This is a genomic window from Abyssibacter sp., assembly GCF_964229365.1.
In the GTDB taxonomy this organism is placed as follows: domain Bacteria; phylum Pseudomonadota; class Gammaproteobacteria; order Nevskiales; family OUC007; genus Abyssibacter.
The window spans coordinates 1-49,061 of record NZ_CAXRDQ010000072.1 but is presented as its reverse complement, the minus strand read 5'-3'; the positions used below and the strand labels follow the sequence as shown (position 1 = coordinate 49,061).

Here is a 49,061-nt window from a genome sequence, read left to right as displayed (position 1 = left end):
CGTTCAAGCGGGACCTAAAACCCCACACTTCAAGCAAAGCGGGTTTTCCGTGCCTTCTGCTCAGCCGAGACGCGCAGACGCCGGCGGAATAAGCGGGCCGGCTGTTTGAGGCCGCGTAGCGGGCGAGTTTCGGCCCGCCCGCCGGTGGCGAGCATCGCAGGGCAGTCGTCACGCCGTAGGCAGGCCGACCTGAGCGGTGGCATCCGCCCTTTTCCGCCCCTTTTGGGCGCGCAAAAGGGGCTCGGCCGTCAGGCCGAAATCCAGATTCGCGCATTCCAACAAGCACTAGTACATCCCAGGCCGGGCGATTGCCGCCTCGGCACTAGAACTGCAACCGCCCCACCGGCGCCAACTCCGCCGCCCGCTCCAGCACTGCATCCACATCCGCCCGCATCGCTTCGAACGCCTGCTGCTGCCGCTCCGATTCCCGCGTTTCAATCGTTGACGGGTAGTTCGCACGGTAGTCGTGTATCTCGGCGAGCACGCTCAGGGCCGCAGCGCGGCGCTGGGGGTTGAGGCCGTCAAGCTGTTCCGCCAGCGACAGGATGTCCAGATCCATGGACAGCGCCAGATAGTCGCGCGCGGCCTCGGTTTCACCGACATCGAGCTGGCGCGCGACGTACATGGACTCGGTCAGCTTGGCGATTTCCGCATCGATGGCCGGACGCTCCGGCATCGGCGGTGGTGCCGGCGGTTCCTGGTTGAGCGAAAACCAGGCGCTAGCGGCGATTAGGCCGGCGAGAAACGTCGCCGGAATCATCAGTGTTTTCATCAATCGGCTGCCGCGCATAGAAAAATGTGTCCTCGTCGTCCTCGGCCGGAGCCGGCTCGGGGGCCGCACTCTGATCCGGGCGACGATTGCGTTCGTCGAATTGCAGATGGGTGACCTGGATGCCCTGCGGGCAACGTTCGTAAGTCACGGTGTACAGCTCATCTGCCGGGGTGGTCTGCAAGCTTTCACCGGGGGGCTGGACGGTCTGGTGGGTGACTTCCAGCGTCAGCAACCGCCCGGTGCGATCCAGGATCGTATTGCCGACGAGCGTGACCCTGGCACCGGAGTTCTCCACGCCGGTGGACCGGAACAATCCGCGAGCCAGAGACCAGCGCCCCTTGTATCCGTAGGTGACCGTCTCGCTTTGCAACGACACCTGGTCCGAGCCGTCAGCGCGGACGGTCCACAGCTCGCCGACACAGTCTTCTTCGGTGGCCCAGGTTCCGAGGATGGTCGACTCGGTCGCTGGCACGCGGAAGAAGACGGTCTCCCAGGCCTGCTGGTTCGATTGATCAACATCCGATGCCGCCGTGAGCAGGGATTCGTTGAGACGCTGACAGGCGCCGCGTAGCTGCCCGGTTTCCAGCGACGCAAGCTGTTGCCGCTGGAAGGCGGCGGCGGCGTTTCTCGTGGCACGCCAGTTACGCTCCACCTCGTTCTGCACCACCGGGTCCAGAGATTCGAGTTTCAGGTCGTCGGCCACCAGTCTGGCGAACCGGTTCTGCAGTTCGTCGACCAGCGCGCGGTTGCGGGCATCCCAGGTTTCGAATGCACCTTCGACGCCCGGCGCCGCCGAACGCGCATGAACACGGCAGACGCTGGCGTACTCCTCGATGGAAAAGTAATACGCCAGCAGTTCGCCGATGGAAGCGGCAACGGCATCATTCGCTCGTGTCGGGACCGGGTTGACCAGCAGCAGACACGGGATCAAGCAAATCAGTAATCGGTTCATAAGACGTCAGTTTACGGACAAACCAGTCCAGCGCGCGCCCTTCCCGATCGGCGCGCCAGACGAGCTTGAACAACGCGGGCTCGCGCTGAATGCCGACGTCCCGTTGAACCAGCCGGCCGGCGTCGATTTCGGGCTGGGCGAGACAGGTGGGCAGGAATCCCACGCCCAATCCCCGGACCTGCGCGTCGAGCTTGGCCGCCAGGCTGGGCACGCTCAATACGTCCTGCTCCGGCAGGAACCCACTGGAGCGGCCCGGCAGCGTGCGCGAGGTGTCGCTGACCACCACCGCACGCACGGCGCGCAGGTGATCCGTGGAGATGGGTTCGCTGTGCTCCGCCAGCGGATGATCGGCGGCAACGCAAAATACGAACGGCACCCAACCCAGCGTGATCGAACGCAGTGGCGGCTGCTGGGGCAACTCGCCCGTGACACCGATGGCGAGATCCGCCCGGTTGTCGGCAAGCGCGTCGGTCGGCCCACCATAGACTTCCGTGAGCAAGCGGATGCGCGGTGTCTGGCAGGCCGTTGCATAGAACGCCTCAAGCAGCGGCATCAGACGCGCCGCGCCGAGAATGTCGTCCACGGCGATGCGCAGCTCGGTCTCCCAGCCTGTCGCCATGCGGCGCACGTGGTCTTCGAGGCCTTCGGCATCGGCCAGCAAACGCCGGCCGCGCTCCAGCAGTTCGCGGCCCGCCGGCGTGAGTTTCGCCCGACGGCCGGAGCGGTCAAAGACGGTGACGCCCAGGTCTTCCTCCAACTTGCGCACCGAATAGGTGATCGCGGACGGCACCCGGAACAAGGCGTCGCCGGCGGCCGCGAAGCTGCCGGTTGCGTCGATCGCATCAATGACGCGCAATGCGTCCAGGGTCAGCTTCATAGTTCAGGCATTGAATTCGACGCGGTGAATAGTTCGCCTTTACCGAACCGCGTGCAAGCGAAGCCGCCGCGGATTCGCGACCCGGCACGGTCCATACATGGCTGCCATCGTTGGCATGGTGATCGGCGCTGGTTGCCGAGTCGGATGCGGGTCGCTACGGTCCCTACCCCGCGCTGCCGCAGAGACCGAACATGGACGCATTGCCCGATGGAGACGCCCTCACCCTGGCCCAGATGATCCGCGAGGGCGAGGTCAGCGCGTCGGAACTGCTGGAAGCGGCGATCCGCGGCGTGGAGCGCATCAACCCGCAGCTCAATGCTGTCGTTGGCACGCTTTACGACGACGCGCGCGCGCGGGTCGCCCAACCACTGAATACCGGGCCGTTTGCCGGCGTGCCGTTTCTGATCAAGGATTTGCTGTCCGACTACGCAGGCGCACCGACCAGTTCCGGCAGCCGCTTTCTCAAGGACTACGTGCCGGAGCAGGACAGCGATATGGTCGTGCGCTACAAGCGCAGCGGCCTGAACATCTTCGGCAAGACCAATACGCCGGAGTTCGGTCTGACGCCCTTTACCGAACCCGCGCTGTTCGGCCCGGCCCGCAACCCGTGGAATCCGGCCCACACGCCGGGCGGGTCCAGTGGTGGCACCGGCGCGGCCATTGCCGCGGGGCTGGTGCCCATGGCCGGCGGCGGTGATGGCGGCGGGTCGATCCGCATTCCTGCCAGCTGCAACGGGCTGGTCGGACTCAAACCCACCCGCGGTCGCACACCGGCCGGTCCGACGCGGGGCGACATCTGGTTCGGTTGCGCCATCGAGTTGCCGCTGTCGCGCACGGTGCGTGACACGGCCGCCGCGCTGGATGCCTTGAGCGGCCCCGAGCCCGGCGATCCCTACCAGGTGCCGCCGCCTCCCGAAGCGTACCTGGCGGCGCTGGATACTCCGGTACGACCGCTGCGCATTGCTGTCAGCGGTCAGCCGATGCTCGGTGATGACATGCACCCCGATTGCCTGGCCGGTCTGGACAAGACGGTGCAGCAGCTCGAGGCCCTGGGACACACGGTGAACTCGGACCACCCGCCGCTAAGCCGTTCCGCCTTTGTCGAAGCCTTTATCGTGCTGCTGGTCGCCGAAACCGCCGCCGATGTACGGGACTTTTCCCGCAAGCTCGGCCGCGAGCCAAAACGGGGTGAGCTGGAGCCCACCACCGCCGCCCTGGTCCGGCTCGCCGCGGCATTCACGGCAGATGACCTGGCTTTGGCGTTGCGCGAACTGCAATGGCAGACGCGGCTCTACGCCCGCTGGCTGCAGAGCTACGATGTGTTCCTGACACCGACCCTGGCCGAGCCGCCCTTCAAGATCGGCAAGTACCAACCATCCGGTGCCGACAAGTTCGGCATCCAGGCGCTCAACCGCCTGCCGCTGGCCGGCATCGCCAAGCGCTCCGGCCTGATCGAAAAAATGGCGCAGGACATCTTCCGCTTCATCCCCAACACGCCGGTCACGAATGTCACCGGGGACCCCGCCATCTCCCTGCCCCTGCACTGGAACGACGCCGGCCTGCCGGTGGGCATGATGTTCGCGGGTCAGTTCGGCGACGAGACCACACTGCTGCAGCTTGCCCGCCAGCTCGAGCAGGCGATGCCCTGGGCGGAGCGCCGCCCGCCCGTCCATGCGACGTAGACAAGGCGCGAAGCCAGCGGCGCCAGGGCCTTACACTGTCCGGCAGTGAAAAGACGCATGTTGCTCATTCTGATCATTGTGCTGGCGGCCCTCGCGGGTTTCGTCCTGGCCTGCAATGTCTGGGTGATCCAGAGCACACGATCGGCGATCTACGACAGCCCGACGGCGATTCCGGCGCGCGACGTCGGCTTGGTACTCGGCACCAGCCCGTGGAGCCGGGAAGGCCGCGCCAATGCCCATTTTCGCGGGCGAGTGGAATCCGCCGCGTTGCTGTACAAGCGCGGCGCGTTGCGCCATGTGCTGCTCTCCGGCGCCAATCCCAGTGATCGCTACAACGAACCCCGTGCGATGTACCAGGCGCTGGCGGACCTGGGAGTGGACAAGGCTGACATGACTCTGGACTTCGCAGGCTTTCGCACGCTGGACTCGGTGGTGCGGGCACAGCAGGTCTTCGGCCTCGACGGGCTGACGCTGGTCACGCAACGGTTTCATGCCTATCGAGCCGTGTTCATCGCCCGCCACCTCGGGTTGGACGCCGTGGCCTACGCCGCCCCGACGATTCCCCGGCGGCGCTCCCGGCGCACTGAAATTCGCGAGATTCTGGCTCGGGTGAAGGCCGTGCTCGACCTGTTCTTCCTCGACAAGCAGCCGCGGTTTTTAGGGGAGCGCGAGGACATCGAGCTACGCGAGCCGCCAGCGGAAGACGAGCCGGCGGATGAACAGCGCTAGGGCGTCTTCCAGCTCATCGTGACCGTGGGCTCCGCCAGGCCATCGGCGGTCGGCTTGGGGGTCTTGACCGGGCTGGCGCGGAACGTGTGAACGCCATCGGCCCGCATCCATTTGCCGCCGTACTCGTTGAGGTAGGCCTGCGCCACGTGCGCCGGGATAGAGCGCCCCGCAAACATCACCCGCGGCAGATCAACATCCCGCACCAGGGCTTCAGCGCCCTCGGATTCCTCAATCGCGAGAATCGTTCCGGCTTCGCTGGCGTACAGCTTTGAATAGCGCATGTATCCCCTCCCTGGGCTCATGCCATCGCAGCATCCAAGCCTACGGCGGTGCCCGGCTCCCCGCAAAAAAATGGGGCGCTGTATGCGCCCCAAGTTATTGGAAAAACGAGTATCAGAAGCTGTACTTCACCACCATCTGCAGAAAGTCGCGGTCACCCAGCAGGTTGTATGGCTTCGCACCCTGATAAACGGTGTAGCCAATCTCGTATTCGAGACGGTCGAGATAACGCGTGTTCAGCACCAAGTTGATCTGCTGGCGCCCCTCGACAAAGCTGGTCAGCGGTGTGGGCGATGTTCCGTTCACGTCGTGCTGCCACAGGATCGCCGGTTCCATGACGAAGCGATTGAACACGTTGTTGTACGTTAATCGCGTGGCGAGCCGATAACCCCACGACGAGGCCGTCGGATAGCCACCGATCTGCTGCGGGACGCCCAACGCAGCCGCCGTGGCGGCGTCGCCCGGGGTGTAGGTCCCCGGGGCCTCCAGGCGCAGTTCGTCCGTATCCGGCATGTCCTCGACATGCATGCCCGCAGCTTCCAGCACCATCGTCGCCTGATCGCTGCCGATCAAGGACCAGGGGCCGAAGATCTTGGTCAGTCCCAGGTTGACCTGATTCACGCTGTAACGGCGATAGCCAACGATTTCCTGACCGCCCAGGGCTGAGCCCTGGATGGGCGCAACCTGACTCGATACACCAAGGCCGGCGAGCAGCAGCTCCACATCGTCGATCTGCAGCGGCTGGTCATCCTTGCGGCTGGCCTCACCCTGCACGGCGATACCGCCCCACATGGTCGTATTGAACGACAGGCCGTAGAGCTTGATGTTCTCGGGGTAGACCAGCCGGTAACCCGACTCCGAGGAGGGGGAGTTTCCGGTCGGGCGGGAACGTCCGGATACCAGCGGCAGGCGGCTGTGGTAGTTCGCCGCATAAAAACTCAGATCGAGATCATTGAGCCCCGGCAAATACATACGCAGCGCTCCGCCGAACTGATCGCCATCCTTCGCCTCACGATCGGGTAGACGCGTGATCGCAGCACCAAACGGCACGCAAGGCGATCCATCGGAGCAGACCGTCAGCGGCGATGCATTTTCCGGTGCCCGTCCGAATCCGATCTGTGCCGTCTGCCCGCCGGGCCCGGCGAAGTCGTTGGTCGCAAAGTAGGTGCCGACGGCATCCGTGACCGTCGGCCGCCACTCCAGCTGGTAGAACAGGTCCAGCGAAGCGTTGTCCGTCACGTCGGTAGACGCCCAGGCCATGCCCACCGGCCGGAAGACCTCTTCGAGCTGAAAACCGGGCACGCGCAAATGGTTTACGTCGGCCGCCAGCAGGCTGTTGATGCCGTTCTGCACAAAGGTGGATTCACCCCAGTTCAGCACTTGTCGGCCCAGACGGACCGCGAGGTAGCGGCCGGCAATGTCGAAATCGCCATAAACATAGGCATCGAGCAGATCGGCGTCATTACCCACTTGGTCCTGGATGACGTCGCGTCGCGCAGCCAGGTCGGCCGGGGTCAATGTGTCGTCCGGCGGCCCTTCGTGGTCAGCCGGATCGAGAAAATCCTCGTCATGCAGAACCCAATCGAAGGTGTAGGTCCCGCGGACGAACGCACCGAAGTTGCCCCAGTTGAAGGACAGGTCCGAGGTCAGCTTGCTGGGGGCGGCGAATACATCGCCCTTGTCGAACTGCAAGTTACCGTCGTCGCCATTGGTCGAGTACGCCAGACCAGATTGGCCGTCGGCGGTCTGGTTGGCACGACCGATGAGGTTGCGGTCCTGTTCTTCCATACGGACTGCGAAGCCCGTAGAGAACTGGGAATCGATGCGAACGCTGGCTTCTCCCAGCTCAAAACCGGCCGCCACCGCGGCGGGCGCCAGCCCCGCCAGCGCGCCGGTGACCAGCACGCGCGATATGAAGTAATTGCGTGTCATGTGATGTCTCCTGCCAAACCGGCGGTTATTGCGCAACAAAGCTGCAGGCCTGCCCAACGGGCAGACAGGCGCCACCGGTGGCCAGGAACTGCGCCATCTCGGTCTGCATTTCCGTGGTGGCCGCCAGCGAGGCTGTCGGATCGAGAATGGAACCGTGATCACCTGCGGCGAAACGCACGACCGCGCCGACACCGCCTGGCTCCAGGGACAGGATCTGCGTCTGCGTCACGCCAGGGTCGACGTTGTCGATCACGTCCAGGCCCATCTGCATGTACAGCGGATCGGTGCCGCTGAGCGGTCCGGCGATGGTCACCCGGTCATTGCTGGCGGTCATCGGCCCGGCCGGCACGTTGTTGGGAACCACCTGATCACCCAGCACCTCGATCATGTGGATCGGATGCCCAGCCCGGGCTGCCGCCGCATGATTGATCGGGTCGGTCGTATCCAGCACCAGTTGCGCAAAGCGCAGGAAGGATTCGAAGGTATCGCCGCCCTCGTTGAAGCCGGCCGCCGCCAGACCGGCCGCAACGCTTGGCCCGAAGGCCAGCGAGCCATCCAGCAGCTTGGCGATGCCGCCGCCGGGCATGGCCAGCGTGGCCGGACCGATGGTCGAGTTCACACCCAGCAGCGTGGTGCCGATGATGCCGCCCAGTGAATGGCCGACGAAGGACACGTTGCTTTCGTCGATTTCATCGGTTTGCGCATCGCCGTCGAAATCCAGCAGACCCACCGACTTGGACAGGCGGGTTAGATCGGCCACCGACTGGCGAATGTTGTCGCGCGCGGTCAGCAGGCTGGCCAGATTCACGAAGTGCTCGCCGGACGGGTCAACCTGACCGTCTGCGCCTGGCGCGCCGGTGTCGTTGTTGACGTAGTCCACATCGAAGCTGCGTTCGGAGACACCGGGCAGCCGGAAGCCGGCCACGCTGGAGTCCGGCGTGATGCCGTGCAGCGGGTGATCAATGGCAATGACCACAAAGCCCGCTGCCGCCAACGCCGGCGCCACCGGGAACATATCGGTGCGATTGCGGGTGATGCCGTGCTGAAAGATAACCACCGGCCAGCCGTCGTCCGGCATGCTGCGGCCGCTGTTCGCATTCGGCACGGTCACCAGTACCGGAATGGTCTGAGTGCTCTGGGCAACCGGTACCGGGAAGCAGGTCGTGGTGCTCACGCTGGGTCGCAACGGCTGCGAACTACCCGGCAACATCACGCCCTGCGCAAAGGCGCCGCACGGCACCTGGCCAAGAAAGAGGGTGTTCACGTCCGGCTGCGCAGGATCGGCCTGCCAGAACCCGGATAACGGCCCCGTCGGATTCTCCGCACTGGGCGCCTGCAGGTAGTACTGGGTCTGGAACGTGCCCGCGTAGATATCGGCCACCGGCGGCAGACCGAGGCCGAGGTTGCCGGTATTCAATGTACCGCCAGCGCCATTCGGTACAGCCTGCACGCCCAGCGGAGCGGCCGTCGCCGCCGCATCGACAGCCGCCAGGCTCTTGCCAATGGACTGCGTCGTGAACGGCCATGCCAGCACGATCGATGATTCCGGAATGCCGGCAGCGCTCAATCCTTCCACCGTGGGCCGGATCACCTGCTGGCGCAGGGCTTCCAGCGTCTCCTTCTGCCCTTCGGTTAGCGTCGTTAACGCTGGAGCCGTCTGCTCGGACACCGGGCTCGCGCTGGCGGCAATCTCGAACAAGGCCGAAGGCTCGGCCGGATAACCCGCCTCGCTCTGCAGCGCACGGGTCAGGGCCACGACGTAACGGGTTTCTGGTGCCAGCGGGCGCAGCGGCTGAATCAGCAGGCGCGTGCGCTTGGCGTTAATCGGCACACCGTCGGCATCGTCCAGTGCCGGATAATCCTCGATCACATAGTCGATACCGGGGACCAGGGGTGCACCGGTGTTCGTATTGATGACGATCACACCCTGCGGCGTGGTGCTGAAGTCCACCGTCCCCAGCAGGTCGGTGAAGATCGCACTGGACGTGGAAAAGCCATCGACTTCGTTGCCGGCGGTGACGAACGGCGCACCCGAGCCATTCGGCACGTTCAGCGTCGGGTCGACGAATCCGGAAAAGAAGGCGTCAATCGGAAACGGCACAACGGCGCTGGCGGCCACCGGGTCGAAGAGAGACAGCGCAATTTCATTGATGGGCTGTTGTTCAGCCTCGTTGTCGACGCTGCACCCAGCCAAAAGGCCGAGCGCAAGCGCGCTGGCGAGCCAGTGCTTCATGGGAAGTCCTCCGTTGCACCATTTGAATCTTGTGTCCGGCCATGTCCTCAACCGGGGCGCGAGATTCTGCGGGCAGCCACGTCAATGCAGCGTGAAGACTGAGCCGTGAAATGGCCGTTGAGACGGTCTCAATAGCCGCCGATCGCCGAGGCAGGGGATGCGCAGGCAGAACCACCCCTGCGATAGAGCCGGTTCCCGTGCATGCCCATGCGGAGGGAACGCGATTTGTTTGGTCAGACCGTCCCTACGAGCGCGGGGCGATCGTCGGCCAGAGGCTCAAGGCATCCACGCACTGCGACTCGGTCTCGGCTTTATCCCAGCCCAGCACCGGCGCCATCAGCTCGGCGGCAAGCCGGGCCACCGCTCGATCCGGTGGCAGCATCAGCATCACGGGAAGCCGGCGGCGCAGCACATCGGCCAGGGTGAGGGCCATTTCTTCGCTGGCGGCAAAGACGACTTCGGCGCGGACAAACGGCGTCTGCGCGTGGAGCCGCTCGGCCAGCGTCGGCTCGGCGCGGATCAGGTCCAGCACGGCATCGGTGCGGCTGCCATGGCGTTTGACCAGCCAGGCCGCGGCGCTTTCGTCCACACCGAGACCTCGCGCATCGGATTCAGCCTCGGCCCGCCAGGCGCCGATGTCGCCACTCGGCGCCCAGGCCAGCGGTTGTTGATGCGTACGACGCGAGCGACGTGCGGGGCCCAGGTCGCCACGCGCGGCATCGACCAGCTCTTCGGCGTCGCCCCGCGCGGTGGTGTACTTGCCGCCGATGGGCATCCAGAGCCCGGGCGCAGGCTTACGCACCTGAAAATCACGGGACACGGCCGACAATGACCCGTCGGAGCCGCCCATCAGGGTGCGAACGCCGGAAAAACACCCACGGATGTCGGCCCGGGTCCAGTTGGCCGCTTTCATCGCCCGATTCGCTTCGTCGAGCAGGTATTCCGCCTCATCCTCGTAAACCGTCAAATCCTTGAGGTCGCCCTCGTAATCGGATTCGGTCGTGCCAATGATGGTGTGGTCGTACCAGGGGATGACAAAGAACACCCGGCCGTCGGATCGAGCCGTGAGCAGGAACGCATCCTTGGGTCCGGGCAGGCCCGGCATCATGAGATGCACGCCCTTGATGAGCTTGTAGGCCCCAACCGTAGGCCGCCCCCCGGCCAACGCGGGCGCCCATGGCCCCGCGGCGTTGATGGTCAACCGGGCCTTTACCGCAGTCCGATTGCCGCTGATCCGATCGACAACCTGGGCTCCGATCACGCGGTCATCGAGACGGATCAACTCCTCAACCGCTGCGTGGTTGACGACGACCGCACCCGCCATCTGCGCTGCGGCGACCACCTCCAAGGTGACGCGGGCATCGTCCTCCTGGCAGTCGCCGTAGGAAAAACCGCCAATCAAGCCGTCCGTCGACAGGTAGGGAAAGCTGCTACGCAATTCGTCGGCGTTGAACCGGTCATGCGGTGCCACCGGCTGGCCCTTGCCCGCCAGCAGGTCATAGAGCACCAGGCCCAGCCGCATCTTCCAGCTGGACACGCGATCACCGTCGTACTTGGGGATGACGAAGCGAATCGGGTCCACCGCATGCGGTGCGATCCGGGTCAGCGTGGCGCGCTCGGTCAGGCCGTGATGCACCAGCCCAAAGTTGAAATGCTCCAGATAGCGCAGGCCGCCATGAATCAGCTTGCTGGACGCCGACGAGGTTCCAGCCGCCCAGTCGGTCTTTTCGACCAGCGCGACGCGATAGCCTCGCAATGCCGCATCGTAGGCTGTCCACGCACCGTAAATACCGCCGCCGATGACCAGCAAATCGTAGGCGCCGTGGCGCAGGGCTTCGAATTGTCGCTCCATCCGTCAGGCGTCCTTGCATGCGTCGGGCGCCCAGGCGCCCCGCGGTCTGGGGTCAGGTCGATTCGCTGGTCTCGGGCGAGGTATCCGGTGTTGCATCATCGGCGGCCTTGGCCCGCTTGGTCGATGCCTTGCCAGTCGACGTCTTGGCTGCCGATGCCTTGGTCGTCGATCGCTTGGTGGTGCGCGATGTGGCCTTGGCGGACTTGGCGGCGGCGGCCTTGGACGTCGATTTCGCCCGCGCCGTGCTGGCCTTGCGCCGGGCAGGCGCCTGGCCGCTGGCCGACGAAGAACCCGGTCCCTGATCGGCACGAGCATGCTCCGAACGGCCCGCTCGCATTTCTTCCGTCGTGAACTCGTCGACCTCCACCACTTCGGCGACCAGATCCCAGGTCTCGATCAGGATCTTCGCCTCTTCGGCGGAGATCAGACCTGCCGCGCGGGCCTCGTCGATCCGCTCGCGGGGATGCGGATGTTTGAGATCACCGTCCTTGTATGCCTTGACCAGCTTGTACTCCAGCTTTTCGGTCTCGATCACGGCGGTTAGTGCCTTGCGCAACACACCGAGCGGATGCTTGACGTCTTGCGGCTGGTAGACGGCGTGGGCCAGGCGGTCCAGCGACGCGCCAGGCGTCATCATCAACTTGGCCACCGCGCGGTTGTTGTCGTCGCTGGCAGACCGGGCACGTCGCCCCAACGGGAAGATCACGACACGCAGCGCCCACATCGCCGGCCGCATGGGCAGATGATTGAGCACCCCGTCGAGGCGGTTCTCGATACCGTGGCACAGGTCGTCGAGCATCCACTGCACCAGCGGAAGGTCTTCTTCCGGCCGCCCGTCATCCTGGTAGCGCTTGAGCACGGCACTGCCAATGAACAGTGCGGAGAGCACGTCGCCCAGACGGGCGGAAATGCTCTCGCGGAACTTCAGCTTGCCGCCGAGCAGCGCCATCGCCACATCGGATAGCAATGCGAGGTTCGCGCTGTAACGCGCCAGGCGCTTGTAGTAGATCGCGGTCGGACCGCTCACCGGCGCGCTGGCCAGCCGGGCGCCCGTGAGTCCCAGCACGAAGGAGCGCGCCTTGGCGGAACCGATATGGCCGAGATGCCCCATGAATGCAGTGTCGAAGTTATCCAGGCCACGCTGGCTGTCATCGTCAGCGACCGCGTCCATCTCCCGCAGCACGTAGGGATGGCAGCGGATGGCGCCCTGGCCGTAGATCATCATGCTGCGGGTCAGAATGTTGGCGCCTTCGACCGTGATGGCCACCGGGGCACTCTGGTAGCCGTTGGCGATGATGTTCTTGGGTCCGATGCACACGGCCTTGCCCGAATGCACATCCATCGCATCGATGGCGACGAGACGGGAAAGATCGGTGACATGCATCTTGGCGATGCCGGACGACACCGACGGCTTTTCGCCCAGGTCCACGGCCAGCGCGGAGATCTGTCGTACCGAGTCGCAGGCATAGGCGCGGGCACCGATACGGGCCATCGCCTCCTGAATACCTTCGAATTCACCGATCGACACGTTGAACTGCTTGCGAACCCGCGCGTAGGCACCGGTGGCGAAGGCAGCCTGCGACGCACCGCCGGAACTGCCTGACGGCAGCGAAATGCCGCGGCCCACCGACAGCACTTCCATCAGCATGCGCCAGCCACGGCCGGCGTTCTGCTGCCCGCCAATAATGGTATCCAGCGGCACGAACACGTCCTTGCCGCGGATCGGCCCGTTCATGAAGGGCGCGGCCAGCGGATAATGGCGCTTGCCGATCTCCACACCCTGGGTGTCGCGAGGCACCAGGGCACAGGTGATGCCCAGGTCGTCCTGTTCACCCAGCAAGTGGTCGGGGTCGTAAAGCTTGAACGCGAGGCCGATGACGGTCGCCACCGGTGCCAGCGTGATGTAGCGCTTGTCGAAGGTCAGGCGCATGCCCAGTGTCTTCTTGCCCTTCCAGGTGCCTTCGCAGACCACACCCATGTCCGGAATCGAGCCGGCGTCCGAGCCGGCATAGGGACTAGTCAGCCCAAAGCAGGGGATCTCCTCGCCGGTCGCGAGCCGTGGCAGGTAGTAATCCTTCTGCTCCTCGGTGCCGTAGTGAAGCAGCAACTCGGCAGGCCCCAGTGAATTCGGCACGGCCACGATCGATGAGGCGGTGGTCCCGCCGGCGCTGGCGACCTTTGCCAGCACGGCCGAGTGAGCCACGGCCGAGAATTCCAGGCCGCCGTACTGCTTGGGAATGATCATGCCGAAGAACTTGTTCTTCTTGATGAACGCCCAGGCCTCCGGAGACAGGTCCGCGTCTTCGTGCACGATCTGCCAGTCGTCGAGCATGCCGCACAAGGCCTCGACAGGACCGTCCAGAAAGGCCTGCTCTTCGTCAGATAGCCGTGGCCGGGGCAACGCGGCCAGGCGGTGCCAGTCGGGGCGGCCGGAGAACAGGTCGCCTTCCCACCAGACCGTGCCGGCGTCCAGCGCCGCGCGCTCGGTCTCCGACATTTCGGGCAACACGCTCTTGAAGAATTTGAACGCCGGCGCAGTCAGCAACGGCTTGCGCAGCGAGGCGACATTGAGCACGGCAGCGATGCCGGCAAAGATGAACCAGAACAGCAGCAACCAGCCCCAGGCCACGTCGCCAAAAATCGACAGCACCAGCAGCAACGCGCCGATCACCGCCGTGGATGTGGCGAGCGAAGTCTTGCGATAAGCCAGCGCCGTAGCGGCGACGATGAAGACCAGCAGCCAAAGTAGCGTGCTCATTTCGACCTCCTGTCAGTGAATCGGGAGTCGCGATCCGATTGGTGCGGATACCAGCGCAACCCCAGCAGAGGAACCTGGCGACCGTTCACGACGATACCGTGACAAAAAACAGCCAAGTGCCTAGTAGTGCGGACAACGCCGAGCGCCGGTTTGTTCGTACCGAATCACCGGACCGGCTTGGCGTGTCGAAAACTGATTAGCAAGCCACCACGAGGATAGGGGTGCGCTGGCGGCACCGCAAACCGCGTATTTACGCGGCTACCCGACGACGAAATCGCCAAGAAAATCGCGTATCCCCTGCGCGACCAGCTCAGGCTGATCGTGGTGCATCATGTGCCCGCAGTCGTCGATGAACCTGTGCTCATGGTCGCGAAAGCAGCCGCGACGGCGCGCCAGTTCCTCTTCGCCGGCCATTTTTCGCAGCTTGGAATCGCTGGCATCGAGGAACAAGGTCGGCGCGGTGACCTGCTTCCACACCGCATATGACTCCGAGGCGCGATAAAGCACCGGGTTATGCGTGTGGTGACGTGGATCGGCAAGCAGTTCGATCTGCCCGTCGCCGCGAGACCGTCCCCAGACGCGGGCCACGGACAGGGCGCGTTCTGGGGTAAGCCGGGGATTGCGCCGCGCAATGCGGCTGGCCAGTTCCTGGCACGACGGATAGGCGCGCTGCGCCGGCGGGTCCTGCACGGCCGTCAGCCACTCGCCCAGAGCCTTGGGCGCCCGCTCGGGCGGCATGTCGGGCAGCAGCAGCGAATCCAGCAACACCAGCCGCGCCAGGCGCTGCGGCCTAACGCCCGCGTAAAGGCTCGTGATCTGCCCACCCATGCTATGGCCAACCAGTAACACCGGCTCATCGGGGCTGAGCGCGTCGATCACGGCATCGAGATCAGCCACATAGTCAGGAAACCAGTAGTGGTCACCATGCCATTCGCTGTAGCCGAACCCGCGCCAGTCCAGCGCCACCACATGAAAATCGCTGGCCAGCTGCTCGGCAACGAACTGCCAGCTACCTCCGGTATCCAGCCAGCCGTGGCAGCAGAGCAACAGCGGCTTGCCCGGGTCGCCCCATTGCCAGAAGTGATACCGCAGGCCGCGGATCCGCAAAACGGCAGACCGCGCCCCGGTTGACGCGATGGTGGTAGGAGCCGGCGCGGTCAAGCGGCTGCGCGCGTCAAATGGGCACGCAACAGATCGAGACGGTCATTGCCCCAGAACAGCACGTCGTCAACAAAGAAACTCGGCGCGCCAAAGGCGCCGCGGGTGACGGCTTCCTCGGTGTTCGCCTTGAGCTTTGCCTTGATCTCGGGACGGTCGTTGGCGGCCAATGCCTGGTCGGGCTCGAAGCCTACGGAGCGGGCCACATCCGCCAGTACATCCGGCTGTGAAATATCACGCCCCTGCCCCCAATACGCCTGCATGATGGCCAGCGCGAAAGCATCACCACAACCGAGTTCATCCGCGACCAGCGCCGCCCGCAGTGCCCGTACCGAATTGGCGGGAAAATTCTCGGGAGGCGTGACCGGCACACCGTAGAACTGCGCCCAGTGCTGCAGATCCGCCATCATGTAACGGCCCTTGTTGACCACGGTTGCGGGCGGGCGATTGCCGGTGGCCTGAAACACCCCGCCGAGCAACAAGGGGCGATAGGCCAATGTCGCGCCACAGTCGGCCGCCAGCGCCGGCAACTGAGTGGATGCCAGATAGGTGTATGGGCTCACCGGGTCCCAGAAGAACTCGATCGTCGCCATGGTCGTCTCCGTTTTCTGTTCGCTTTGCCGGCCGTCTATTGCGACTGGCTGAGGGCGTCCGGCGCCAGTTCCGGCCGGAAATAATGTTCCGTGATGACATTGCTCAGCGCAGCAAGCCGCTCCTGCAATTCGTCCATGTAATCCGACACCTGAGTCTGCGGCAAGACGGACAGGTCGGCGCCACAGACGCGGGCGCGCAGCGTGCGAGCCACGTTCAACGGTGCCGAGTGATTCGGCAGGCGGGAGAGCGTCTGACAGATGCTGTCGAGATTCCAGGCCACCGACCGCGGAAAATGGCGATCCTGGGTCAGGAACTGCACCACCTTGGGGCCGGAGACGCGTTTGCGCACATGACGCCGGTACATCTGATAGGCCGTCAGCGACAGCAACACACTACGCCACTGAATGTTGGAGAACGGCAGCAACTCGTCCTCGCGATGAGGCAGCAGGCCGAGGGCGGAGGCATCGACAATGCGGGAGGTCATGTCCGCCTGCTCCAGGTTGGAGCCGAGACGCAGAAACCGGAACGCCAGGTCGTGCGACATGTTCTCGCCGAGCATGCCGTCGACCAGCAGACAGCCGCGAATCACGGCGTCGAGGAACTCACCGCGGCGGCGGCGCTCGAGCGTCTGCGCGTCGGTGTCTCGCACAAACCAGTACAGCTTGTTGATCTCTTCCCAGACCTCGCGCGGCATGATGTCGCGGGCCGCGCGCAGAATCGTTCGAGCCTGGGCCAGGGACGACAGTATCGACCCGTAATTCGCATCATCGACGAGCAGAAAGCGAACCACATTGCCTTCGGTGAAGCCGTCATAGCGCTCGACAAAGTCGGGACGACTGCCGGTAATGTCGATGACCGACTCCCAGGCAACGATCGCGCGTCGCGGCATGTCCAGAATCAGGTTGGCATGCACGCTGGCCAGCCGCGCGGTGTTCTCGGCCCGCTGCACATAGCGACCGAACCAGAACAGATTGTCTGCGACGCGCGAAAGCATCAGTCCTCCACCTCCACGATCCAGGTGTCCTTGCTGCCACCACCCTGCGAACTGTTGACGACCAGCGAACCTTTCACCAGCGCCACGCGCGTCAACCCGCCCATGGTCACGTACTGGGATTCGCCGGAGAGGATGAAGGGCCGCAGATCCAGATGGCGCGGCTCGATCGCAGAATCGTCGCAAACCGTCGGACACACCGAGAGATTCAAGGTCGGCTGCGCCATGTAATTCCTCGGATTCTTGCGAATCTGCTCGGCGAAGGCCTTGCGTTCGGATTCGTTGGAGCGCGGACCAATCAGCATGCCGGAGCCACCGGACTCGTTCGCCGGCTTCACGACCAGTTTGTCCAGATTGGCCAACACATGCTCGCAGTCCTGCTGGCGATGGCACAGGAAGGACGGCACATTCGGGATGATCGCGTCCTGATCGAGGTAATACTTGATGATCTCGGGGACATAGGCGTAGACGACCTTGTCGTCGGCCATGCCGCAGCCGGGTGCATTGGCCAACCCGACATTGCCCTTGAGCCAGGCGCGCATGAGGCCGCGCACGCCAAGCATCGAATCCGGGTTAAAGGCTTCCGGGTCGATGAACAAGTCATCGACTCGGCGGTAGATCACGTCGACGCGCGTCAGCCCTTCGACACTGCGCAGGTAGACGCAATCGTCGTCGCCGACGACCAGATCGGGGCCTTCGACCAGCTCGATTCCCATCTGCTGCGCAAGGTAGGCGTGTTCGAAATAAGCCGAATTGTAGATGCCGGGGGTGAGCAGCACGATGACAGGCTCGTCGCCGTCGCGCGGCGACAGACTCGCCAGCATTTCATAGAGTTCGGCCGGGTACTCATCGACGGGCAGGATGCTGCTGTGGGCGAACAGCTCCGGGAAAACCCGCTTGGTGACGAGCCGGTTTTCCACCATGTACGACACGCCCGACGGCACGCGCAGGTTGTCCTCCAGCACGTACAGGGTGCCGTCGCCGTCGCGCACCAGATCCGAACCGCAGATGTGAGCCCATACGCCATGCTTGGGCCGCATGCCCTCGCATTGGGGGCGATAGTTGACCGACTGCTCCAGTAATTCCACCGGAAACACGCCGTCCTTGATGATCTTCTTGTCGTTGTAAATGTCCTGAATGAACAGGTTCAGGGCCTGTACGCGCTGCTTGAGGCCAGCCTGGGTGCGCGCCCATTCGCGGCTGTCGATGATGCGCGGAAGAATGTCGAACGGCCATGTGCGATCCAGCATGCTGCCCTGGGTGTATACGGTGAACGTGATCCCCATGGACTTGATCGCGAGATCGGCGGCAACGCGCCGATCGGCCAGTTCCTCGCGATTCATTCCGGCGAGATAGTCCACCAGTGCCTGGGCGGACGGACGCGCCTTGCCGCGAGCTTCGAATAACTCATCGTAGAACCCGTTCGGGTCGTAGTCAGACCAGTTCAACAGCGGCACCGCCGGGTTGATTCAAGATGACCGGAGGCTCCCATGTAGCGCGCTGTTCCCGCAAGTCCACCGTACTCGTCTCACCTGAAGCGGCATCGCCGCGTGGGTTGCGCCGTTAGCGACTGTCGTCTTCCGACAGGTCCGGCGGCTCGGGCAGCACGATCACCGCCGTGGGTCGATTCGCTGCCACCTGCCGGTCATGCACGAACTTGGCCAGCGCATCATCCATGATCCGATCAAAGGCGATGTCGTACTCCACGAGTTCGATGCCAGGCGGACCGCCTTTCATGGTCGTGACGATGGCGTGCTCGTAAAGCCCTTGTGTCACGCGTTCTTCGTCGTCATCGCCGAGCAGCTTGAGTCCGATGCTGAATTCGTCCCGAACGGCATTGGTTGCGAGATCAAGCCCCATGGATGCACCGGTCGCGACGCCGGCACGTACCGCTTGGTCTGCATCAAAGCGGTGATCGACATGTACGTCCAGCACTGAAAGGGCGCCTTCCGATTGTTCCACGGGCACCACGGCAGACACGCCGGCCTGCTCGATCAGGGTCTTGACCCGCCCATGCGCCAGTTCGGCGCGCGTCGGATCAACCACCCCGTTGGCCTGATAACTCACCTGCAACCCGATGCGGTCGGGCAAGACCTCCGGGGGGTGGTTCTGCAGCGTATAACGGGTGTAGGCGGGATCGAGATACGAATCGAAGGTGGCGCAGGCGCCAAGGCTAACGACCAGGGCGACCACGGCGGCACTCCGGCAGCGCCCGAGCACATACCCACAAGCCTCAGATAAAAAACGAGGTGCATTCATCGACCGACTCCTGTCAGCGCCGGCCACGCCGGCATGAACCCCCCGCCTGAAACCGACCGGATGCTAGCCGCCTATTCCTCGTCGGGGCGCGTGTCCGGTACGAAGATGATTGGATTCGCGTCGCGCTCTGCGGTTCCCAGGTCTTTCAGGAACTGCGTCAACACGCTCTCCAGCACCCGCTTGTAGGCGCCAGGATAATCGCTGGGCAGCAGCCCCTGCGCGTCGCCGCCTGCGCGGGTGACGATGGCATGCCGATAAACCCCCAACTCGCCGGTGTCGTACAAGACTTCCCGCACCGGCGGCTTTTTCGGATCCTTCAAAGACACCTGAATACTGAATTCGTCGCGAATCTCGCGCTTGGTGCCGCCAAAGGTCACGCCGACGGCCAGTCCCGAATTTCTGGCTTCGGCAGCGTCGTAGGTGTGGCTGATCACCATGACCAACATCGGCGTGTAAGGAGTTTCTGCTTCCTGCTGGATGATCTGGGTCAGCCGGGAGGTGCCGAGAATATTGGCGACGTAGTCTCGCGTGGCCTGCGACTCCCCGTCGTGCAGCTTGCCGTTCACCGAATAATCGACATGGACACCAATTGCCGGCGGCAAGACGTTCGGCGCCTCGAACAGGCGATCGCGGCCGAACTGCGGATCAGCAAACGAATAAATCTGTGGAGCACAACCCGAAGCCAGCAGCACGGCAATCAGGAAGAGCACGGAGGTCGATGCCGAGCGAACAGTCTGGCGCATGGATTCGCTTTTGATGGTGGTCGGGAGGGGTGAAGGGGCCAGTTTACTGGTTCTTAACATGGATTCACGAATCCGCTGCCAGACGGCCCCTCTGGTCGCCACCATCCGCATCCCTTAGACTTTTCGCGTGTTCTCGCACCGCATCATTCCTATCGGCTTCGGGCGCCTGCCTCGTGCCGGCCGCCAAACGCTACGCCTGTGAGCCAGAACGACGTGCTCTTCAAGGGTCGGGTCATGAGCCTGACCGTGTTGCGACTCAACACGCCCGATACAGATCGGGTGATCGCCGGGATCGAAGCCGAGGTTGCTCGCGCACCGAAGCTCTTCAGCGGCCTACCGGTCCTGATCGACCTGAACCGACATCGCGTAAACATTGCCCAGGTCGCGGACATCGCGCGCAACCAGGGCCTCGTGCCGGTCGCGGTGGTCGATGCCGACGACGACAGCGCGGCATCGGCGCGCGCCTGCGGGCTCGGTGTGCTGCAACAGGCCGCGCTGGATTCGCAGGCCTCGAGGCCCCGATCGGACGAACGCCCGGCGGCGCGCATCGTCGACCAGCCGGTGCGCTCCGGCCAGCAGCTGTACGCGCGCGGCACCGACCTGATCATCCGCGCACCGGTCAGCGCCGGTGCCGAAGTGCTGGCCGATGGCAGCATCCATATCTACGGCCCGCTGCGCGGTCGTGCGCTGGCGGGCTGTCGCGGTGACGAGACCGCACGAATTTTCTGTCAGTCTCTGGAAGCAGAGCTGGTCGCGGTGGCCGGGAATTATCTGGTCGCCGATGACATCGCATCCGAACATCGATCGCAGCCGTCCATGGTGCGGCTGGTCGATGAAACCCTAACTATCGAAAACTTGTGATCGCGCAGGCGAGGAAATTGTGGCCAAGATCATCGTTGTAACTTCCGGCAAGGGGGGCGTCGGCAAGACGACCACCAGCGCCTCGTTCGCCACCGGGTTGGCGCAGGCGGGTCACAAGACCGTGGTCATCGATTTCGATGTCGGCCTGCGCAACCTCGATCTGATCATGGGAGTCGAACGCCGCGTGGTGTTCGACTTCATCAACGTGATCGCCCAAGAAGCCACGCTTAAGCAGGCGCTGATCAGGGACAAGCGGGTCGAGAACCTCTACATCCTCGCCGCCTCACAGACCCGCGATAAGGACGCGCTCACCGAGGCCGGTGTGGCCCGCGTGATCGACGAGTTGTCGAAGGATTTCGACTACATCGTCTGCGACTCGCCGGCAGGTATCGAGAAGGGCGCATTGCTGGCGATGCATTTCGCCGACGAGGCGCTCGTCGTGACCAACCCCGAAGTCTCGTCGGTGCGTGATTCCGACCGTGTGCTCGGCATCCTGTCCAGCAAGACACAGCGGGCGAAGACCGGCGAATCGGTCAAGGAACATCTGGTGATCACCCGCTACGACGCCAACCGCGTCGCCCGCGGCGAGATGCTGTCGGTGGAGGACGTCAAGGACATCCTCGCCATCCCGCTGCTCGGCGTCATTCCGGAATCCCGGGACGTGCTGAACGCCTCCAACCAGGGCGCGCCGGTCATCTCGATGCCAGAGGTGCAGGCCGCCGAAGCCTATAAGGACCTGGTCGCCCGCTTCCTCGGCGAGGAGCGCACGCACCGCTTTCTGGATCCGAGCTCCAAGGGCTTCCTCAACCGGCTGTTCGGAGGATAACCATGGCGTGGATGGACATCTTTCGGGCCAACAAACCCTCGACGGCGCAGCTCGCCAAGGAGCGCCTGCAGGTGATCGTCGCCCACCAGCGCGCCGGCCATCTGCATGCGCCGGATTATCTGCCCAAGCTGCAGAAAGAACTGCTGGACGTGATCCGCAAGTACGTCGCCGTCGGCGAAGACGCGGTGAACATCGAAGTCGAACGCGACGGCGACACGGAGATACTGGAGCTGAATATCACGGTGCCGAGCAGCAAAAGCTAAAGTCCACTCGCACGTGGCCCTAGGTCACGTGCGGGGAAACCCGTTACCGCCTCTTAGCGTCAGCAGCCTCCCTTCGATATCAGGCAGTGCGAGAAACACGAACGCATTGCGCACCTTGCGCTGCTCCAGCAAGCGCAAAGTCGCCAGTTCGAGTAGATCGGTTCTTGCCGTCGGGTATGAGATCCGATGCGATTGGCGATGGCTCTCGAAGGTGTAGACATCGCCGGGGTTGCGGATCGCATGAGACAACAAAGCGATTTGCCGGTGATTTAATGTCCTGGCGAACAAGGAATCGCCCAGCAGGGCCTCTATCCGCCTCACCTCCCGCGATTTCTTTGCGAGGTACCCCTGCAACGCTTTGATCGCCTGCTCGACCACACGCAGGTTGTAGTCGATGAAGTAGGTCAGATCGTTGTCGTCGTGCTCGGTGTACAGGTAAGCCCGCGCGTACTGGGCTGGCGCCCGCTTCAGAATCGTGGAGATCGAGACATACTCCATGAGCCAGTATTTATGCCGGGCCATCGCCCAATAAAATAGCGCCCGGGCAGCTCGCCCGTTTCCGTCCACGAACGGGTGGTCGTAACCCACCATAAAATGCAACGCGATGGCCCTGACGACCGGGTGAAGAAATTCGCCGTCGTCATCCAAGCCCGCGTTTGCAAACGCGCACAGGGCGCCCAAACGAGCATCAAGCTCGTCCGCCGGCGGTGGCGCATGAAGCAGCGAGTGATCGCGAGGGTCATAAACGCCGATCTCCTCGTCCGCCCGCCGGAAGCGCCCCTCCTGCGCCCGATCCTCTAAGCTGCGCTCGGTCACGATCGCATGCAGCTCGAACACGAGCGCTGGCGTCAGCGGTTCGCCCGCATGCTCCCGAATAAAGGCCATAGCCCGATAGTTGTTCGAGATCATCTGTTCACTACGATCTCGCGGCGCCCGGCCCTCGCGCAGCATATTTTTGGCGACCGGGTAGGTCGTTGAAGCCCCCTCTAACTGACTCGACTTGATGGCTTCTTCGATAAGCGAATTGACGAGGTAGCGATCCCGACTCTGCTTGTTGGTCACTTGCTCGGGAATCTCTACGCGCCCGCTCGCCTGCTGATCGAGCTTGTGCAAGCGCTGCTGAACGCAATCGGGTAACCAGTATACGAACGGGGTGTGCGCTTTGGCCCGTAACGGCAATGGCTTGTAGAGACTCGTACGCCGAAACTTGGTCAACAGCCACCAGTCTTCGTGGGTATCGACTCCCTGGGGTAGGGGTTGGCGCTTCAACCGCTCCCAGTGCAGATAGTGACCGTCACGGTCTTTTCCGTGCTCTGACGGCAACAAATTGAAGACCCGTTTGAACTGCTCCCGAAGCGCTGCGTCGCCTGTATCCGCACGGATGAGCTGACTCAGATTAGGCGGATACTCGGGGATCTTCACGTGACAGCGCTCCAGCTCTTATAGGAGATTTATAAAAATCTCATCAATCTATAGCTGGCGACTCTAGCTAAAATATAAATCTAGGACAAATTTATATTTCGCTTACATCTAACGATGGTGCCGATCTGTGTGTCGAAGATACGGCCGCTTGGTCCGAGCATCGGTTACCAAAAATCGGAACACAACGGAGCCAGCAGCAGGTTCGCGGGCCGGCTCGATCAAGAGCGTTGCATACTCGCCAGACGCATTCTGCGAGGCGCTGGCCTAGGTTCCCAGATCAATCGCGTCGACGTTGTTCTCGTCAGCTTCCAGGGCTTCACGGGTGCGCTGTTCCAGCGCCTTTAGCGCTTCTTCGATGGCGCGCAGGCGTCGGACCTCGGCCAGGGTGTGTTCTTCCCACTTGGCCGCCGCCTTGAAGGTCGAGCGGTCCTGCTTGGCGCGGCGAAAGGCCTGCAACGCGTCCTCATAGTCCTTGGCGTTGAAGTAGGCCATGCCCATGAGCAGGCGATTGCCTGCGGCATTCTTGAGGCCGCCCATCTGGTCCGCTTTCGCGGCAGCGGCGGCAGCTTGCTTGTATTCACCGGCGTTGAAGTGCACGCCGGCCAGGCGTGCCATGAAGATGCCATCGCCGCTGACCTCGGCCGCCCGCGTGAGCGCAGGCACGGCCTTGTCGCGCTCGTTGGCCTGGGCCCAGGCATTGGCAAGGGTTTCCAGGTTCTTGTTGGTTTCCTCGACACGGCCGGCCTTGATCGCGTCTTCGATAATGGTGCCGGCTTGGTAGGGCACATCCTGCCCCAGCCACATATAGGCCAGGTTCAACACTTCATTTTCGGACTTCAGCGAGCCGTGCTGGTAGACGGCGTCGTAGACCGCGAGCCGGTCGGCATCCCGGCCCAGTTCGCTGTACATGCCGGCGAGCTGTTTCATGTAGCCCACGGCCGGGTCGATGCTGATCAACTCTTCATAGACCTCGGCGGTCTTGGCGTAATCCTTCTTGGCGTAATAAAGCGCCGCCTTGAGGCGCAGCCAGGATTCCTGAATGGGTTTGCCGGCCGCCTTCTCCAGCTCGATGGCCTTGTCGATATTGGTCAGCGAGCGATCGTAGCTGTCCTGCTGGTAATAAGCCTGCGCCAGCATGATGTGGGCGGTGGGCGTCGGCTGGTTCACCTCGCTCAGCCAGGACTCCATGAACCGGATGCACTGGTCGTACTGTTCGGTCTGAAAATAAAGCTGGGCGATGGTGTACTTGGCCTGCTGCTTCAGGCCTTCGGTGGCCTCCGGCTCTCTGAGCACCTTGCGGTACGCTGCAATCGCGTCCGTGTACTTTTCCTGATTGGCGTAGATGAAGGCGTAGAAATTCCACAGCTGCGACTTGGCGTAGCTGCCCAGCTTGTCGTTGCCCTTGAGCTTGTCCAGCGTCGCGATCGCCTCGTCGAACTGGTTGGACTCGGCAAGTTCCTGCGCCCTGGTCAGGGCGTCGAAGGTCCGGGCATCGATGGCACCTGATTGCGCCTGCGCCATGGCGGCCAGACCCGTGGCGAGCACCGCGGCGGCTATCTGAAATTTCAAGCGTGACATGATCATTGCCGGTTACTTCTGCAACTGGAACACGATGCGGGTCTGAACACCGGGCACCTCGATGGCCTCGCCGTCCACGACGCGTGGCTTGTACTTGTAGCGCTTGGCCGAATCGATGGCCGAGCTATCGAAGATCGAACTGCTCGATTCGATGACCACCGGGTCGCGGACCGTACCTGACTTCGTGACCGTGTATTCGAGAATCACGTAGCCCTCCAGCCCTCGGCTCAGCGCCGCACGCGGATAGCGCGGAGCGACCTTGACGATGGGCAGGTACTCGCCATCGCTGGCAGCCAGGCCGGCTCCGATGCTCAGGTCCAGGTCCGTGGCGACCTCGCTAGGCGCGCCCAGCTGGCCCACCGTGGCATTGCCATCGATCTGATCGAAAGCCTGCTCGGGTACCTCCGGCGGGGGCGTGTCATCAAGCTCGGGTTTTTGCGGCTTTTCGACCGAGCGTTGTGAACGGATTTCCTCGTCCGGCATCACGATGTCGGGCAGCTTGATGACCGGACTCTTGTCGAGCTCGCGGTCGGCAAACTCGATCAACGAGACCATCAGCAGAATGAGCCCACCGGTGATCAGCGCGGCCGGAGGAGCAACCAGCAGTGTGCGGATAACGCCCTGCATTGCGACAGACCTCCCGGTCTAGCTGTTTTCGGTGGCCAAGGACACCTTCTCAGGCGGGACCACCTCACGCGCCTGGTCCAGCACCTCGGTGAAGGTCTTGACCGAAGCCAGTTCGTCGGCCTGGATCACGACGCCGCCTTCCGGGTTTTCGGCATGCAGGCGCTCGATATTGGCGCGCACCGAACGGATGTCGATGCGACGCTGGTCGATCCAGATGCTGTTGTCGTCCCGAATGGCGATCAGCACGGACGGGTTGTTCTTCTGCTCCGCGGTATTGGCCTGCGGACGATTCACTTCTACACCGGTTTCCTTGACGAAGGTCGCCGTGACGATGAAGAAGATGAGCCTGATGAACACGACATCCAGCATCGGCGTGAGGTCGACATTACCTTCATCTTCGGCTTCGTCCTGAGACGAGAAAGAACGTGCCATCGCATTAACCTCGAAAAATATCGATCAATGGACCGGCTCTAGCTGCGCATCCACGTGCGAGCGCCGCCGGCTGATCAACTGACTCAGATAGATATTGGCAAACAGGCCGGACAAGGCGGCGACCATGCCCGCCATCGTCGGGATCGTCGCCCGGGACACGCCGCCGGCCATCGAACGAGCGTCGCCGCCGCCGGTGATCGACAGCACGGTGAACACCTCGATCATTCCGGTCACGGTGCCGAGCAAGCCGAACATCGGGCAAAGGGCGATCAGAATCTTGATCAGCCGCAGATTCTGCTCGATCTTGACCCGCATCTCGGAGATCAGCTTCATCCGTACGGCATTGCCGTACCACGACGCCTTGTCGGCACGCTGCTGCCAGGTGTCCAGCGCCCCACCCAGATCCTGCTTGAACGAGAACAGGCAGTAGGCAAAACGCTCGAACAGCAGCAACCACATGACAAAGGTGAGCGCCGCGATCAGAACAAGAACCGGTCCGCCAGATCCGAAGAAATTGGCAATCGCCTCCTGCGCATCAAGTAGCAGCAACATGGTCGCTTACCGCCCTGCGCGCTCGGCGACGATTCCGGCGCTCTGCTCCTCCAGCACATGCAGGATGCGCTTTGCGCGCGCGAACAACATGGCATGGAGCAGCATCATCGGAATGGCCACGATCAGACCCAGCACCGTGGTGATCAGCGCGCTGGAAATACCACCGGCCATCGCCTTGGGGTCGCCGGCGCCGTAGATCGTGATCGCCTGGAACACGATGATCATGCCGGTCACGGTACCGAGCAGGCCCATCAGCGGCGCCACCATGGAGATGATCTTGATCATCGGCAGCCCGCGGTGAATCGCCGGACGTTCCTTGATGATGGCCTCGCCCAGTTTCAGCTCCAGGGTTTCGACATCGTCGTTGGCATGCTCCTGGCCCACCTTGATGATACGACCCAGCGGGTTGTTCTCGGATGCCTCGTCGGATTTGCGTTGCTTGGCGACCTGGGCCGACAGCATGGACAACCCAGCGAAGCGCCAAAGCGCCATCAGCAGGCCGAACACGCCCACGCCGGTGATCACGTAGCCGACCAGCTTGCCCTGGTGCCAACGCTCCATCGGCGTCGGCGAATTGATCAGCGCCTTGAGGTAACCACCACCGGCGGCGCCCGTCGGATCGATGCCCACCGGGGTGTAGCCGGATTGCGCCGACTGCAGATTGTTGGCCCCGCCGCCGTATCCCTGCGGCTGACGCGGCAGTACGGACACGCTCTGGGTGCCTTCATCCCAGGACAGGTAATCGCCATCGGAGACCAGGTTGAACAGCCCAATACGCACGATCTCGCGATTCGGATTGGTGCCGACCTTAGTCTGGTACTTGGCGACCGCGGATGACTCGGTCATCTCCCGGTGCAACTCGTACCAAAGCCCCTCAATCTCGTCGACCGTGGGCAGATCGGTATCGTCGTTCATCTTCTTGATGAGCTGGTCGAGGAACGCCTGACGGCCGTCGAACTGGCTGCTGGTGATCGAGTTGCGCAGACGCACCCGAAGGTCACCAGCCGCGCCGGTCAGATGACCGAACAGCTCTTTTAAGGAACCCAGGCGCTGGTCCCGCTGCGCCCGCTTTTCCTCAACCTTCAATTCGTTAGCGTTGAAACGCTTCTCCAGGCCTGCGGACTGCTTCTCCAACGTGGCGATACGCTGCTCGGCTTCACGGATCAGGCGATCCTGCTCCGCCTTGTCCGCCAGGAATGCCTGCTCGCGCTCGCGATTCTCAGCACGCGCCTTCGACCGGCCTTCCTTCACCTCCTGCAGCAGCTCGCGCATCGACAGGTCGTCGTCCTGCGCCGTGGCCTGGGAGAGTGGGCCGGCGGCCATCAAGGCCACCGCGACGACAGAGATCCAACGCTTCATGTTGCACTCAGCCATTATTCCGTCTCCGCTGCGACAGGGGCGGGAATGGGCAGCGTCACCAGATCGATGGACGCCTGCTTCTTGGACATCTTGATGCCTTCGCGAACGCTGTTCCGGTAGGTGCCGGCATCCAGCTTTTGCCAAGTCTTGTCGCTGTGATTCCAGACCACGGTGGTGGTGGCATCACGGGTCTGGGCGACCAGTGCCACGCGGCCGACACGCAAGACATCGACCTCCTTCTCCTCGCCATCGATCTCGACGATGTCCTGGTAGGTGTCGATCTTGCGGCCGTAGTCATTCTCGATCTGGTAAGCCTCGAGGACCTGACGGAATTTTTCCGCCACGTTCAGATCGGGCTTGCCCACGCTGTCCTGCACGAAGGAAATGCGTTCCAGCCGTTCAGTTTCATGAAACGGCAGATCGATCTCCACGAAATCGGTCAGCGCGTCAGTCATTCGGGTGATCAGCGGCAGCATCTGTCGCTCGATCTGGGCGACCTGGTCAATCGAGGAATCGAAGCGCGTGATCAGCGCTTCCTGCGTCTCGATCTGGGTCGACAACTGCTTGTTGTACTGCTCCAGGCCTTCAATCTGCTTGCGCAGCGCCCGGTAGGTGATGAGCTTTTCCTGCTTGGCCTCGACGATGCCGTCGATCTTCTCCTGCGATTTTCGGCCTTCTTCTGCCTTGGCCTTGCCTTCTTTGACGACGCTGTCCAGCGACTGCGCAGACACACCCAGTGCAGTCACGCATCCCAGTGCCACAACGGCCGATCGCCACCAGGCGATCCCGGAGGAATCCTTCATCACTGCTTCCTCAATAGTTAGTCGGTTCAACGCACGCGGCAGGAAGTCACCGCTTACGCAAGTCTCCCGGGTACGTGTTCTGTCACACGCTCGCCCCTCTGAATTTTCCAACACCGGCACTTGGCTGGGTTGTAGAAAATTACAGCGAAGGAGCCTGACACCCGGCGAGTGAAAGTTCTGCAAAAAATAATGGGCGGCGATTGCACCTGGAACAGGATCAGTTGACCCCACACGCAACCGTTTTTACCCATCTTCCAGTGGATCACTTACAACGAAAGAAGTGAGGAGAAGCGGCCGTTCAGCTACGCCGCTTCCCCTCACCCTGATCAGATGACTGACCGGCGTACTTAGAGCGTGCCGTCCAGCGTCCAGCCAGCCCACCAGGCTTCGGTGGCATCCGGGTCAACCGCGCCGATGTAATCGGTCTGGTCGAGGAAGGCCGGAATGGCGGTGCTGTTGCTGTTGCTCGCGTTGAAGGCGGCAAAGTCCGTCGGCGTAATGCCGTTGGCAGCAGCCAGCGTCGCGGCGTACATGGCGTTCAGCGCCGGATCCATCGTGCTCACCGGAGCCGTCTGGATGTTGTTCGTCTGGTTGGTCGCATCGGTCTCGAACGTCGCGGCATCACAGATGAACTGGTTGATATCCAGCGCAGGCGGGTTGGCCGTGGCGTTCTGCTGAGCAGCCATGCCTTCCACTTCCACGCACACGTCGGGGGTGCCGGCAGTGGCGTCGACATCGATGATGGTGTGGTGGAAGAAGCCACCCGTGCCTGCCTTCAGGCGGAAACCAGCGTCTTCCGGGTCACCGTCACAGACGAACGTAGCGTTGACGATGGTCGGGATCGACAGCGGTGAGGCCGCGCCCTCGGTATCGGCTTCGATGCAGTAGTCGCCTTCATCAGCGGCCTGCACAGCCAGCAGGTACTGAATGTTGCCAACATAGCCTTCGTCCCAGTCCAGCGACTCGTCGCCGTTGGCCGTCAGCACGACGTACTTGGCGTTCACGGAACCCCCGTAGAACTCGACGCCGTCATCGAAGTTGCCGTGGACCTGGATGTACTCGACCGTGGTGCCAGAACCGACGCCCACGAAGGAGATGCCGTTAATCTCGTTACCGACGGCGAACTCGAAGCCACCTTCGGCGACGATCAGGTAGCGCAGCGTGCCGCTGTCATCATCAGGCGTGAAGCCACCGGCAAAACCGGATTCGCCTTCGGAATCGACGTTGCATGCGGCACCCGCGGTGCAGGTGTTGTGATTGCCATAACCCTGCAGGATCAGGCCGCCCCATTCCTGGTTGCCGTCGAAGCCGTCGTCTTCGGAGGACATGATGATCGGGGCCTCGGCCGTGCCGTTGGCTTCGATCTTGGAGCCGCGGGTGATCACGATGTTGGAGAAGCCAGGGGACGCTACAATCTGCGTACCCGCTTCGATTTCCAGCGTGGCGTTGATGACCGCGGCGCCGTTGGCCAGCGTGCCCTCGGTGGTCGACATTTCCAGATTGCCGTTACCCACTGTCACACGACCGTCAATCCGCCAGATCGTGTCGGCGGTGAGCGTCGTGTCAGCGGTGATCGTGGACGGCAATTGGCAGACATCCACACCGTCTTGCTGCTGGCGAGCCGAAGCAAAATCCGGGCAGCTGGATGTGCCGGTATCGGGATCAACGACCGTACCGCCGCCACCTTCAACAACAATCGAGGTTTCATCGCCTTCGGTGCAACCGTGCAAGCCCACAGCGGCTGCGGCGACGGTGCTCACCAGCAATAGTTTCGAGAACTTCATATCAAACTCCGTCAGTTTCATTGAGTCACTTGAGGCGTCACACGAGGTGACAAACGTGCACTCGGTTTAAAAATTCCAGTCGATTCCAGCTTCAAGCGTCACGCCCTGCTTGTACTCCTGGAATACCTGCCCGCCTTGAGTGAACTCGACAGTTTCGTCCAGAAGATTTCCTGCCTTGGCTCGTAGAACCAAGGAATCCGATAAATAGGCTTTGTACGTCAGATCAAGGTCCAGACGAGGCTCTTCGATCACGTCAGGCAGGTCGGTCAGACCCACGTCCACAATGGTTTCACCGGACTGGTTGAGCAGTGCAGTGAACTCCTGGCGGATGGACCCGCTGTAGTCGTCAAACCCGAAGACGACGTTGGCCGTGTAGTCCGGCTGACCCTGGAGCTTTCTGGACTCTCCACCTGCCAACTCGATCTCCGAATCGATCCAGCTGGCATTTACGGCGACGAAGAGAGAGCGTGAGCCGCTGTCGTTGATGTCGAAGTCGCGACGCCCGTCGAACTCGATCCCGTAAAGGTCCGCTTGTTCGCCGTTCTGGAATGTCCGCGAGTTGCCTGCAGTACCCGATGCCGGTTGCAAGACGCGCTCGATGGGGTCGTCAATGGTCTTCTGGAACAACGCCACGCTGACGCTCTCGCTCTCCGACCAGTACAACTCCCACCGCAGATCCAGGTTGGTGACTTCCGAGACCTTCAGGTTCGGGTTGCCTCGAACGCGGAAGTCGAACTGGTTGTCGTAGAACGTCGCATTCGACGTTTCCTTGAAGTCAGGACGGGAGACCGTGCGGGTCGCTGCAAGACGAAGCTGCTGGCTGTCGGTGATCTCCCAGTTGAACGACAGTGACGGCAACAACACGTCATCGTCGATCAGCGACGGGACCGGCGCACCATCACCCGCAATCGAGAAGGTATCCGTCGCCTGCTCGTAGGATTCGTAGCGCACACCCGCGATGATTTGGTAGACACTCGCGAAGCGCTGCGAGAACGAGGTGTAGACGCTGTTCAGGTCGAGCTCCGCTTCGTAGCTGTCACTCGGCAGCGTGCGATCGGAGAATGTCAGCCCCGTGCTCTGGTCGCCGGTGATGTTGTCCAGCGTAATGACGTCGCTGACCTGACGGTTCGGAGCATTGGTGTCGTATTGCGATTCGTTGCCGATGAAGCCGAAGGCCTGCGAATCGGAATCACGCTCGCGATGAATCAGCTGCAGGCCGAAATCGACGGTGGCAGCGCCCAGCGCATTGTCGAACAGGTACTCGAAGCTGCCCGATGCGTCCAGGTTGTCGTCGGACAGATCGTCATACCGGCGCACCAGTTCCGGCACGATCAGGTCGTAGACGCCGTCATTGCCTTCCAGATCGAAACGAACCTCACGACGATCCGGGGCGTAGCGCCGGGCATTGCTCCCGGTAACCTGCCAGTTGGCGACAAGGCCACCCGAACCGAGCACGTGTTCCCCCGCCACCTGCTGGGAGAGGAACTGACGTTCTTCCCACTCGATGTTGTAGCGGTAGGATTCCGAGCCGGAGTCACCGTCACGACCCTGGGTGACGCGCGTGGTGGCTTCGGTGGAACGAGACACCAGTGTCGTGGACTGGTAACTGCTGTCGCCCACGTTCAGGCCCAGGGACAGCAGGCCGCTGGTATCGATGGTGTTCGAGGCTTCCTCGAAGGCGAAGTCGTCGAAAACCCCGCCATCCGTCGTGTAGGTCCGACGCACACCCTCTGTTTTCTGACCCCAGTCATTGCGGTAATTGCCGGCAACAAAGAAGCCCAGTTCGTTCCCGCCCACGGTGAACAAATTGCCGTAGTTGGCACCCAGGGAAACCTTCGGGGCAGCCGTCGCGCTACCGAGGTCCAGATCATTCATCAACTGCACGGCAGCAATCTGACCAAGCGCTTGACGGGTGCCATCGCTGTAGCTGTCCTGACACTCGTCGCAGGCAAACAGCGAGGCGATCGCTTCCACGCCACCCGGCACGTCGCGAGAACCATCATCGAAACCAAAGGCGTCGTAGTCGCCTTCGATCGGGTCGAAAGCAACCTCATCACCAGTCAAACCCGAGGTGTAGCCCAGACTGACTGAAAACTTGCCGGCCTCTTCATCAGGGAAGGTGCGGGTATTGATCACGAGGTTCCCACCCGTGCTCTCGCCCGGCATGCTGGCAATGAAGGTCTTCTTCACGTCGAGCTGCTTGACGATATTGCTCGGGAAGAGATCCAGCGGCACTTCACGCTTGGTCGGATCCGTCGAGGGCATCGTAGCGCCGTTAAGCGTGGTGGTGATGTAGCGACCACCCAAACCGCGGATGAACACAAAACGGTTGCTTTGCACGGTCACACTGGGCACGCGCACCACCGAAGCGGCAACGTCCGTGTCACCAAACCGCGCGATCTCTTCGATTCCCAGGGTTTCGATCACGTTGACCGAAAAGCGCTCCGACTCACCAAAAGCTGACGGGTTAAAGGTGCCCAGCACGACGACTTCTTCGATATCGGACGCGGCGCCTGCGGTGCCGTACTGGTACCGGCCCTGCAGGGTGATCCCGCTGATCACACGCACCTGCTCCGTCTTGGGCTCACCCAATGTGGGATGCGCGATCTGGAGGCTGTAGACGCCTCGCGGCAGTTCCAAGCTAAAGCTGCCATCGGAGCCGGATTCGGCCGCATCGCCGGTCTTGGCGACCGTGACCGTTGCGCCCGACAAGGCCTGACCATCGTTGCGCAGCCGACCGGTGAGCGTGCCCTTCGGAGCCGCTGCACGATCGCGGGCTGTCTCGGTCGGGAAGTAGCTTTCCACAAACTGCTGTGGATCTTCGCCGCTCTGCAACGACACGCTGACGTCGACCAGCTGGCCGGCAGCTGAGGAGAAGTTGAAGCGATGGACTTCGACACCGCCCAGCAGCACGGCGACGCTGTGCCGGCCGGCGCTCAGATCAAAGCTGGCGGAGCCGCTGGAGTCGAGAATCTCGCTCTGCTCACCATCGACGACAACCTCCAGGCCGGTTGCTGCTGCGCCGTCTTCGAACGCGTACAGCACCAACTCGTCGGCAGCACTGACGATTCCGGCGCCGGTCATCATCGCAACAGCGAGGATTCCTCTCAGACTTCGCAGGCTCATCTCAACCCCTTAACTCGAAAAATGTGTCCCACGGTGCGACTCGCCGTTTGGCGATCCGCGCCGCGCTCTCAATTCAGCGGCCCACCGAATTGCGCTCAGGCGCTCATCGGCACGGTGTATGTCGCGAGGAATCCCTTTCGGCCGCAGCGGCATTGATCAGCACTGCCGATACAACGCGTTGTTGCCATCGCGGTTCCGCCGGTACCGGCCAGGCCGCTAATGGCCCGGCGACGCGGCGACGCGAACACCCCCCGAAGATGCGTGAATACAGGTCACGAACTCTCGTGCACCTAACGTGATGGCGCAGAGAGTAAGAGCGGTATTTGACGGTCTTGTGACAGTCCGTGACGAAGGACCAAAAGCCCGTCGGGGTTTGCTTTTTCACCGGCCCGGCTGACGGCGGCAAACGGTTCTTGCATCTGGGGGCCAACAACGGTCGAATGACACAGCTCACACCGGCACCCGAACACCCCATGAGTTTTGCCGCCACCTACCTGCTCGGCCTGGCCGTCATTTCGCTGATTCTGTTCGCGACCTGGCTGCTTCAGCTACGCACACGCAACGCCGGCCATGTCGACATCACCTGGTCGTTTTCGCTCGGCATCGCCGCCGTGACCTATGCGTTGCTGGCCGACGGCGCCCTGCTCATGCGACTGCTCGCCGGTGTGCTTGGGCTCGTCTGGTCGGCCCGGCTGGGCGGGTATCTCTATTTGAGGAATGTCGGCACGCCAGAGGACAGCCGCTACACCGCTTTGCGCGAGAAGTGGGGCCAACAGCAGGACCGCAACATGCTGCTGTTCTATTTATTCCAGGGCCTGATGGCCTGGATACTCAGCCTGCCATTCGCCATCGTCGCCTTCCGTCCGGACATCGCCGCGGCGCCGCTACTGGTCGCCGGCGTGCTGATCTGGGCGGTCTCCGTGCTCGGCGAAGCGCTGGCCGACTATCAACTGATGCGGTTCAAGGCCAATCCGGACAATCGGGGCCAGGTTTGCCGCGATGGACTCTGGTACTACTCCAGGCACCCCAACTACTTTTTTGAATCCCTGCACTGGGTGGCCTACGTCCCGCTCGCGTTCGCCAGCGGCTGGTGGTGGCTGACACTGATCAGCCCGGTGCTCATGGCCTGGCTGCTGCTCAGGGTCTCCGGCGTGCCGGGCGTCGAGACGCCGGAAGGTAAATCCAAACGGGCCGGTTACGACGAATATGTCCGCACCACCAGCCCGTTCATTCCCTGGCCTCCGAAAAAGGCGTAGACCATGCTCTCACCCATCGAACTCTGCGAACGCGGGCTAGTGCCCGATACCCTCGCCCGCGCCGGCATGCGCCGCCTGATCCAGAAGCGCTTGGACGATGAAGCCGCATCCAACCCCGAACTGCGTGCTGAAACCATTCGCCAGCTGGTCCGTGACTGGTCCGAAGGCGACATCGCCGAACAGACCGACGCCGCCAATGCACAGCACTACGAGGTGCCGGCGGAGTTTTTCCTGCGCTCCCTGGGCGAGCGGCTGAAGTACAGCTGCTGCTACTACCCCACGGGCACGGAAACGCTGGAGCAGGCCGAGAACGCGATGCTGGCGCTCTACGCCGAGCGCGCCCAGCTGCAGGACGGCATGCGCGTGCTGGATATCGGCTGCGGCTGGGGGTCGCTAACGCTTTGGCTGGCCGAGCACTACCCGGCAATGGAGATCGTGTCGGTCTCGAATTCCAACGGCCAGCGCGAATTCATCGAACAACAGGCGGCCTCGAAGGGTCTGACGAACATTCACGTGATCACCTGCGACATCAACGTGTTTGACCCGGCGGATCACGATGAAGCGGCCGGTTTCGATCGCGCCCTGTCGGTGGAGATGTTCGAGCACATGCGCAATTACAAGGAACTCCTGCACCGGATCAGCACCTGGCTCAAGCCCGAAGGCCTGCTGTTCGTGCACATTTTCGCGCATCCGCATCTGGCCTATCCCTATGAGGACAGGAGTTCGACCGACTGGATGACCCGCTACTTTTTCAGCGGCGGCGTGATGCCCTCGCAGCACCTGCTCATGCACTTTCAGGAGCACATGCAGATCGCCGATCACTGGTGGGTGGGTGGACAACACTACGAAAAGACCTCCAATCACTGGCTGGAGCGCATGGACGCCGAGCGCGCACGGATTCTTCCGCTGTTCGAGCAGGCCTACGGCAATGCCCGCGACGGCAAGCTCTGGTTTCAGCGCTGGCGCATGTTCTACATGGCCGTCGCCGAGTTCTTCGGCTACCGCGACGGGCAGGAATGGGGCGTGGGGCACTACCTGTTTCGGCCACGTGTGGCTGCTGTTGCGGATCAGGTCCACCTGTCCAAAGACGCCGAGGCTGCATGATGCGACTGGTCGCATGCCTGCTCGTTCTGTGCGCGCTCTCGCCGGCACTGGCCGCCGAGGAGCGCGAATTCATCGGCTACGGCTACACACTGGAAGGGGACGAATTCCGGTACATCGAGCACCACCGCCAGATGCTCGACAACGCCGGCACCGTCACCGCCTGGAAGGTGGATTTCTGGGACGCGTCGGGCGAGAAAATCGCCGAAAAGCGGTTCATCCCAGGGGACAACCCCAGCGTGCCCGGCTACGACTTCAAGATGCTGACCACCGGCTACCGAGAAGGCATCGAGAATGTCGACGGCCCGAACATCATCCTCTACCGGCAAAAGCCCGACGAGGACAGCAAGACCACCAAGAAGCTGGAGCCGCGCTCGCAGGCCTGCGCCGATTCCGGGTTCGACCAGTACGTCCGCGAACACTGGGACACGCTGCAGTCCGGCGAACGCCTGAAGTTCCAGTTCATCGCGGCCGGGCGGCTTAGCGCCTACGCCTTCCGCGCCGAAAAAACCGGCGAATCCAGCTTTGAGGGCCGGCCGGCCATGGATCTCAAGGTCGCCCTGGATTCCGTGTTCGGCGTGTTCGTCGACCCGCTGCGCCTGACCTACAGCCTCGACTCGCAACAACTGCTGGAATACCGCGGCATTGGCAACATGCAGAACGCGGACGGCAAGGTCTACCCGGTGCGCGTGAGCTACTACAGCGAGACGCCATCCGAAGCCAAGGCGGCGGTGGCCGCTGCCCGGGGAAACAGGCCCGCAGAGTGAATGTCAGACGGGCACAGGGTTTGCGTGGAAGGCTGAACCCGTGCCCCCAATGCTCGTCTGATGATCCCAGCGTTCACCGTACGACCTTTCGCGCTTGGCCGCGCCGCTTTCACCACGTTGGCGTTCGCCTGCCTGGCGGGCTGCGGTCAATCATCCAGTCCGACGAGTGCACCCGGCACCCCGCCAGCGCCCACGACCTTCGCCCTGCTTGAGGCCACCGTCGCAGACGTGCAGGCGGCGTTTCGCGGCGAACAGGTCGGCGCCGACGGGCAGACGCTGAACTGCGTGGCGCTGGCGGAGCTCTACCTCGCTCGCATAGATGCGCTGGACAACAGCACCGACACCGGCCTGCCCATCAGCAGCATCGTCAGTCTCAACCCGCTGTGGCGAGAGCAAGCCGAGGCCCTGGATGCCACGTTCGATACGTCAGGCCCTGCCGGTCCCCTGCATTGCGTTCCGGTGCTTTTGAAAGACCTCTACGACACCTTCGATTTTCCCACCACTGCCTCGTCGCTGGCGCTGGCCGGTTCGCAGCCGCCGGATGACGCCTTCACCGTGGCCCGTTTGCGCGAAGCCGGCGCCCTGATCCTCGGCAAGGCCGGGATGAGCGAATACGCTTATTGGACACAAAGTTTCAACAGCGTTTCGCAGCGAATCGGCACGCCCTACAACACGGCCATGGATGCCGGTGGCTCCAGCGGGGGTACGGCCGCCGCCATCGCCGCCAACTTCGCGGTGCTGGGCACCGGCTCCGACACCTGCGCGTCCATACGACTGCCACCCTCAAATAACGGGCTTGTGGGCGTGCGGTCCTCGGTGGGGCTGGTGTCGCAGGACGGTCTGGTGCCGCTATCGCACAGCATGGATGTCGGCGGGCCGATCACCCGCAGCGTGCGCGACGCCGCACTGATGCTCGACGCCATGGCCGGGGTAGACACGGCGGACATCCGGACGCAGGACCCGGAACGCATCCAGCCTGCAACCTACACCGCGCACCTGAACGAGCAGGGACTGGCTGGCAGGCGAATCGGCGTGCTGCGCAGCTACGGCGGGACCGACGCATTCGGCAGCAATGCCGATGTCAATGCGATCATGGAACAGGCCATCGCCGACATCGCCGCCGCGGGTGCGGAGATCGTCGACCCCGTGGAACTCCCCGACTTCACCAACATCTCGACATTGCTGATCGTGCAGGAGTTCGCCGATCACATGGACGAATATCTGGCCAGTTTCGACGCCCCCCGCGACAGCACTCAGGACATCTTCACCAGCGGTCTCGTGCATCCGTTCATTGAGGCATTGGTGGGTGCCAGCCTGCTGCTTCGCGATACGGAATCGGAGAACTACCAGACTCAGCTCGCCAACCGCGAGGCCATGCGGGTGTACGTCGAAACCGAACTCGATGCGCGGCAGCTAGATGCCTTGATCTACCCCCCGGTTCAGCAGCCGGCACGACCCACCGGGCTGGTTCAAGGCGACAACTGCGGGTTCAGCAGCACGACGTCGATGCCGTCGATTGTCGTGCCCGCCGGACTGTCCGGCGACGCCTCCCCGCTTCCCGTCGGCATCGAGTTTTTCGGCCGCAAATGGGACGAGGCGACGCTGTTCGAAATGGCCTATGCCTATGAGCAGGCGACGTTGCGTCGCCGCCGGCCGGCGCTACCCGGTGATCCACCCCCTTAGGGCGAGCCCACCGGCCTGCGGCACTGGCACTGGCGCTGGCACGCGGGTTGCTGCGCTTCTGATGTTTCACTTTTCTTTCACGGGAAATGCGTATGCGTCGGAGCACCTACCACTGGCACCGTTGCCTCCCGGCCTTGTTGCTTCTGCTATCGGCTTGTTCCGGCAGCGCGCCCATCGCTGAGGACGGCGATCCGGTCGATCAGCCGCCAGCCCCGCTGGACGCCGTGCTCGATATCGAGGAAGCCTGGTTCTGGGACGGCGAAACCCTGGATGCCCAAGTACCAGATACCGCGCTCTGCGACACCTACGCGCCCTGCCCGGTCTACTACCTGGATGTCGCACCCGGCGGCGCCAGGCTTCGAATCGGGCTGGACACAGCCGAGCGGACCGATGCCTTCGGGATACGGGTGATGGACCCAGCCGGCGCGGTGGCTGGCGAGGACGACAATTTCAACCAGTTCAATTCCGAAGTCCTGATCGACGCACCTGCGGCCGGGCTATGGACCGTGCAGATCCGGCCCGACAACGCCACGCATGCCTCGTTTCGGATGCGGGCGAAGCTGGAATCGGAGCTGTCGGTCAACCCGCCCGCGCCGGCAACGGTGGAAGCGCTGTTACCAAACCTGCGCACCGTGCCGCCCTACGAGTTCGGCTTTGTCGCGCCGGCCAATCCACTCAATGGGGTGTATCCGCCCGATACGGTGAACCCGCCGTTGGAAGTGGCCGGCATCGCCCCCTTCTCCTGCAGCGTGGACGAGGCCGCACCGGTCTCGATTGGAGGCGCTGGAGCGGTCCGCTGCCTGCGATTCACCTCCGGCCCGATCAATCTCGGCAAGGGCCTGTATGACATGCGTTTCGAGTTGCTGGCCGACACGCTGGCGGGAGACGCCGAGATCCATCCGGACGAGCTACTGTCGCGCACCATCATCGGTCCGAAAACCCAGGTGGTTCATTACAGCGACGGCACCGAGGACACACGGCCCGCCGGGACCTATTCGTTCCATCCCATCCACGTGCATTTCCATGACGACTTCATCCTGAAGTTCGAGCTGTACAAGGTCACGGACGAATCGCTGGGCCAGTTGGTGGCCGCCGGACTGGGCACAAAATCCGGCTTCTGTCCGGCCGATCAGCTGTTCGGCAACTGGTACAGCTTCGAGCAGGGCTACGAAACCCCCGGCGGCGACAGCCCGCTGGACAACTGCTTTTCACCCACCGCCGGCACCATTGGTCTGTCCGTGGGCTGGGGCGACGTCTACCGCTGGCAGCGACCCGGCATGTACGTGGAGTTCGATGGCAACGGCAACGGCCGCTACGTCGTACGTTCCCTGGTCGATGAACTCGACAACGTGCTCGAATCCGATGACACCGATAACGTCTCCTATGCCTACATCGAGGTCCAGGGCGAGACGGTGGAAATTCTGGAACGTGGCTGGGGCACCGACCCGTGGGATGACGGCAAGGTCGTCTTCGCGCATCCAGGCCCCACGCACCGCGACCCGCTGCCGGACGAACACGTCACATTCGCAACCGTCACCGGTCAGCGTCACGTGATTCCGATGAACTGACCGTTGCGGGGTGGTGACCGGTCAGTACGAACGGCCTTTGTGTGCCGCATTTCCCATATAATTTGTGTAAATACGGACCTTAAGAAAAAGTAGAGATGACGCGATGACCCAGCACAGCACGGTGACGAACGAATCCGCGAAAGACCGCCGGCTGTCGGTGGGTCAATCATTTGAGGCCGTCGCAGAGCAGACCGTTCTGCACGTGTTTCGCGATCTGAACGTATCCGCCACCGGCCGGCTGCTAGCCAGAACGGTCGTCGACGAAACCAATACCCGCATTGTTGTCCGCGAAGACGACCTGGCCGCTGCCATTGAGACCCTGGTGGAGGGTGGCGAGCTGACGGTTGAGCACGATGCTGAAGAAGACGATTGGCTGCTGACCCTCACCGAGCAGGGCTATGCTCGCTCGCGCAGCCTGCCGAGGCCCGGTGTCAGCATCACGAAGTTCTGGCCAAGCATGAAGCAACAGATCCGGGTGGCCTCTGCCAAGCGCACCGCGGCCCGACGCCATCCGGGCTGAATGCCTCGCATCATTCGATAGTGGCAGCGACGACGTCGGATCGATAGAAGTCCTCTAACTGCCGCCGAATCTGCTGCTCCAGCAGGCCTTTCTTCTTCAGGCCGGCGACGATCTTCGGCAGGAACCGCATGGCATCCGCGACCATCATGTCGCGACTGACGCCGATATCATCGAGTAGCTCGGTGAGCGATGTCTTGCGATAGGTGTCGAAAAACACCTCGATCCCGGCCTCGATCAATTCTTTGTAGATCGGCATCTTGCGGAGCTGCTGCCAGTATTCGTAGCCGATGACGAAGAGTTCCTCGATGTCGAGCTGGCCGGCAAAGTCGCGCACGCTTGCCAGCGTGGCATTCTTGTTGGTATCCCAGAAATCCAGCACGACCTGACGGAACTCCTCCGATTCGAAGGCTTCCTGCAGATAGCGCTCGCTGGCGTTGAGGCTGGTCTGCGTGTTCTTGTTCACGTAGGTCTTGATGCCGTCCTCGAGCGACGTGCCCAGCTCGGGCCGCGCCCGGTCCACGAAAGCCTTGCCAAATTTCATGGCTGACTTGGCACCGGGCAGCTTGCCCGCGAACTTGGTGCTGGTGGCGACATAGTCGCGGACGCCGGAGTACAGCAATTCGGTGATCAGATCGGCGAATATCGGATTCGAGACGGACTCGTGTACCACCGCCTCTCGCAGCTCCTTGAGTTCCAGCACCTTGTCCAGCAATTCCTCGAACTGACGGTCCGGCAGTAATTGCTCCAGGCGCGTCTTCTCTTGAATCGGGTGCTCGTACAGGGCCAAGGCGACGTCGCCAACCAGGGCAGGAATCGCACCACCAACGGTCATGTCGGAGGCGTACCCGATCGCCGTCTGTTTCACCGAGGTGACGGTGACCACATCCTCCAGCTTCAGCTTTGCCGCATCGGCCAGCACCCAGTCGAGACGGCGCTCGACCTCGATCTGGAGGGCATCGCCTTCCAGGCGCGCGATGATCCAGGCCACATGCGCGTCGAGCAACGCCTCAGCCTTGGAGCCCGAAAAGCGATCGTTCATTGTCATCTGGAATGTCTCTGAATCCGCACCGGCAGCAAGCCTAGCAGGGATAATTAGGCAGCGACGGGCAGTGCGTTGGCCACACGATTCGGCAATGACAACCGGCCAATGCGCTTGAGTACGGTGCCGAACTGCTTGCGCAATGGCCCCTTGTTATAGGGCAGGCCATAACGTTCGCAGATTGCCTGAACCTCTTGTGAGATCTCGGCATAGCGATGGGCGGGCAGCGTGGGGAACAGGTGGTGCTCGATCTGATGGCTCAGGTTGCCGCTCATGACGTGAAACAACTTCCCACCGGTGAGGTTTGCCGAACCCAACAGCTGGCGGTAGTACCAGTGCCCGTTGCCCTCCTGCTCCAGCACGTCCTTGGAGAACTGGTGCGTGCCATCGGGAAAATGCCCACAGAAGATGATCATGTAGGTCCAAAGATTGCGGGCCAGATTCGCGGTCAGATTGCCGCCGAACACCAATGGCGCCATCGGACCGGCCAGCAACGGAAACAGGATGTAGTCCTTGAGCGTCTGGCGGCTGGTCTTGCGCCAGATCCCCTTGGCGATTTGCTTAACCTCGCCGAGATCGCGCTTGCCCTTACGCAGGCGTTCCACCTCCAGATCATGCAGGGCCACGCCGTACTGAAAGAACACCGCCAGCAGGAACGCCCACAACGGATTAAGCAGGTAGTACGGATGCCAGGCCTTGTCTTCGGACATCCGCAGCACGCCATAACCGATATCGCGGTCCACGCCCTGCACATTGGTGTAGGTGTGGTGCATGTAGTTGTGCGAATGCCGCCACTGATCGGCCGGGCAGGCGGTGTCCCATTCGAACTGGCCACCGGAGAGCTCCGGATCGTTCATCCAGTCGTACTGCCCGTGCATGACGTTATGGCCGATCTCCATGTTGTCGAGAATCTTGGAGATGGACAGCGCGACGGTACCCGCCACCCAGGCGGGCGGGAAGAAACTCAGGAACAGCAGCCCGCGGCCACCAACCTCCAGCCGGCGCTGCGTCTTGACCATCTTGCGGATGTAAGTCGCGTCGCGCTCGCCCAGGTCGGCCAGTACGCGGTCGCGGATCGCGTCGAGCTCCCGGCCGAAGGCCTCAAGCTGTTCAGGCGAGAGCGTCGGTGCGTGTGATGCAGTGGATTCAGCCATGTCGTGCCTCCTTGAGACGCAAACGTGGGGGTTTAATCAGGACCTATCGGTTCAGAGTTCCAGCGTGACGGAACCGACCGGTTGGGAGATGCAGATGCGGATCTGTTCATCCGATTCGGATGACAGTTCGCCAGTTTGAAGATTGCGCACCACACCGGCCGTCTTGCGGCAGGTGCAGGTGCTGCAGATGCCCATGCGGCACCCATGCTGTGGGCGGAGTCCGGCGGCTTCGGCCTGCTCCAGCAACGTGGCGCCAGAGTTGGTCACGAAACGCTCGCTGCGAGCGAACTGCACATCACCGCTGGCCGCGACATCGACCGGCTTGACCGCCAGACCGAACCGCTCCTGATGCAGCTGCTCGGACCAACCGTTCTGCTCGAAGACCGACCCCACCGCTTCCATCAGGCCCGTCGGACCACAAAGCCACGTTTGCGCGGCAGCCAAATCGGGTACCAGGGCAGCCAGTTGCGCGGCCGAGCAATGGCCGTTCCCAGCGCCTTGGTCGCGCGCATCGGCCGCCGTGTAGACGATCAGCACATCGATGTTCGCGTGGGCGGTGGCGATCGCCAGCAGTTCCTCTCCAGCAATCACGTCACTCGGCCGGCGGGCGTAATGCACAAAGCTGATGCGACCGGCATGCGCCTCGTCGACCAGCGTCCGCAGCATCGCCAACACCGGAGTGATGCCACTGCCGCCGCTGATCAGCACGATCCGCTCGGGGCGATGATCGGGCAGATGAAACGCGCCCTGCGGCGGTGACACCGCCAGCATCATGCCCTGATGCGCGTGATCGTATAGGTAGCGCGAAACCTCACCGTCCGCGTTCGCCTTGATCGTCAGTTCGATCAGGCCGTCGTCCACATGCACTGACTGCGCAGGAGAGAAACAGCGAACGCGCCGCACACCATCTACGTCAACCACCAACTCGATGAACTGCCCCGGTTTGAAGCCCCGCCAACGCGACAACGGACGGATGGCCAGGGTCACGCTGTCGGCCGTGGGCCGCTGCACGGCCACGACCGTCGCAGGCACGTGGCCGCTAGAGGTACGCCGGCGCAACCGCGGGTTCAGCACCTCGGCGTAAGAAGCAACCGGATGCGGATAGCTGAGCGCCGACAAAACGCGCCGACTCAGGGCAGTCGTCAGGCCGGTCGAGCGGCGGGTTTCACGATGCGGCATGGCGTGCCTCCAACGAATTCATAAGTGAACAGTCGTATACATCGTGAAGGCACCACCTATCCATGTCAACAACTGTTCACACTATTTGACTGTTATATATATAAATCATGGCGTTATGTGTTTTTCAATAAATCACCATTGGCGACATGAACCACGCCATTGCGTTTCAAGTACACTATTCTTCATGAGCACACGCACAAGCAAGCCGCGCCGCCTCTCCCGGCGTGGCGATACACGGCAAATCCTCGTCGACACCGCCCTGACGATGTTGGACGGCGACAAGAGCTTCGACGGGCTGTCGCTGCGTGAGCTGACCCGGGAGGTCGGCATCGTGCCGACCGGCTTCTACCGGCACTTTCCTGACATGGACGCCTTGGGGCTGGCGCTGGTGGATGAGGCGTTCCGTTCCCTGCGCAAGATTCTCGAAGATGTGCGCCAGGACACGCGCAGCGCCGACCGCCTGGTGGCCAGCGTCGTGAAATCCCTGGTGCGGCATATTCGCGCCCATCGCGCCGGATTCGCGTTTATCGCCAGCGAACGCTTTGGCGGCAGCGCGGTGGTCCGTAACGCGATCCGCCGCGAGCTTCGCCTGGTCCAGACCGAGCTGGCAGTCGATCTCGCGCGGCTGCCTTACCTCAAGGAGTGGAACACCACCGACCTGCACATGATCGCGTCGCTAATCCTCAACGCCATGGTGGCCAGTGCCATCGACATCCTCGACGTGAGCGCGCGTGACCGGGAGGGCGAAACCGCGCTGATGAAACGGGCCGAGCAGCACCTGCGACTGATCCTGCTCGGCGTGCCGCACTGGCAACGCGACCGTTGAGATGACACCAAAGGAAGCCTTGTCTTGAAAACCGGCCAGACATTGCGCGGCGCCGCGCGGCTTGCATGCGATGCCGTCGATGGCGTCACCGATATCGTCGAAGACATGTACCGCAACATCGCTGCGGTTTCCCCGCCGATCGGCGAGGCCCCGACCGGCAACGCACGTGGCATCGCCGGCTTCGTGCACGCGACCATTCGCAGCATCAACGGGATGACGCGCGAATCGGTGGATAGCGTGCTCGCCCGGCTGGCGGATTCGCTGGACGACGTCGCACCGCCCGGCCCCGGCCGTGAGGCGGTCGTCTCCGCGCTGAACGGCGTGGTCGGCGATTATCTCGTCGACAGCGCCAATCCGCTGGCCTTAGCCATGCAATGGCGCCGGCATGGGCTGCCGCTAAAGATGGAGCGCGACGAGCTCAAATTGCTCGTGCCCAAGGCGTCGCGCCATCTGGTGATTACCGTTCATGGCCTGTGCATGAACGATCGCCAGTGGACGCGCAACGGCCACAACCACGGCAGCTACCAGGCCGCGCGGCTAGGGGCCACCGAACTGGACCTGCTGTACAACACGGGCCGGCACACCTCGCTCAACGGTCGTGACCTGTCGGCCCAACTCGACGCACTGGTGCAGGCTTGGCCGGTCCGCGTGCGCTCCATCCGGATTCTTGCGCACAGCATGGGTGGGCTGGTGACCCGCAGTGCGCTGGCGCAGGCCGAGGCGCTGGGACATGGCTGGCCGGAGCGGATCCGCAGCATCGCATTTCTCGGCACCCCGCATCTCGGCGCACCACTGGAACGCGGCGGCAACTGGATCGATACGCTCGGCAGGCTCAGCCCCTACACCGCGCCGATCGCCCGCCTCGGCTGGTTACGCAGTTCCGGCATCACCGATCTGCGCCACGGAAGTACGCTCGACGAAGACTGGCAGGGCCGCAATCGGTTCGAGCGCAGTGACCATCGGCCATCGCTCACGCCGCTCCCGAGCCACATCATGGCGATCGCCGCCGCCGGCACGCTCGGCGCCCAGCGTACGCATCTGCTCGGCGACGGCCTGGTCCCCGTTCGCAGTGCCCTGGGCCAGACCGATGACGGACGCCCCGCCATGCGGTGGGCCGAATCCGGCACCCGCACCTTTGCCCGGATGAGCCATTGGGATTTGCTCGACGATCCTCGCATCACGAGTTTTCTCGACACGCACTGGGACTGACGCGCCCCTCGGCCGAAGCCCGGCGGTTTCGGCCAATTTTTCCCAAATTCCTGCGATTGCCCGCCTGTGGTTCGCTGGCATAGATTCGGCCCTTTCCATAATGAACCGCTTGGTACATTATCGGCAGACAAGTCACCGAATCGCATGCAGACAAGACGCGTTCGCCATAGAAGCGGGCCGCTTGCGAGCAATCCGGCGACATAGAAAACAACAGGCATTGGAGGAGACACGATGCAGACCAGGGTGATCAACGCCCCAGCGACCTTGGGGACCGCCGACGAATCCCGCCATATGCGGCTTTTGCCATCGCCCAGCGCACTTGGTCTCGGGAGAATTTCCCGAATCAGCGCCGAGACCGTTCACACCCGCTTCACCCCAACGTAGTTACAACGGCACCATCAACGTACTTTCGGGTACACAAGCCAGCCGTCGGGCAGCGTATTCGCCAGGCCAAGGCCACTAAAAAAACGGACCGAACCCTCTCGTTAGAGGACGACGATTCGATCCACTCCAGTTTGTGCGAACTGACCTTTACGACCCAGAAGGGAGACATTCAATGACGATGCATTCACGCAGTCTGCTGCGGCTGGCCGCCTTGGGCGCGGCCACCGTTCCGTTCCACGTATCCGCAGCAACGCTGGATATCGGTGGCATGGAAGCCAATATCGACACGACACTGTCCGCCGGCGTGTCGTTTCGGATGCAAGACCCCGACGAATCTCTGATCGGCATCACCAACGGCGGGACGGCTCGCTCGGTCAATGGTGACGACGGCAACTACGGCTATGAGAAGGGCGATGTGGTCTCCGCCGCCGCGAAGGTCACGGTGGACCTGGATCTCGCGTTCAATCGCAACTGGGGCATCTTCACCCGCGCCAGCGCGTTCTATAACCCCGACGCCTCCGATGCGGGTGACCTGGACGAGCGGCTTGCCGCCAACGTCTCGCGCCAGCGCGGTGACGCCGAACTGGGCGAGCGCGGACATGAACGCCTAGACAACAGCGTAGACCTGCTCGACGCGTTCCTCTATGGCAGTTTCTCGCTGGGCGGCCAGTACGTCAGCATGAACCTTGGCAACCAGGTGGTCAGCTGGGGTGAGAGCACCTTTATTCGCAACGGCCTCAACATCCTGAACCCGATTGATGTGTCGAAACTGCGTTTGCCCGGCTCCGAAATCAAGGAGGCCCTGACACCCATTCCGATGCTGTTCGTGCAGACCTCGCTAACCGACAACCTGAGCATGGAAGCGGTCTGGCAGTTCGACTGGGAGCAGGTGGAGATCGACCCTCGCGGCAGCTTTTTCTCGACCAGCGACATCGCGTCAGATGACGGCGACAACGTGGTAGTCAGCTTCGGGCGTCGTAACGACGACAACACCCGGCCGATCGGCGATCCCCGGACCGACCCGATGACCGGAGGCGATCCGGAAAACGGCGACGCGCAAGTCTGGGTGCCCCGAGGTTCCAACAAGGCTCCGGATGACGAAACCTCACAAGCCGGCGTGGCTTTCCGCTACTTCGCGGAGTCCCTGAACTCCACCGAGTTTGGTTTCTACTACGTCAATTATCACTCTCGTACACCGATCATATCGGCCGTTCGCGGGGAGTCCACCAACGCCTTCAGCATGCCGGGCGGCCCCGCTGCCGCTCCGCGCTGCACGTCATCCACCGCGGCGGGATGTCGGGCGAGTTATTTTATCGAGTATCCGGACGACATCTCGCTCTGGGGGGTCAGCCTGAACACCAACGGCCCGTTCGGCACGGCCATTCAGGGTGAACTCTCCTACCGCCCGAACAATCCGGTCCAGATCAGCGGCGCCGAAATCATCATGGCGTCGCTGGGCGTGCCCGGCACGACGCTCGGCGCCTTTGCCGCGGGCGAGACCATTCAGGGCTACGAGGAAATCGATACGGCGCAGGTTCAGGCCACCGTCACCAAGGCGTTTGGCCCGAGCTTCGGCGCGGGGCAATGGGTGATGCTGGGCGAAATCGGCTACACCCATCAGGATCTGTCAGACACCATCTTCAACGGCCCTGGCGCCGCACTGCCAAGCTGCAGAACCGCCGAATCGCTCGGCGCTGCGACACAGGCTCAGGTGCTAGCCGCCGTGTCGAACGGATCCTGCCAGGAAGCGATTGGCGGAGGGTTCGCCACCAAATCATCCTGGGGCTACCGCCTGGTGACGCGTCTCGATTACTCCAACGTCTTCGCCTCGGTGAATATTTCGCCACGGCTGGTGTTCTTCCATGACGTCAACGGCGTTAGCTCAACCTTCACCGAAGACAACAAGATCATCAGCGCAGGCGTCCAGTTCAGCTACCTGCAGCGCTGGCAGGCGGATATCGCCTACACGGTGTTCACCGGTGGCGAGGTCTACTCGGGCACCGACCCGGTTCCGCCCAGCACGCCTGGCGTCCCTGGCAATTCAACCCAATCGGCCAGCTTCGCCACACGCGCCAATGACTCGGCCGACCGCGACTTCCTCGGCGTGTCGATCAGCTACGCGTTCTGATCCGCGACCAACGCCACGCCAACCCACTTTTGGAGAGCACAATGCATTCACGACCGAATCGTCTGCTGGTTTCCGCCATCGCGGCCACCGCAGCCATGGCGACCGCGATGCCCATGCTGGCCGCGGCCGCCGTTTCCGAATCGGAGGCTGCCCGCCTCGGACAGGACCTCGCGCTCGCCAGCGTCGGGCAACGCTCGCCAGTACTGGCTGAGCGCGCTGGGAGCCTGGCGCTGGCGGCGAGCCTCGAGCAGTCGGTCGAACTCCTCCGATACCACAGCGCGGTCGGCCTCGAGCGCCGCACGAAGGCCCCCGGCATCCACGTAGCCAAGACCCAGCGCGATGCGCAGCAGCGCCTCGGGGTCACTGGGCAACTCATGCACCTGCTGGTCGGCGAGCATCTGCACCCGGTTCTCCAGTCGCCTCAGGAATCGGTAGGCCGTCGCCAGGCGTTCTGCCGTGGCCTCCGGCAGATGCCCGGCTTCCGCCAGAGCCTGCAGCGTCGGCAGCAATGCACGCTGGCGCAGGGCCGGCTCGCGACCGCCTCGGATCAGTTGCAATGCCTGCACCAGGAACTCCACCTCGCGAATGCCACCCGGACCGAGCTTGAGGTGGTCGGCGAGCTCGCGCTTCTGCACCTCGGCGGTGATCAGCGCCTTCATCTCGCGCAGGCCATCAAGTGCGGTGTAGTCGAGATAACGGCGGTAGACGAAGGGGCGCAATATCGCCAACAACTGCTCGCCGGCACGGACATCCCCGGCCACCGGGCGGGCCTTGATCCATGCGTAGCGCTCCCAGTCGCGACC

The 49,061-nt window shown here is 62.8% G+C and carries 40 protein-coding genes and 1 pseudogene; 14 read left to right on the top strand and 27 right to left on the bottom strand.

Going from position 1 to position 49,061, the window contains the following annotated elements; genetic code table 11:
• Nucleotides 1-322: 322 nt before the first annotated feature.
• From ACE1EY_RS12175 to ACE1EY_RS12165, 3 genes are read right to left on the bottom strand one after another with little or no spacing between them, the layout of a single operon-like run.
• Nucleotides 323-772, bottom strand: a complete 450-nt coding sequence (locus tag ACE1EY_RS12175) for a hypothetical protein (protein WP_291514840.1) — start codon at nucleotides 770-772, stop codon at nucleotides 323-325.
• On the bottom strand, nucleotides 720-1,724 hold the full coding sequence (locus tag ACE1EY_RS12170) for a hypothetical protein (RefSeq protein WP_291514839.1): 1,005 nt from the start codon (nucleotides 1,722-1,724) through the stop codon (nucleotides 720-722). The genes ACE1EY_RS12175 and ACE1EY_RS12170 overlap by 53 nt, the downstream gene beginning before the upstream one ends.
• On the bottom strand, nucleotides 1,654-2,601 hold the full coding sequence (locus ACE1EY_RS12165; RefSeq protein ID WP_370300274.1) for a LysR family transcriptional regulator: 948 nt from the start codon (nucleotides 2,599-2,601) through the stop codon (nucleotides 1,654-1,656). Before ACE1EY_RS12165 ends, ACE1EY_RS12170 begins: the two co-directional genes overlap by 71 nt.
• Before the next feature lie 191 nt (nucleotides 2,602-2,792).
• On the opposite strand from ACE1EY_RS12165, the gene ACE1EY_RS12160 reads away from it, so the two are divergent.
• Nucleotides 2,793-4,283 carry an amidase gene (locus ACE1EY_RS12160; RefSeq protein WP_370300273.1) on the top strand — a complete coding sequence of 497 codons (1,491 nt, stop codon included), beginning with the start codon at nucleotides 2,793-2,795 and terminating at the stop codon, nucleotides 4,281-4,283.
• Between the two features lie 57 nt (nucleotides 4,284-4,340).
• On the top strand, nucleotides 4,341-5,012 hold the full coding sequence (locus ACE1EY_RS12155; protein ID WP_291514836.1) for an ElyC/SanA/YdcF family protein: 672 nt from the start codon (nucleotides 4,341-4,343) through the stop codon (nucleotides 5,010-5,012).
• Here ACE1EY_RS12155 and ACE1EY_RS12150 read toward each other — a convergent pair.
• From ACE1EY_RS12150 to ACE1EY_RS12100, 11 genes are all read right to left on the bottom strand, one after another.
• Complete coding sequence (locus ACE1EY_RS12150) at nucleotides 5,009-5,293, bottom strand: hypothetical protein (protein WP_291514835.1); 285 nt, start codon at nucleotides 5,291-5,293, stop codon at nucleotides 5,009-5,011. The genes ACE1EY_RS12155 and ACE1EY_RS12150 overlap by 4 nt on opposite strands.
• A 112-nt stretch (nucleotides 5,294-5,405) precedes the next feature.
• A complete protein-coding gene (locus tag ACE1EY_RS12145; RefSeq protein ID WP_370300272.1) occupies nucleotides 5,406-7,223 on the bottom strand; it encodes a DUF1302 domain-containing protein in 1,818 nt (605 codons plus the stop codon).
• 25 nt (nucleotides 7,224-7,248) lie between these two features.
• A complete protein-coding gene (locus ACE1EY_RS12140; RefSeq protein WP_291514832.1) occupies nucleotides 7,249-9,456 on the bottom strand; it encodes an alpha/beta fold hydrolase in 2,208 nt (735 codons plus the stop codon).
• 244 nt (nucleotides 9,457-9,700) lie between these two features.
• The gene (locus tag ACE1EY_RS12135) at nucleotides 9,701-11,308 is read right to left on the bottom strand and encodes a glycerol-3-phosphate dehydrogenase/oxidase (RefSeq protein WP_291514831.1); all 1,608 of its coding nucleotides are present in this window, start codon (nucleotides 11,306-11,308) and stop codon (nucleotides 9,701-9,703) included.
• A gap of 52 nt (nucleotides 11,309-11,360) precedes the next feature.
• The gene (locus ACE1EY_RS12130) at nucleotides 11,361-14,066 is read right to left on the bottom strand and encodes an acyl-CoA dehydrogenase (RefSeq protein ID WP_291514830.1); all 2,706 of its coding nucleotides are present in this window, start codon (nucleotides 14,064-14,066) and stop codon (nucleotides 11,361-11,363) included.
• Nucleotides 14,067-14,324: 258 nt separating this feature from the next.
• A complete protein-coding gene (locus tag ACE1EY_RS12125) occupies nucleotides 14,325-15,173 on the bottom strand; it encodes an alpha/beta fold hydrolase (protein ID WP_291514829.1) in 849 nt (282 codons plus the stop codon).
• A gap of 50 nt (nucleotides 15,174-15,223) precedes the next feature.
• Nucleotides 15,224-15,817 carry a 2-hydroxychromene-2-carboxylate isomerase gene (locus ACE1EY_RS12120; protein ID WP_291514828.1) on the bottom strand — a complete coding sequence of 198 codons (594 nt, stop codon included), beginning with the start codon at nucleotides 15,815-15,817 and terminating at the stop codon, nucleotides 15,224-15,226.
• A 35-nt stretch (nucleotides 15,818-15,852) separates the two neighbouring features.
• On the bottom strand, nucleotides 15,853-16,812 hold the full coding sequence (locus ACE1EY_RS12115; protein ID WP_291514827.1) for an alpha-E domain-containing protein: 960 nt from the start codon (nucleotides 16,810-16,812) through the stop codon (nucleotides 15,853-15,855).
• Nucleotides 16,812-18,260, bottom strand: a complete 1,449-nt coding sequence (locus ACE1EY_RS12110; RefSeq protein WP_370300275.1) for a circularly permuted type 2 ATP-grasp protein — start codon at nucleotides 18,258-18,260, stop codon at nucleotides 16,812-16,814. The genes ACE1EY_RS12115 and ACE1EY_RS12110 overlap by 1 nt, the downstream gene beginning before the upstream one ends.
• A gap of 112 nt (nucleotides 18,261-18,372) precedes the next feature.
• Complete coding sequence (locus ACE1EY_RS12105; protein WP_291514825.1) at nucleotides 18,373-19,068, bottom strand: hypothetical protein; 696 nt, start codon at nucleotides 19,066-19,068, stop codon at nucleotides 18,373-18,375.
• 71 nt (nucleotides 19,069-19,139) lie between these two features.
• On the bottom strand, nucleotides 19,140-19,811 hold the full coding sequence (locus tag ACE1EY_RS12100; RefSeq protein WP_370300271.1) for a hypothetical protein: 672 nt from the start codon (nucleotides 19,809-19,811) through the stop codon (nucleotides 19,140-19,142).
• Nucleotides 19,812-20,009: 198 nt separating this feature from the next.
• Between ACE1EY_RS12100 and minC the strand changes: the two genes are divergently transcribed.
• The 3 genes from minC to minE are packed head-to-tail and all read left to right on the top strand — an operon-like array spanning nucleotide 20,010 to nucleotide 21,761.
• On the top strand, nucleotides 20,010-20,672 hold the full coding sequence (gene minC / locus ACE1EY_RS12095) for a septum site-determining protein MinC (protein WP_370300270.1): 663 nt from the start codon (nucleotides 20,010-20,012) through the stop codon (nucleotides 20,670-20,672).
• A gap of 19 nt (nucleotides 20,673-20,691) precedes the next feature.
• Nucleotides 20,692-21,498, top strand: coding sequence for a septum site-determining protein MinD (gene minD / locus ACE1EY_RS12090; protein ID WP_291514822.1), 807 nt, complete (start codon nucleotides 20,692-20,694; stop codon nucleotides 21,496-21,498).
• Nucleotides 21,499-21,500: 2 nt separating this feature from the next.
• Nucleotides 21,501-21,761: a cell division topological specificity factor MinE gene (gene minE / locus ACE1EY_RS12085; protein ID WP_291514821.1), complete on the top strand. Its 261-nt coding sequence runs from the start codon at nucleotides 21,501-21,503 to the stop codon at nucleotides 21,759-21,761.
• A 24-nt stretch (nucleotides 21,762-21,785) separates the two neighbouring features.
• Here the strand turns inward: minE and ACE1EY_RS12080 are convergent, their stop codons facing one another.
• The 9 genes from ACE1EY_RS12080 to ACE1EY_RS12040 all read right to left on the bottom strand — a co-directional run bounded on the left by ACE1EY_RS12080 (nucleotide 21,786) and on the right by ACE1EY_RS12040 (nucleotide 33,444).
• Entirely contained in the window at nucleotides 21,786-23,183 is a 1,398-nt protein-coding gene (locus tag ACE1EY_RS12080; protein WP_291514820.1) for a Fic family protein, read from the bottom strand.
• Between the two features lie 264 nt (nucleotides 23,184-23,447).
• A complete protein-coding gene (locus ACE1EY_RS12075) occupies nucleotides 23,448-24,761 on the bottom strand; it encodes a tetratricopeptide repeat protein (protein ID WP_370300269.1) in 1,314 nt (437 codons plus the stop codon).
• A gap of 12 nt (nucleotides 24,762-24,773) precedes the next feature.
• Nucleotides 24,774-25,388, bottom strand: a complete 615-nt coding sequence (locus ACE1EY_RS12070) for an energy transducer TonB (protein WP_291512780.1) — start codon at nucleotides 25,386-25,388, stop codon at nucleotides 24,774-24,776.
• An 18-nt stretch (nucleotides 25,389-25,406) separates the two neighbouring features.
• Nucleotides 25,407-25,820, bottom strand: coding sequence for an ExbD/TolR family protein (locus tag ACE1EY_RS12065; RefSeq protein WP_370300268.1), 414 nt, complete (start codon nucleotides 25,818-25,820; stop codon nucleotides 25,407-25,409).
• 24 nt (nucleotides 25,821-25,844) lie between these two features.
• Nucleotides 25,845-26,372, bottom strand: coding sequence for a MotA/TolQ/ExbB proton channel family protein (locus ACE1EY_RS12060; RefSeq protein WP_291512782.1), 528 nt, complete (start codon nucleotides 26,370-26,372; stop codon nucleotides 25,845-25,847).
• 6 nt (nucleotides 26,373-26,378) lie between these two features.
• Nucleotides 26,379-27,731 carry a MotA/TolQ/ExbB proton channel family protein gene (locus ACE1EY_RS12055; protein ID WP_291512783.1) on the bottom strand — a complete coding sequence of 451 codons (1,353 nt, stop codon included), beginning with the start codon at nucleotides 27,729-27,731 and terminating at the stop codon, nucleotides 26,379-26,381.
• A gap of 14 nt (nucleotides 27,732-27,745) precedes the next feature.
• Complete coding sequence (locus tag ACE1EY_RS12050; RefSeq protein ID WP_291512784.1) at nucleotides 27,746-28,534, bottom strand: DUF3450 domain-containing protein; 789 nt, start codon at nucleotides 28,532-28,534, stop codon at nucleotides 27,746-27,748.
• 347 nt (nucleotides 28,535-28,881) lie between these two features.
• Nucleotides 28,882-30,318 carry a hypothetical protein gene (locus ACE1EY_RS12045; RefSeq protein WP_291512785.1) on the bottom strand — a complete coding sequence of 479 codons (1,437 nt, stop codon included), beginning with the start codon at nucleotides 30,316-30,318 and terminating at the stop codon, nucleotides 28,882-28,884.
• 66 nt (nucleotides 30,319-30,384) lie between these two features.
• The gene (locus tag ACE1EY_RS12040; protein ID WP_291512786.1) at nucleotides 30,385-33,444 is read right to left on the bottom strand and encodes a TonB-dependent receptor domain-containing protein; all 3,060 of its coding nucleotides are present in this window, start codon (nucleotides 33,442-33,444) and stop codon (nucleotides 30,385-30,387) included.
• Between the two features lie 344 nt (nucleotides 33,445-33,788).
• Between ACE1EY_RS12040 and ACE1EY_RS12035 the strand changes: the two genes are divergently transcribed.
• The 6 genes from ACE1EY_RS12035 to ACE1EY_RS12010 all read left to right on the top strand — a co-directional run bounded on the left by ACE1EY_RS12035 (nucleotide 33,789) and on the right by ACE1EY_RS12010 (nucleotide 40,339).
• Nucleotides 33,789-34,700: a DUF1295 domain-containing protein gene (locus ACE1EY_RS12035; RefSeq protein ID WP_370300267.1), complete on the top strand. Its 912-nt coding sequence runs from the start codon at nucleotides 33,789-33,791 to the stop codon at nucleotides 34,698-34,700.
• Nucleotides 34,701-34,703: 3 nt separating this feature from the next.
• A complete protein-coding gene (locus ACE1EY_RS12030) occupies nucleotides 34,704-35,804 on the top strand; it encodes a cyclopropane-fatty-acyl-phospholipid synthase family protein (protein ID WP_291512788.1) in 1,101 nt (366 codons plus the stop codon).
• Nucleotides 35,801-36,568: a hypothetical protein gene (locus ACE1EY_RS12025; protein WP_291512789.1), complete on the top strand. Its 768-nt coding sequence runs from the start codon at nucleotides 35,801-35,803 to the stop codon at nucleotides 36,566-36,568. Before ACE1EY_RS12030 ends, ACE1EY_RS12025 begins: the two co-directional genes overlap by 4 nt.
• 60 nt (nucleotides 36,569-36,628) lie before the next feature.
• Nucleotides 36,629-38,251: an amidase family protein gene (locus ACE1EY_RS12020; RefSeq protein WP_291512790.1), complete on the top strand. Its 1,623-nt coding sequence runs from the start codon at nucleotides 36,629-36,631 to the stop codon at nucleotides 38,249-38,251.
• A gap of 92 nt (nucleotides 38,252-38,343) precedes the next feature.
• A complete protein-coding gene (locus ACE1EY_RS12015; protein WP_291512791.1) occupies nucleotides 38,344-39,819 on the top strand; it encodes a lysyl oxidase family protein in 1,476 nt (491 codons plus the stop codon).
• 103 nt (nucleotides 39,820-39,922) lie between these two features.
• The gene (locus ACE1EY_RS12010; RefSeq protein ID WP_291512792.1) at nucleotides 39,923-40,339 is read left to right on the top strand and encodes a hypothetical protein; all 417 of its coding nucleotides are present in this window, start codon (nucleotides 39,923-39,925) and stop codon (nucleotides 40,337-40,339) included.
• Nucleotides 40,340-40,349: 10 nt separating this feature from the next.
• Here the strand turns inward: ACE1EY_RS12010 and ACE1EY_RS12005 are convergent, their stop codons facing one another.
• From ACE1EY_RS12005 to ACE1EY_RS11995, 3 genes are read right to left on the bottom strand one after another with little or no spacing between them, the layout of a single operon-like run.
• On the bottom strand, nucleotides 40,350-41,378 hold the full coding sequence (locus ACE1EY_RS12005; protein WP_291512793.1) for a hypothetical protein: 1,029 nt from the start codon (nucleotides 41,376-41,378) through the stop codon (nucleotides 40,350-40,352).
• A gap of 53 nt (nucleotides 41,379-41,431) precedes the next feature.
• Nucleotides 41,432-42,532: an acyl-CoA desaturase gene (locus ACE1EY_RS12000; protein ID WP_291512794.1), complete on the bottom strand. Its 1,101-nt coding sequence runs from the start codon at nucleotides 42,530-42,532 to the stop codon at nucleotides 41,432-41,434.
• A gap of 51 nt (nucleotides 42,533-42,583) precedes the next feature.
• Nucleotides 42,584-43,711 (bottom strand): ferredoxin reductase, encoded by a 1,128-nt coding sequence (locus ACE1EY_RS11995; RefSeq protein WP_291512795.1) that lies wholly within the window; start codon nucleotides 43,709-43,711, stop codon nucleotides 42,584-42,586.
• Between the two features lie 184 nt (nucleotides 43,712-43,895).
• Between ACE1EY_RS11995 and ACE1EY_RS11990 the strand changes: the two genes are divergently transcribed.
• The 3 genes from ACE1EY_RS11990 to ACE1EY_RS11980 all read left to right on the top strand — a co-directional run bounded on the left by ACE1EY_RS11990 (nucleotide 43,896) and on the right by ACE1EY_RS11980 (nucleotide 48,258).
• Nucleotides 43,896-44,537 carry a TetR family transcriptional regulator gene (locus ACE1EY_RS11990; protein ID WP_370300265.1) on the top strand — a complete coding sequence of 214 codons (642 nt, stop codon included), beginning with the start codon at nucleotides 43,896-43,898 and terminating at the stop codon, nucleotides 44,535-44,537.
• 24 nt (nucleotides 44,538-44,561) lie between these two features.
• Nucleotides 44,562-45,746, top strand: a complete 1,185-nt coding sequence (locus ACE1EY_RS11985) for an esterase/lipase family protein (RefSeq protein ID WP_370300264.1) — start codon at nucleotides 44,562-44,564, stop codon at nucleotides 45,744-45,746.
• 556 nt (nucleotides 45,747-46,302) lie between these two features.
• Nucleotides 46,303-48,258 carry a DUF1302 domain-containing protein gene (locus ACE1EY_RS11980; protein WP_291512798.1) on the top strand — a complete coding sequence of 652 codons (1,956 nt, stop codon included), beginning with the start codon at nucleotides 46,303-46,305 and terminating at the stop codon, nucleotides 48,256-48,258.
• A 47-nt stretch (nucleotides 48,259-48,305) separates the two neighbouring features.
• Here ACE1EY_RS11980 and ACE1EY_RS11975 read toward each other — a convergent pair.
• Nucleotides 48,306-49,061, bottom strand: a pseudogene (locus ACE1EY_RS11975) (bifunctional glutamine synthetase adenylyltransferase/deadenyltransferase); the annotation flags it as partial.

Coding starts and splice junctions, on each gene's coding strand:
- ACE1EY_RS12145 (WP_370300272.1), bottom strand. CDS start 7,223: ATGACACGCAATTACTTCATATCGCGCGTGCTGGTCACCGGCGCGCTG.
- minE (WP_291514821.1), top strand. CDS start 21,501: ATGGCGTGGATGGACATCTTTCGGGCCAACAAACCCTCGACGGCGCAG.
- ACE1EY_RS12000 (WP_291512794.1), bottom strand. CDS start 42,532: ATGGCTGAATCCACTGCATCACACGCACCGACGCTCTCGCCTGAACAG.
- ACE1EY_RS12020 (WP_291512790.1), top strand. CDS start 36,629: ATGATCCCAGCGTTCACCGTACGACCTTTCGCGCTTGGCCGCGCCGCT.
- ACE1EY_RS11990 (WP_370300265.1), top strand. CDS start 43,896: ATGAGCACACGCACAAGCAAGCCGCGCCGCCTCTCCCGGCGTGGCGAT.
- ACE1EY_RS12115 (WP_291514827.1), bottom strand. CDS start 16,812: ATGCTTTCGCGCGTCGCAGACAATCTGTTCTGGTTCGGTCGCTATGTG.
- ACE1EY_RS12005 (WP_291512793.1), bottom strand. CDS start 41,378: ATGAACGATCGCTTTTCGGGCTCCAAGGCTGAGGCGTTGCTCGACGCG.
- ACE1EY_RS12040 (WP_291512786.1), bottom strand. CDS start 33,444: ATGAGCCTGCGAAGTCTGAGAGGAATCCTCGCTGTTGCGATGATGACC.
- ACE1EY_RS12175 (WP_291514840.1), bottom strand. CDS start 772: ATGAAAACACTGATGATTCCGGCGACGTTTCTCGCCGGCCTAATCGCC.
- ACE1EY_RS12160 (WP_370300273.1), top strand. CDS start 2,793: ATGGACGCATTGCCCGATGGAGACGCCCTCACCCTGGCCCAGATGATC.
- ACE1EY_RS12050 (WP_291512784.1), bottom strand. CDS start 28,534: ATGAAGGATTCCTCCGGGATCGCCTGGTGGCGATCGGCCGTTGTGGCA.
- ACE1EY_RS12135 (WP_291514831.1), bottom strand. CDS start 11,308: ATGGAGCGACAATTCGAAGCCCTGCGCCACGGCGCCTACGATTTGCTG.
- ACE1EY_RS12070 (WP_291512780.1), bottom strand. CDS start 25,388: ATGCAGGGCGTTATCCGCACACTGCTGGTTGCTCCTCCGGCCGCGCTG.
- ACE1EY_RS12015 (WP_291512791.1), top strand. CDS start 38,344: ATGCGTCGGAGCACCTACCACTGGCACCGTTGCCTCCCGGCCTTGTTG.
- ACE1EY_RS12155 (WP_291514836.1), top strand. CDS start 4,341: ATGTTGCTCATTCTGATCATTGTGCTGGCGGCCCTCGCGGGTTTCGTC.
- ACE1EY_RS12100 (WP_370300271.1), bottom strand. CDS start 19,811: ATGCGCCAGACTGTTCGCTCGGCATCGACCTCCGTGCTCTTCCTGATT.
- ACE1EY_RS12105 (WP_291514825.1), bottom strand. CDS start 19,068: ATGAATGCACCTCGTTTTTTATCTGAGGCTTGTGGGTATGTGCTCGGG.
- ACE1EY_RS12130 (WP_291514830.1), bottom strand. CDS start 14,066: ATGAGCACGCTACTTTGGCTGCTGGTCTTCATCGTCGCCGCTACGGCG.
- ACE1EY_RS12165 (WP_370300274.1), bottom strand. CDS start 2,601: ATGAAGCTGACCCTGGACGCATTGCGCGTCATTGATGCGATCGACGCA.
- ACE1EY_RS12045 (WP_291512785.1), bottom strand. CDS start 30,318: ATGAAGTTCTCGAAACTATTGCTGGTGAGCACCGTCGCCGCAGCCGCT.
- ACE1EY_RS11980 (WP_291512798.1), top strand. CDS start 46,303: ATGACGATGCATTCACGCAGTCTGCTGCGGCTGGCCGCCTTGGGCGCG.
- ACE1EY_RS12150 (WP_291514835.1), bottom strand. CDS start 5,293: ATGCGCTATTCAAAGCTGTACGCCAGCGAAGCCGGAACGATTCTCGCG.
- ACE1EY_RS12060 (WP_291512782.1), bottom strand. CDS start 26,372: ATGTTGCTGCTACTTGATGCGCAGGAGGCGATTGCCAATTTCTTCGGA.
- ACE1EY_RS12055 (WP_291512783.1), bottom strand. CDS start 27,731: ATGAAGCGTTGGATCTCTGTCGTCGCGGTGGCCTTGATGGCCGCCGGC.
- ACE1EY_RS11995 (WP_291512795.1), bottom strand. CDS start 43,711: ATGCCGCATCGTGAAACCCGCCGCTCGACCGGCCTGACGACTGCCCTG.
- ACE1EY_RS12025 (WP_291512789.1), top strand. CDS start 35,801: ATGATGCGACTGGTCGCATGCCTGCTCGTTCTGTGCGCGCTCTCGCCG.
- ACE1EY_RS12030 (WP_291512788.1), top strand. CDS start 34,704: ATGCTCTCACCCATCGAACTCTGCGAACGCGGGCTAGTGCCCGATACC.
- ACE1EY_RS12075 (WP_370300269.1), bottom strand. CDS start 24,761: ATGTCACGCTTGAAATTTCAGATAGCCGCCGCGGTGCTCGCCACGGGT.
- ACE1EY_RS12170 (WP_291514839.1), bottom strand. CDS start 1,724: ATGAACCGATTACTGATTTGCTTGATCCCGTGTCTGCTGCTGGTCAAC.
- ACE1EY_RS12140 (WP_291514832.1), bottom strand. CDS start 9,456: ATGAAGCACTGGCTCGCCAGCGCGCTTGCGCTCGGCCTTTTGGCTGGG.
- ACE1EY_RS12120 (WP_291514828.1), bottom strand. CDS start 15,817: ATGGCGACGATCGAGTTCTTCTGGGACCCGGTGAGCCCATACACCTAT.
- ACE1EY_RS12010 (WP_291512792.1), top strand. CDS start 39,923: ATGACCCAGCACAGCACGGTGACGAACGAATCCGCGAAAGACCGCCGG.
- ACE1EY_RS12065 (WP_370300268.1), bottom strand. CDS start 25,820: ATGGCACGTTCTTTCTCGTCTCAGGACGAAGCCGAAGATGAAGGTAAT.